The organism is Neobacillus sp. 19 (assembly GCF_049463095.1).
GTDB lineage: Bacteria > Bacillota > Bacilli > Bacillales > Cytobacillaceae > Neobacillus.
This window is the reverse complement of sequence record NZ_JBMPZU010000030.1, coordinates 173,015-230,685: the sequence shown is the minus strand read 5'-3', so window position 1 is coordinate 230,685 and position 57,671 is coordinate 173,015. Positions and strand designations below refer to the sequence as shown.

Below are 57,671 nucleotides of genomic sequence, written 5' to 3'. Positions count from 1 at the left end.
ACAGGACAATTACAGAAATTTAAACTATAGAATGGAGTAACAACATGTTTCAACAGTTAAAAAGTGGGGAAAAGCTTCAGCCGATCGTAAGAATGGTGGAGGATAAAATTGCAGCCGTACATAAAGAAATCGATGAAAAAATTGAAAGCAATCAATTCCGGGTGTTGCGGAGTTTTCAAACCAATCGGGTGAGCGATACTCATTTTATCCCCTCAACAGGTTATGGCTACGATGATAGCGGCCGCGATACATTGGAATTAATTTATGCGGATGTCTTTGGCGGAGAAGCCGGCCTTGTCCGCCCGCAGATTATTTCCGGAACACACGCCATTTCCATTGCCTTGTTTGGTGTTCTCCGGCCAGGCGATGAGCTTCTTTATATCACGGGTAAACCATATGATACCCTTGAAGAAATCGTGGGAATCCGTGGGAACGGGGTTGGTTCATTAAAAGAATTCGGCATTTCTTATGATAGCGTGGCGCTTACAGCTGAAGGCGGAATTGATTGGAAGACAGTAGCAGAAAAAATAAAACCGAATACGAAAATGATCGGAATACAGCGCTCAAAAGGCTATGCCACACGGCCATCGTTTACCGTTGCGGAAATCGGCGAGATGATAAGGTTTGTCAAAGAAATAAAAGAAGATGTTATCGTCTTTGTTGACAATTGTTATGGAGAATTTGTTGAGGAACAAGAGCCTTGTCATGTTGGGGCCGATTTAATGGCAGGTTCACTCATTAAAAATCCTGGCGGCGGGATTGCCAAGACCGGCGGCTACATTGTCGGTAAACAACAATGGGTGGAGGCATGTTCTTATCGAATGACTTCACCGGGAATTGGGCAGAAGCCGGTGCTTCTCTCTACAGTCTGCAGGAAATGTACCAGGGATTCTTTCTGGCGCCGCATGTGGTAGGCCAAGCGTTAAAAGGCGCTGTATTTACTGCAGCGATGCTGGAAGAATTGGGCATGAATTCATCGCCGCGATGGGATGCCAAGCGGACGGATTTAATTCAATCGGTCCAATTCGATGACCGTGATAAAATGGTCGCTTTTTGCCAAGCCATCCAATTTGCTTCACCGATCAATTCCTACGTGACGCCATACCCAAGCTATATGCCGGGCTATGAAGACGATGTCATAATGGCGGCAGGCACATTTATTCAAGGTGCCAGCATTGAATTAACGGCGGATGGCCCCATCAGACCGCCCTATGTCGCCTATGTACAAGGCGGCCTCACCTATGCCCATGTAAAAATGGCAGTTTGCCTTGCCATTGACCATTTAGCGGAGAAAGGGTTAATCGAACTAAATTAGGGTTAATTCGTTTACTTTGGACAGCTTTAATAAGTTGTCTTTTTTTTGTTACGCACTACTCTGAAGGGGCATTGCATTTGGATTCGCTCAATGAATGGAAAAATTCGCCCATTGAACCTTCAAATTCGCTCGTTGAACTCAATGAAGGACTTTTCGCGTCCTGATTTCTAATAAAAAGTCCTTCATCAAGAAAGTGAAGGACTATTTGCCTGTTTTTCCGGTGAAAAGGGCACCTACGAGATTCTGGACGGGCAAATTATCTAGGATAATTATCGTCCATAACACCCAATTACATAATAAATTAACAAAAATTCACAAAAAACCACTAATAAAAAACCATGTTAGAAAACCTAACATAGGATTGACATCTTTTTTAACACAAAATATAATACAAATATGATTTAACTAAAGGAGGAGAAATTTGGTGAGTGGAAAGGAAATTCGTCGTTCCATGCCACTGTTTCCCATCGGAACCGTCATGCAGCTAACAGAATTAACAGCAAGGCAAATCCGCTACTATGAAGAACACCAATTGATTTCTCCAGCACGAACCGATGGAAACAGGCGACTATTTAGTTTAATTGATATTGATAGACTTTTAGAAATTAAAGATTTAATTGACCAAGGTGTTAATATGGCTGGAATCAAACAGCTCTTCTTGGTCAAAGAACAACAGGCAACCGTTTTAGAACAGCAAGTGGAAAAAGCAAAGCCTGATATTTCAGATGATCAGCTTAGAAAACTGCTTAGAAACGAATTGTTGCACTCGGGCAGATTAAATCGGTCATCCCTAAGACAAGGCGATATCTCACGTTTTTTTCATTAAGAAATTAAAGGTTTTCAAAATCGGGAGGGTTTTTCAAATGGCAAAGTATACGAGGGAAGACATTAAACGACTGGCATCAGAAGAAAACGTAAAATTTATTCGTTTACAGTTTACTGATATTCTTGGCACGATTAAAAATGTTGAGATTCCAATTAGCCAATTAGAGAAGGCATTGGATAACAAAATGATGTTCGATGGTTCCTCAATTGAAGGATTTGTTCGAATTGAAGAATCTGATATGTATTTGTTCCCGGATTTAGATACATGGGTAGTCTTCCCGTGGACAGCTGAAAAAGGGAAAGTAGCCCGCCTTATTTGTGATATTCATAATTCTGATGGTACTCCGTTTGGCGGTGATCCTCGTAATAACTTAAAGCGTGTTTTAAAAGAAATGAACGAACTCGGCTTTACAGATTTTAATCTAGGACCTGAACCGGAATTTTTCTTATTTAAATTAGATGAAAAAGGACAGCCAACATTAGAGTTGAATGACCATGGCGGATATTTTGATTTTGCGCCAACAGATCTTGGTGAAAACTGCCGCCGTGATATTGTACTTGAATTGGAAGAAATGGGCTTTGAAATCGAAGCTTCCCATCATGAAGTAGCGCCGGGTCAACATGAAATTGACTTTAAATATGCGGATGCATTAACAGCGTGTGACCAAATTCAAACCTTTAAGCTTGTGGTGAAAACCATTGCTCGTAAACATGGCTTGCATGCTACATTTATGCCAAAACCATTATTCGGTGTCAATGGATCTGGAATGCACATGAACTTGTCTTTATTTACGAATGGTAAGAATGCCTTCTTCGACCCAACTGGTGACTTACAAATGAGTGACAATGCCCGTCACTTCATCGCTGGCATTCTAAAGCATGCACCAAGCTTTACAGCAGTAACCAACCCGACAGTTAACTCTTATAAGCGTCTAGTACCGGGATATGAGGCACCATGTTATGTGGCATGGTCTGCGCAAAACCGTTCACCATTAGTTCGTATTCCGGCATCACGCGGTTTAAGCACACGTGTTGAAGTGCGCAGCGTGGACCCTGCAGCTAATCCATACTTAGCAATGGCCGTGCTATTAAAAGCAGGATTAGAAGGAATTAAAAATAAACTAACACCTCCAGAACCAGTTGACCGAAACATTTATGTGATGAGCAAAGAAGAAAGAATAGAAGAGGGAATCAATGACCTTCCACCAACATTAGCGGAAGCCTTAGAGCTATTAAAGGCAGATGAAATCATTGTTTCCGGTCTTGGGGAACACATCTTCGAACACTTTGTTGAGGCAAAGGAAATTGAATGGGATATGTTCAGAACGGTTGTACATCAGTGGGAACGCGACCAATATATGAGCATGTACTAGAAATCCTCAGAAAAAAGGAAACACCCAGTATCGAAATACTGGGTGTTTTCCTTTTATTTTTCGTCGTTGTTCTCCTGCAGCAATTTGAATTTGGAAAGGACAGCCTCACTACTGATTCCGGCAATAATAGAAAAAATTGTAATTTCAACCAATGAATTTGGAGATGTATAAAGGACGAGGAGAAGGGAAGCAATCGCGCCTAGAAGCAATTCTTCTAGAAAACCGAGATAAATGAACCTTTTTGTTTTCCGTGGCATGACAATTTTTCCATACTTTCGAACATGTCCAATAATCCCTACCGACCCACCAATCACTAACGAGAAAATAATGTCCATTAACACTGTTTCTCACACTCCTTAAGCCTATTATTTTTTGGACCTAAGGTAAATCATGGTGTACTACCATTATATTAAATATTTCCAACATGAGAATGAGTAAAAATACTGAATTTTCCATATATTTATATAAGTTATGTAGCTAAAATGAAAATTTTCCCAATAAAAATGCACAGAAAAAGAGCCGGCATTACTGCCGGCTCTTTTCATTTTAATGAATATGACGATAAACACCAATTACTTTTCCTAGAATAGAGACATTCCTTAATATAATAGGATCCATGGTAGAATTTTCAGGCTGCAGGCGAATGTAATCCTTTTCCTTGAAGAATCTCTTACATGTTGCCTCGTCTTCTTCCGTCATAGCTACTACTATATCACCGTTATTAGCAGTTTGCTGCTGCTTAACAATGACATAGTCCCCGTCAAGAATCCCGGCTTCTATCATACTTTCACCCATGATTTCCAGCATGAAAACCTGTTCATCGGATGGTGCAAGACTTTCCGGCAGTGGAAAGTACTCTTCCACATTTTCAATCGCAGTGATCGGAATACCTGCTGTAACTTTCCCAACTATTGGAACATTTACTACTTTGTTTCTTGGGATATTTGCTGCCTCATCTGCTTCTAATATTTCAATTGCTCTTGGTTTGGTAGGATCGCGTCTGATAAGACCCTTACTTTCTAATCTTGCTAAATGTCCGTGAACCGTAGAGCTGGATGCAAGTCCAACCGCTTCGCCAATTTCCCGTACAGAAGGGGGGTATCCTTTACTTCTAACCTCATCTTTTATGAAATCCAGGATATCCTGCTGCCGTTGTGATATTTTTACCATGATAAAATGCACCTCACCTGGTTAATGTTGTCTTTATTATAGCATGTTCCCTATTTTTATACAAACATAAGTTCGAAAAAGTAGTTGACAACAAACAAACGTTCGGATTATAATAAAAACAAATAAAAGGGAACGTACATTCCTATTAGAGGTGCGAACACATGAAAAAATTATGGAACCAATACTCTTATGCTATTACTCTTATTATCTTGAGCTGCTCCTTAGCTTTCATATTATCATTTCAGCACCATCCGAAGAACCAGGATGACTATGTTAAAGTAACCATTTCTGAAGGAGATACGCTCTGGGAGATTTCCAGCCAATATACTGGACAGCATTCATTATCTCCAGATGAGTTTGTAAGCTGGGTCAAGAAGCATAATGAAAACATCAGTGATCAAATATTCCCCGGCGAAGAAATCATTATTCCCGTTAGTAAGAAGAGATCTTCTTCTACAACAGAACTTGCAAGTGCCCCACAAGAATAGAAAGGATGTTCTTTCGTGAAAGCAATCATATACTGCCGTGTCAGCACGAATAAAGAAACACAGGAAACATCACTAAATCGTCAGGAAGAGGAGCTAATCCAGCTGGCGAAACAGTGTCAATTTGAAGTAATGGCCATTATTAAAGAACAAGCGAGCGGTTATGATTTTGAAAGAGAAGGAATACTAGATGTATTAGAACGAATTAAAGATTCACAAATACAGGCTTTATTAATCCAGGACGAAACACGGCTTGGTCGAGGAAACGCGAAGATTGCCCTCCTGCATTGCATTTTAAAAGAAGGTGTTAAGCTGTATAGTATTTCCCATAATGGTGAATTGGAGCTGTCAGAATCAGATTCAATGGTATTGAAAATTGTCAGTATGGTGGAAGAGTATCAGCGGAAGCTTCATAATGTCAAAATAAAACGAGGCATGAAGCGGGCAGTACAGCAAGGTTATAAACCAGAGAAAAATTTAAAAAACCTTGGCAAAGCGTCAGGCAGAGAGAAAATTGAAGTTCCGGTTGAACAAATTGTAAAATTACGCAATAATGATTTAACTTTTGCGGAAATTGCTGCCATGCTCAGGGGCTTTGGTTACAACATTTCGAAAGCGACCGTACATAGAAGATACCAGGAATATATCGATTCATTGGAAGAGTAGACCTTTTGCCTTGTCAGAAGGTCTTTTATTTAGTAAAATCAGATATCTTAATTAGTTTGAAAGGAAGGTTCTTGAATGCTGTCAAAAGAAAAAATGGCTAGAATTAATGAACTGGCAAGAAAAGCAAAAGCAGCTGGACTAACAGAAATTGAGGCGAAAGAACAATCGAAATTACGCAGTGAATATTTGGCAACTTTCCGTTCCAATATGCTTGATACATTAACGAATACAAAGTTTATCGATCCGGAAGGCAAAGATGTGACCCCCGAAAAACTAAAAGCAAGGAAGAAGAATAAACTTCACTAAAAGTAAGGAATACATTTTTGGTATTCCTTTTTACATACAGAAATCAAATAAGTGACAAAATAAGAAATAATCAAGACTTTTATGTTTTATTTATGTTTATTGGTTGAATTAATAGCAAGAGCAATATAATATTAATGATGTATTTCGTATTAGTTATAATGAAAGGATGTAATTCATGTTTAATACTATTGATGATTTATCCGTTACTTCTATACGCACGCTCGCAATTGATGCAATTGAAAAGGCAAATTCGGGACATCCTGGGATGCCAATGGGTGCTGCACCAATGACTTATGCATTATGGACCCAGATTATGAACCATAACCCAAAGAATCCTCATTGGTTTAACCGTGATCGCTTTGTCTTATCAGCAGGACATGGTTCAGCGCTATTATATAGCATGCTTCATTTATCGGGTTACAATTTATCAATGGATGACCTGAAACAATTCCGTCAATGGGGAAGTAAAACTCCTGGTCACCCTGAGTATGGCCATACTGAAGGTGTAGAGGCTACAACAGGACCACTTGGTCAGGGTATTGCAATGGCAGTGGGAATGGCGATGGCAGAACGCCATGTCGCAAGCGTTTATAATAAAGACAATTATGAACTTGTGAACCATTTTACATACAGCATTTGCGGTGACGGAGACTTAATGGAAGGTGTATCTGCAGAAGCAGCTTCGCTTGCGGGACATTTAAAATTAGGCCGTCTTGTCGTCCTTTATGATTCAAATGATATCTCCCTTGATGGAGACTTAAATAAATCTTTCTCTGAAAGTGTGAAAGAACGTTTCCAAGCATATGGCTGGCAATATCTTCGCGTAGAAGATGGCAATAATCTTGAGGAAATCACAAAAGCACTAGAAGAAGCAAAAAGTGATTTAGATCGTCCTACGATGATTGAAGTTAGAACAGTAATCGGTTATGGCTCGCCAAATCGTGCCGGAACATCAGGTGTTCACGGTTCACCACTTGGTGCAGATGAGTTGAAATTGACAAAAGAAGCCTATAAATGGACATTCGAAGAAGATTTCCATGTTCCGCAGGAAGTATATGACAACTTCCAAAAGCTCATCGTTGAAAATGGTGAGAAGAAGGAAAAAGAATGGAATGATCTTTTCGCTCAATATAAAAATGAATACCCTGCACTAGCAGCACAGCTAGAGCAAGCGTTAAGTAATGAACTTCCAGAAGGCTGGGATAAAGATGTACCTGTATATCCTGAAGGAAAAAGCCTTGCAAGCCGTGCATCATCTGGTGAAGTATTAAATAGTATTGCGCAAAATCTTCCAACTTTTATCGGTGGATCGGCTGACCTTGCAGGTTCAAATAAAACCATGATTAAAGGTTCAAAAGACTATATGCCAGGTGCCTACGAAGGCCGTAACTTCTGGTTTGGTGTCCGTGAATTTGCAATGGGCGCTGCGATGAACGGAATTGCCCTTCATGGCGGGGTAAAAGTATTTGGCGGAACCTTCTTTGTATTCTCTGACTATCTGCGTCCTGCGATTCGCTTAGCTGCGTTAATGGGATTACCTGTTACGTATGTATTTACCCATGACAGTATTGCTGTTGGGGAAGATGGTCCAACACACGAACCAATCGAACAACTTGCAGCATTACGCGCTATGCCAGGATTATCTATTATTCGTCCAGCAGATGGCAACGAAACAGCTGCTGCTTGGAAGCTTGCAGTTGAGTCAACAAACAAGCCAACTGCACTCGTATTGACCCGTCAAGATTTACCGACATTAAAAGGAACCGATACAAGTGCATATGAAGGAGTTTCAAAAGGTGCATATGTTGTTTCTCCTGCAGAAAAAGAAACTCCAGATGCATTGCTTCTAGCGACTGGCTCAGAAGTGAGTCTTGCTGTTGAAGCCCAAACTGCCCTTGCTGGCGAAGGTATTCACGTTTCTGTCGTGAGCATGCCTTCATGGGATCGCTTTGAGCAGCAATCTCAAGACTATAAAAATTCTGTACTGCCTAAGAATGTTAAAAAACGTCTTGGAATTGAAGTCGGAGCATCATTCGGCTGGCACAAGTATACCGGTGACGAAGGCGATGTATTGGCCATTGATAAATTCGGAGCCTCAGCACCTGGTGAAAAAATTATGGAAGAATACGGCTTTACTGTTAGCAATGTAGTTGCACGTGTCAAAGCCCTATTACAAAAATAATATAATGAATTAGGAGAGAACGGAAAAATTCCGTTCTCTCTTTTTGTGCAAAAATAAGTGGCCGGATTGGAAGAGGTACCCCCAAAGAATCAAAATAATTTTCAGAATTATCTAAAAGGTATATAAAACGGAGACATTTACATATATAATAGAGGCAAATTTTTTACTTTGTCGGGGTGAGATTTCGGTGAATTTTTTTACTAAAGATCAAATAGAGGAAAAGTTCCAAGAGTGTCCTGATTGCCATGCGAAGATTCCTTATCTTAACGGGTATATTACCTGGTGTGAATGTGGTTATAATATGCATCCACAAAAAGAAGAAAAGAAGAAATCGAGAATTGATCGTCTATATGAGCATTTAGGAGAAAAAAATGGGCAATTGGTTTTTAATAAAATGATGAACAGTTCATATGTTAAGCCGAAAATTTCCTTTTTTAATGGTCTTGCATTATTAATAGCAACAATTGTCCATTGCATCAGTTTAGGTTCCATTTTACTTGGAATATATCTATTAATTTTTCATTTTAGCCATTTCATCTACTTGTTTTTTGGAGTTGTTTTGCTGGGTATTGCCTGGTTTACACGCCCGAGAATTGGTAAATTGGAGGATGATGAACGGATCATACCAATTGAGGATATCCCTGCAACCTATGAGGTAATTAATGACCTAGCAACAAGTATGGGTGTAAAAAAGATTGATGGGATCGTTATGAATGAACAATATAATGCTTCTATTACAAGAATTGGCTGGAGGAGAAAAACCATTGTTAAAATTGGTGTCCCTTATTTCGCTTCACTGACACCACAAGAACAATGTTCCGTCATGGCGCACGAGTTAGGTCATTATTTAAATAAAGACTTAACATATGGTTTTTATTATAATACAGCGTTAAGCACCTTATATGAGTGGTACACCCTTTTAGACCCAGTCCCGGCGGAACAATCTTTTGAGTATAGTTTGTTAGATATGGTGACGAATTTTTTTATGAAAATACTATCCCAAATTCCGTATTTCTTCTATTGGTTATTGATGCATCTTGTCTGGAACGATTCGCAAGTAGGGGAGTATTTAGCTGATTACCGAGCTGCTCAAACATGCGGCAGTGAGAATGTTGTGAAGGACTTAGAAAAAATACATTATGCCGACATTTATTATCATTGTGTATCAAAGGTTTCATTAATAAATGGGCAATCGAATGTAATTGATGAATTCAGAAAAGCCCTTTTCTTAATGCCGGATCGGGAGAAAAAAAGATATAAATTACGGTGTGAGCAGGAGAAATTCCAACTTGATGCAACACACCCGCCCACAGCATATCGAATTCAATTCATTAAGAAACAAAATATCGTAGGAAGTTTTACCGTCAATCCGGATATAGCAAAAAGAATGTCAGCAGAACTTGATGCAAGGAAGGAAAAAATCCACGAGATGGCAGTAGAAGACTATCGGTATTATTGGTTAAACTAGTTTTACTTTTTACAATAGTGTGAACAATGTTTCATTTGAAAGGAATTTTCGCTTATTCTAACGAATTCATTAGTGATTTGGTTGGAAACCTGTTAATCGACAAAAATAGTGAAAGTTTTTGCCGCCGAAAGACAAAAGTTTTGCTTGTGTTTTTTTATAATAGGTAAAAGGGTTTCAACGAAGGAGAGAACAGTGGTGAGAAAATATCAGCTATATTTAATAGAAGATGAATTTGCCGCCCATTACTTCGGAAGAGAGCGATTATTTTTTCAGCTTTTTCGGGAACATCAAACAGCTGCCGGCGAGCTAAAATTTATAACACAAAAACAAATTTCTTATATAACGAAAAGGGTAGAGGTTTTAAAAATCCATCAGTTAATTCAAAAACAGCTTGGGAAAATTAAGGGATTCAGAGCGGATCATGGTGCATATACGATTAGTTTAAGCGGAAAGCTAAGTACGGCTAGGTTAGAGGTATTCCAAGACGTAATTACAGTAGAGGCAGAGGGCAGCTATGAAGCAGAGACGGCTTTTTTTGAAGTGCTTCGAAAATGCGAATCATCCTTTTTAGCACTGGACCTTGAACACGAGCGCTATGGCTGGTTAAAACCGATTAAAGAAAGAAAATATATCTAAATAAAACGAGATATTGTCTTATTTCGTTTTATTTAGTACACTGTATGATAGACAACATGAAGGAGGAAGTTGAATGGGTACTACTGGTCTTGTGATTCTAGTTGGTATACTGGCATTAGCAGCTGGTGTAGCGCTAGGATTTTTCATTGCTCGTAAATATATGATGAGCTACTTAAAGAAAAATCCACCAATCAATGAACAAATGTTAAAAATGATGATGATGCAAATGGGTATGAAGCCTTCACAAAAGAAGATCAACCAAATGATGTCAGCCATGAACAAGCAGCAATCTAAATAAAACGGACAAGCACTCATGTATATGGGTGCTTTTTTCATATGCCAAAAGTCGGACTTTCTTAATCTTTATTATTTTAGCAATATTTGATAAAATATAACTTCGGTAACCTAAGTAATTTTTTGGTAAACGGATGAAGGGAAACTATTTCTGTGTGTTTTTGGGGGGTTTTTATGAAGGTTTTTTTAGAATTAGGCTGGTTTTTTAAACAGGAGAAAAAAGCGTACATATCAGGGGTTCTTATTTTATTGCTTGTTGCACTTTTACAATTAGTTCCTCCAAAAGTAATCGGGATCATTGCTGACCATATTAACAATGGCACGGTTACAAAAGGGATGCTGATCGAATGGGTATTGGTCCTGATTGCTGTTGGACTGGCGATGTATGGACTCCGATATTATTGGAGAATTATGATTTTTGGTTCAGCCGTTAAGCTGAGCAGGATTTTAAGAAATCGTTTGTACCACCATTTTACGAAAATGTCCCCTTCGTTTTATCAGAAAAGCAGGATTGGCGATTTAATGGCCCATGCGACGAATGACCTGTCCGCCATCCAGCAAACAGCAGGAGCAGGGGTTTTAACACTTGTGGATTCCCTATCAACCGGTGGATTTGTCATCCTCGCCATGGCCTTCACCATCAGCTGGAAGTTAACCCTGATTTGTTTGATCCCGATGCCGTTCATGGCATTGCTGACCAACTGGTTTGGATCCATGCTGCATAAAAGCTTTTACAAGGCCCAAGAGGCATTCTCTTCATTAAATGATAAAACTCAAGAAAGCATTACAGGGATAAAAGTCATTAAGACGTTTGGACAGGAGCAAGAAGATATTGAAGATTTCCGCAAGCAGTCAGAGGATGTCGTCCAAAAGAATATTGTCGTAGCGAAAATAGATTCCCTCTATGACCCTACCATTTCGATCATCACCGGTATTTCCTTTTTCCTATCGATTGCCTTTGGGGCAAAATATGTCCACAATGGTGAGTTAACAATCGGTGAATTAATCTCTTTTACAACCTATTTAGGCTTATTGATTTGGCCCATGCTGGCGTTTGGCTGGCTGTTTAACATTGTCGAACGAGGGCGTGCATCCTATGACCGTGTGGCCAAATTGCTTAAAGAAAAGGTAGAAATAATGGATGATGAACAAGCCTTAGATGTTGTGCCGTGTGGGGATATCCACTATAGGATTGCTGAATTTACCTATCCGGGTGAAACAAGGCCGATTTTAACTGATATTTCGTTTCCGCTTGTCCAAGGTGAAACTCTCGGCATCGTCGGCAAAACGGGTTCAGGAAAAACAACACTGTTGAAGCTGCTGATTCGGGAATTCGAGGGGTATCAAGGAGATATTCTGTTTGGGGGAAAACACTCCAAGACTATAAACTGGAAAAGTTACGGAAGGCGATTGGTTATGTCCCGCAAGATCATTTCCTCTTCTCGGCGACGGTCGCTGAAAATATTGCCTTTACAGACCCAACAGCTTCGATGAAGGAAATTGAAACTGCTGCAAAATTAGCCTATATCCACGATGATATACTTCAATTTACCGATGGATATGAAACAGTTGTAGGGGAACGGGGAGTGTCCTTATCAGGAGGACAAAAACAACGAATTTCGATTGCGCGGGCCCTGCTAATGAACCCGGAAGTGCTCGTTCTTGATGACTCCTTGTCTGCGGTCGACGCGAAAACGGAGGATGCAATCCTTTCATCCTTAAGACAAAATCGCGAAGGTAAGACAACCATCATCACCTCACACCGATTAAGTGCCATTCAGCACGCCAATCTCATTCTCGTCTTAGAAGATGGAAAGGTCATCGAGAGAGGCACGCATGAGGAACTGATGGAATTAAACGGATGGTATAAGGAAATGTATGTACACCAGCAGTTAGAAGAGCTGGTCGAGCATGGAGGGCGTTAATATGGACGAGAAAATACAGTTGTCAGAACGTGAACAAAGAAAGGTCTTATTCCGCCTGCTTTCCTATACAAAGCCACATAAAAAGATCATCAGTTTTGCCTTTATCTTGTTGCTGTTAACAACGATTGGGGACATTGTCCTGCCGCTTTTAGTCAAAATCTTTATTGATGATTATTTGAAACCCGGGAAGCTAGAGTTTCAACCGCTGCTGATTCTTGGTTCCATTTACATGGGAATACAAGTGGTAAAAGCGATATTGATGTTTTTTCAATTTGTAAAGTTTCAAGAGATTGCCTTATATATTATCCAACAGCTGAGGATTGATGTTTTTTCAAAAGTTCAAGCTCTTGCGTTGAAGTATTTTGATAAAACACCTGCCGGCAGTATCGTGTCCCGGGTAACGAATGATACAGAGGCAATCAAGGATATGTTTGTGACTGTAATTGCGACGTTTATTCAAAGCGGGTTTTTATTGACGGGTATATTTATTGCGATGTTTATCCTGGATGTTAAGCTGGCACTATTATGTGTGGTTATTATCCCAATTTTATTATTTGTGATGAATTTATACAGAAAATTAAGTTCGCGATTCTATTTGGATATGCGTGAACGACTAAGCCAGTTGAATGCGAAACTAGCCGAGTCATTGTCAGGCATGGCGATTATTCAAGTGTTTCGTCAGGAAAAACGCCTGCGAAACGAATTTGGAGATATTAATGAGAAACACTTCAATGCAGGGATGAAAAATATTAAAATTGATGGGCTTTTATTAAGACCGGCGATTGACTTGATTTATATTTTTGCCCTGATTATGGTTCTCAGTTATTTCGGGGTTAACTCGTTCCAACATAGTATCGAGATCGGGGTCATCTATGCGTTTATCAATTATTTGGATCGTTTCTTTGAACCGGTAAACCAAATGATGATGCGGCTGAGCTTGTACCAGCAGGCGATTGTTGCCGGCTCAAGGGTATTTAAATTGCTGGATGAGGAAGATTTGGCTCCAGCACAAAGGGAAGAGAAGAAGATTTCCATTGAAGAGGGAAAAATTGAGTTCAGAAATTTAACTTTTTCCTATGATGGAAAGCGGGATGTACTGAAGGATATTTCTTTTACGGCCAATCCGGGTGAAACAGTCGCACTGGTCGGCCATACCGGCAGCGGCAAAAGTTCGATTATTAATCTGATGATGCGCTTTTACGAATTCGAACGTGGTGAGATTTTAGTAGATGGAGAGTCTATTCGCAACTATACCAAGCCTGAGCTTAGAGAGAAAATGGGACTTGTCCTCCAGGATCCGTTTTTATTTTACGGGACGGTAAAGGATAATATTCGGCTTCATAATGAAGAGATGACAGATGAACAAGTTGAAGAAGCAGCAAGATTTGTTCAAGCACATTTGTTTATTAACCGCCTGGAAGATGGCTTTGACCACAAAGTAGTGGAAAGAGGGGCGACCTTCTCAAGCGGGCAGCGGCAGTTGATCGCTTTCGCCAGAACGATTGCGGCAAATCCGAAAATATTGGTCTTGGATGAAGCGACAGCAAATATTGATACGGAAACAGAAGAAGCGATTCAAACGGCATTAGCTAAAATGCGAAAAGGCCGAACGACTATCGCGATTGCCCATCGTTTATCAACGATTCAGGATGCGGATCTCATTCTCGTACTGCATCAAGGGGAAATTGTGGAACGGGGAACCCATCAGGAACTGCTGACACAAGAAGGCTTATATCATAAAATGTTCCTCTTGCAAAACGGAGCAATGGAGCACTTAAATGGTGTTGTCCATTAAATAGAAGAAAGCCCGGTGCATGCCGGGCTTTCGCATTGGTTTATAGGTTCTGATCTATTAGCAAGCGGATGATGAAACTTTTTTTACATAGTTTCTATTATATTCATTTAAAAGGTTATCGAGTTCCTGGCTATAGCGAATTGCAACGGAGGAAGTGAAGCCGTTGGTTGTGGCGACTTGAATTAATTCAGCTCGTTTTTTTTCAATTAATGCAACTAATTCTTGTTTGATCACGGCCGATTTCCTTTCCGGAGTAACTCCTAATTTTAGGGAAATTATAGATTAATAGAATACCAAGATGGGCATTGTTTTACTAGTATAACCTATGATGTAAATAATTTCAAAGATATTTGTAAAATAATATCCAATATTTTAGGCTTGAAAATGGAAAATATGAATTTTTTTTGAATTGTTATCCTTTGGGTCACAAATATTCATGTTAACCATTATCATTTAGGCAAAAGTTTTGTTAGAATGGAGAGGTATCGACTATATTGGGAGTGTTAATATGTCTGATGTAAATATATTTTTGGCATTAGGGGCAGGATTTTTAAGCTTTATTTCGCCATGCTGCCTGCCGCTGTATCCTGCGTTTCTATCCTATATTACCGGGATGTCTGTCGGCGAATTAAAAAGTGAAAATGCGATGCTACAGAAGCGAAGCCTGTTACATACGTTATTTTTCTTATTAGGATTTTCCATCATTTTTATTGTCATTGGATTTGGAACATCCTTCTTTATCGGCCGCTTTTTTGTTGAATACAAGGATTTAATCCGTCAGCTCGGCGGGATCTTCATTGTTTTATTCGGATTAATCATTGTGGGCGTCCTAAATCCGCAGTTTTTGATGAAGGATCGTCGTGTCGAATTTAAAAATCGTCCATCCGGATATATTGGCTCCATTTTAATCGGGATGGCCTTTGCAGCAGGCTGGACGCCTTGTACAGGGCCCATTCTGTCAGCAGTCATTCTGCTCGCGGCGTCAAACCCAGGCTCAGGTGTGTTATACATGACTGCCTACTCATTGGGCTTTGCGATTCCATTTTTAATTTTATCGTTCTTTGTGGGCCGCATGAAATGGATCAAAACACACAGTGGCAAGATCATGAAATTCGGCGGCTATCTTATGATTATTATGGGGATTGTCCTGTTCTTTGACTGGATGACGAAAATCATTACGATCTTTTCCGGCCTTTTTGGCGGCTTTACAGGTTTCTAAATAATTTTTGCGGGTTTGCAAAAGGTTGCCATTCTCGTAGTTTTTAAGTTTTTCCTTCTTTTGGATGTGTTCCCTGTGCATTTCAATATTGGGAACATAAATACAGTGAAAAATTAATAGCAAATTGGATCAATTGAGATATAATGGGGTAGTAAATAATTAAATAAGGGAAGTATGGTCGAATGAATTACGTTCTTATTTCTTCAATCGGAGCTGTTTTGATGGGCTTCTTTGCGTTGTTTGTCCGTATGAAGGCAGCAAAGAAACCGGCAAATGTGAAAAAAATCATCATGCCGCCAATCTTTATGTCGACAGGTGCCTTGATGTATATCGTTCCGGAATTTAGACTTACCCCAATGGAAATTTTAGAGGCTGTCATCGTCGGAATGGTATTTTCGATCTTACTTATCAAAACCTCTAAATTCGAAGTTCGCGACAATGATATTTATTTAAAACGCTCAAAGGCGTTCATCTTTATTCTGATTGGCTTGCTAGTCCTTAGACTTGTTTTAAAAACCATTTTAGCAAGCACCATCGACATCGGTCAGCTAGGCGGCATGTTCTTCCTGCTGGCATTCAGTATGATTGTGCCATGGCGCGTGGCCATGTATCGATCTTACATGAAACTTTATAATGAGCTCCATGGAATAAAAATGATTTAAACTGCAGGCACTGACTCTTTCTTGGGTCAGTGTTTTTATTTTCTTTGGAGAAGGGAAGTTCTACATGTGTGTTTTGATGAAGGACTTTTTGAAGGAAAACGTGAGAGGAAATGTCCGTCACAAATCATGATGAAGGACTTATTTAGAAGAAATCATGAGAGGAAAAAGGAGGATTAATATCAAAGAAGAGCAGTACTATTTATATTTTGTAGTGCTGTTCATAATTAGCAAAAATAAAAACCGTTCGTTGTGAACGGTTTAGAACAAGTGCTCATATGGGGCAACATCAATTTGATTTTGAAACAGTTTCTTCCGTAAAAATTTATGATCTCGTTTCGGCGTCGCCTGAATATAGCCACGAATCACCAGCTCTTGCGTGATGATGGGGGCATTTTCTTGAATCGCCAATTCACCAATTTTTCCTGCTATTTTATGCCGAGCAACATCACGGAACAGCTCGGGAACAGGGCTGACCAAATCCTCAAGAAGAGCTTTTTCCTCGTCCTTCCACAGGTGACGCGACTCATTGACATAATGCTCTTCCCAATCCATGACCGATTTGCCATTCTTCCTTCGGCATTTTCTTCAAAAACTTGCGGAACATAAAAAATCCGCCGATGGAAAATGCACCGATTAAAAAAACAACCCAAAAAAGGATAAACCATAAAAACCAACCTTGCAGCTGTGCCATTTCATTCACCTACAAAAAACAATATTATGTCTTATTATAGTCTGTTTAGTGGAAAAATGACAAGTTATCGTTATGATATTGAAGTGGAAGGGCAATTAATAAGGCTTAAAGCGCAAATTAAGCCAAATGAAAACCTTGTCGAAAAAGTGACAAATCCCCCGATTCTATTGATAAATACTATATTCCATTGTAATATGGTTACAAATGATATCAACATAAAATAATAGTTATGATCATTAATATAATCATCCTACGGGGCTGATTGGGGTGCTGGTGCCCTCCACAGTCTTCAAAACTGCTTGAGACCTGCGTGCCAGGTCTGGTGGGTTCGATTCCCACGCAGTCCCGCCAACCTTAACTTATAAAGGTTTATGACGATGTGTGAGAAGTTATTTTGAGGAAAAAGTTGTTGGCCAACAACATAAAATTTTATCTTTGGTCACATTTTGGTACATTGAATTTTTAATAATTTACATAGGTTTATATATTCAGCTGCTCAAATTGATGGGCAGCTTCTTTTTGGCATTTTCGGTAACACATGAGTGTATGTGTCCAGCATAATCTCGATTGTTGAATGTCCCGAGACACAACTTTTAGATGTACTCCTTGTTGCAGCATACTCAGCCAGATTGTGGAGGAGTAGTTTAGCATTAATAACCGGGAACAGTACAATGAGTAAATGAGGATTTTTTTATGAAATAGAAGTTGAAAGCATGACAACCAAGGGGAAGAGAATTTTTCTGATGATGATTACTCTTCTCCTTTTTTAGTATGCTATGATATTTAACAATGTACGTGAAGGGATTTGTTGTTCATATCGCGAAAGAAGTACTATAAAAATTTCGTGATAAAGGAGAGCTTCTTTAGATGAATCTAAATGATTTAGCTAGGATATTGAATGAGATGTACTCTAATGCTCCTGAGGGCGATCGAGTAGCAAAAGTTCATTTATTTGGGGTAAAATATGCAGAGTGTATATTGAGAAATAACTATAAAGCTACTGAGGTTGTTCGTTTATCAGGTATAAAACCGTCATTTGCAACTGAAGTGAGTAATGGAATTAAGTTGTCTAAGTATGTAGTGCCTAGGGTGCATGAATGTTGAAGGTGTCTACAAATTCGTGGAAACTCTATCGAAAGTAATGTCAATAAGATCATTGATGATCAGAGAATAGAAATAACAAGTTACAGAAGGGAGAATAGACAATGGCTACAACAATTGAAGTGAACAAACAGAGTGTCAAACAGTTACTAGAAACAGGCAAAGTTAATAAATTCATTATCCCTGAGTATCAACGTCCATATGCTTGGTCTGATGAACAAATTCAAACGCTCTTTGATGATTTAGTAGAGTACACGGAAAATGATAATGAAAGCACTTATTTTCTGGGAACGATTGTTTCTTACGAAAATGAGAACAATGAACAGGAAATTATAGATGGTCAACAGCGCATCACTTCTTTGTTTTTATTGCTTCGAGCACTTTACACAAAGCTTAATTCAATGACAGAAACAAAAGAAGTGAAAAATTTTAAGGGGCAAATTGAATCGGCATTGTGGGAACAGGATGAATTAACTGCTGAGGTTGATTACGAAAAAACGCTTATTGAATCCAGGGTGATGGGGGATGAAGGAAATAAAACTTTCACCAACATTCTTATCAGTGGCACTATTGAAGAAGGAGCGAAAGATAACTATTCGTTAAACTACAAATTATTTACAGAGCTAATAGAGAATTATGCTTCAAACGAGCCAGAGTTGTTTTTCTGGTTTATCCGAAATGTTTTGAACAAAGCGATTTTATTACCAATTTCCGCAGACTCACAAGATACGGCATTAACAATCTTCTCAACTCTGAACGATAGAGGACTGGCTTTATCCGATGCAGATATTTTTAAAGCAAAGATCTATAATCACTTGGATGCTGATGGGAAAGCAGTTTTTATTGAACAGTGGCAACAACTTGATTATGAAGCTTCAAATGCGAGTGAAAGTATTCAAAAATTGTTTTATTATTATATGTTTTATTTGAGAGCGTTAGAAAACGATAGAAATACAACGACACCAGGGGTAAGGAAATACTACTCAAGGAATAATTTTGAGCAATTATATAAGAAGGAAGTGATGAACAACCTAAATACGGTGCTTAACTTATGGCTTGTAGTTAATAATCGTGTAGAAATCGAAGATGAAGACTGGTCGAAAAATATTGAAATTAAAAAAGTACTTGATGGGTTATCTTCGTATCCAAATGAATTTTGGAAGTATCCAGTAGTCATTTACTATCTTAAATATCATGGTTCGCAAGATTTTGAAGAACTATACCTGAAATTTCTCAAGAAACTACTCGCAGTTTTAGCGGCGCTGTATATAGTTACGCCAACTATTAATGCTGTAAAGCGAGGAATATTGAAATTAAACTCTGAAATTATTAGATCACCTATGCCAACATTTGATTTTGCTACAGTAGATGAACAGGAATTAAAAGGGAAGATTAAGACGGCTCACCGTAATACTGTTCGTATGATATTGAAGATTCTTGCTTATCAAAGCCAAGAGGAACTTCTTCCCGAGAAGTGGGAAATAGAGCATATTCTTCCCTCAGAAATGGCAATCAAGTTATTTTCCAAGCAATTCTGATGGAGAAGTAAAAGAGTTAGTGGAACATATAGGGAATAAGATTCCGTTTGAGAAAAAGCTGAACATTATTGCAAGTAATGGATATTTTAAAAAGAAACAAGAAAGTTACAAAAAATCAAAAGTAAAGATATTACTCGACCTTTCTAACCAGCATAATGACTGGGGGCTAAATGAAATTCGAGAAAGAGATATTCGGATTTCTGACGAGTTGTTAATCTTACTAAATGATTGGGGGTTAAATCAATCTGACTTTCCAGTTCAAGAAGTACAATCTCCAATTCCAACCGCTGAAGAATTAAAGATGATTGAAGAGTTAAAGAGAAAAGGTTTAATTTAAGAGAATAAGTTGATTTAACCTAATTGTAATGCAAACATATAAAAATATTATCATTGCAATGGATACGAGTGTGGTCGGAGATAAAACAGTATTGAGGGAGAACTGCCAAAGAATTTGCTAGTTAGCTGCAGAATGCTACCGGTAATAATAAATTCGGGCTAGAGTTGCTAAAGAAATGATAATAATAAAATAAGTATGGGGCAAGGGCTGCAAAAACGCACTTACTCTTATTGATATTTTTATTACCCTGCGAGTTAGAATAGAATTTTTTTGCATCGTTCGCAGTGAAGTCAAAATAAAAAAATTGGTGCCTGTCACTACCCGTTATTGTCAAAATCGACATACTTAGGGGTGTGAACAGGCTCTTTATTCACATGGGTTTTTTCATCATTTACATAGGTTATTTAATGAGCTGCTCAAATTGATGGGCAGCTTCTTTTTGTGTTTTTGGTAACACATACAGTGTATGTGTCCATCGTGATCCAAATTGTCGAGTGTCCTAATCGTTCGGAAACTACTTTTGGATGTAACCTTGTTGTAGCAATAAAGTAGAGTATGTATACCATAAATCATGAAAACAGATATAGGGTAATCCACTTTTTTTAACCATCTTACGATAATTTCTGGCCATTTCGGTGGGTTAAAGTGGGTTGCCATTTTTTTGAGCAAAACTAAATCTAAATCCTGATATTCCTGACCTAATAAAAGCTGATCCTAATTGATACATAGCGATTACAGCAGCAGCTACTTGCTATACCTTATGATGAAGAAAAAATAAATTAATGCGTTGGAATATCCCTGATACAAATTTATTAGTTGTTTTCCAAGATAATGATTTTAAGAGGGTTATTGTTACTGTTACTTTTCGGAAATTCGTGGTATTTATCACTTGCATATATTATTTTCTGTTATTTTGCTGTAATTTAAACGTATTGGAACATCACTTTTCTAATATAAAAAAAATTTATGATAGTTAATAAACAAACAATATTTTTTTAATTCGATAAATTATGATAATTTTTATATAACACCTTTATAGTTTTATTAAGATAAGAAAAAGTAACAAAGAGATGACGGGGATAAAGGAAGCAAAATGGGAGGAAATTATCATGAGGAGAACAACGGGGCTTAACATTGCAAATCGTATGGATCGTTTACCTATTTCTTCAGTTCATAAGAGGGTAATTTTTGCTTTAGCAATTGCTTATTTTTTTGAATTCGCAGATTTGAATACGTTTTCATATGCAGCACCTGCATTAATGAAACAGTGGGATTTGCCAATGAATGTTATTGCAACCATTAACGCCAGTGCTTTCTTCGGAATGTTTTTGGGGGCTACCTTAGGCGGCATGCTTGGCGATAAAGCAGGAAGAAAGAAAGCTATTGTTATTGGACTAGTACTATTATCTTTATTTTCAGGGTTGAATGCCCTTGCTTGGGATGTATGGTCACTGTCAATTTATAGATTTGTAACAGGGATGGCTGCTTCGGCTTTATTGGTGAATGCGAATACTTACATAATTGAATTCTTCCCAAAAGCTGTTCGCGGTAAGTATCAAGCATTAGCGGTAGGAATTGGTATTACGGGTATCCCAATTACGGGTTATGTTGCTAGTTTGGTAGTTCCTTTGGGGGATTTTGGCTGGAGACTTGTATTTATATGGGGAGCGCTTGGAATCTTCGCTTTATTCGGTATCGTAAAATTATTTGAAATACCACGTTGGTATGAAATGAAGGGACAAGTAAGTAAAGCGAAAGCAACCCTTGAACAAATTGAAAAAATCGTTGCAAATGAAAAAGGTCCTTTAGCTAAGCCAGATCCTGAAGTTTTAGTTGCACGAGTAACTTCTGGTAAAATGTCTGATGTTTTCAAGGGGATTTACCGGAAACGGACAACCATTCTAATTGCCGTTTGGATTCTTCAAACAATCGCTTTCTATGGATTTGGGTCATGGGTTCCAACTCTATTGGTAAATCAAGGAATTGATATCTCGAAGACCTTACTTTATAGCACATTAATTACCTTAGGTGCTCCATTAGGCGCATTTACAGGTGCAATGATTTCCGACCGCTTTGAGAGAAAAACAAATATTATTGCTGCTTGTTTCTTCCTTGCAATTGCGGTGTTCTTATTCGGGGCCACATTAAATCCTGTTATGATCGTTATCTTTGGCTTCCTTATTAATTATATCGAAAGAACCTTCTCATCAAATCTATATACTTATACATCAGAACTTTACGGAACAGAAGTGCGTTCTTTTGGGCAAGGAATGACATATGGAATCGGCCGTGCTTCTAATATAATCGGACCATTTATTATTAGTTTTGTATACACAGGATTTGGATACTTAAACGTATTTATTCTAATATCACTTGTTTGGGTTTTAACAGCTGTAGCTATCTTCTTTGGTCCACGTACTTCTAAGAGAAGTCTTGAAGAGATCAACGGAACACAATCGAATGAAAAATTTGCACAATCATCTAATCTTTAGTCTGAAAAAACGGCACCCTGCGGGGTGTCTTTTCCATTCGTCAGGATAAATATTTGGTATCTGTATACTAGACTTAATTTTTTTATAGCACTTATAATCTATCATAAATTTATTTTATGCAGTCGTATAAATTTTTAATATTTTTTTTATTTCAAATATTATATTAAAGTTATATTAAAGATCATACATCATGAAAGGGGATTTAATCATGGAGACGGATGTTTTAGTAGTCGGTGGCGGGAATGCTGCTCTCGCTGCTGCACTATCAGCTCGCGATCAAGGGGTAAAGGTGCTAGTAATTGAAAGGGCTCCTAAATTTTATCGCGGCGGTAATAGCAGACTAACCCGGGACTATAGGGTAATGAATTTACAAGAGAATGAATATATGACTGGCATGTATCCTGAGGAAGAATTCATGGAGGATTTAAGGCGTGTTGCTGGGGGGGAAATCAATGAACCTATCGCAAGATTAGTTGTTCGAAAATCCGAGGAACTTCCGGACTGGCTTAACAAACAGGGAATTCAATGGCAGCCGGCATTATCTGGGACCCTTCATTTAGGAAGAACGAATATCTTCCAGCTTGGCGGTGGTAAGGCTGTAATGAATTCGTACTATGAAACCGCTAAAGAAAAAGGGGTAGAAGTCTGGTACGATTCCATGCTTGAAGATATAGAAATAAGTGGCACTAAGTACAAGGCTGCTAAAGTTCGCCGGAATAACCGAATCGAGACAATTAAATCAAAAGCGATTATTTTCGCTTCAGGTGGTTTCGAAGCAAATATAGAATGGCACAAACGTTACTGGGGAGACGCCGCTGAGAATTTTATTATCCGTGGTACCCCATATAATCAGGGGAATGTTCTTGAGATGCTGCTAAATAAAGGTGCAGCCAAGATAGGAGAACCCGATGCATTTCACGCCGTCGCGGTTGATGGCAGGGCACCAAAGTTTGACGGAGGTATTGTTACCCGGCTTGACAGTGTTCCATTTGGGATTGTGGTAAATAAGAATGGTGAGCGGTTCTACGACGAAGGAGAAGATTTCTGGCCGAAACGCTATGCAATTTGGGGAGGACTGATTGCCCGGCAGCCAGATCAAGTTGCTTACTCGATCATTGACAGTAAGTCACTTGAAAAATTCATGCCTTCTGCATTCGAACCAGTATCTGCAGGAACAATCGAGGAATTGGCGGAAAAACTGGGCCTTAACCCTACAGTGGTAGCTAAGACGGTTGAGGACTTTAACAATGCGGTTCGTCCGGGAACGTTTAATCCAGGTGAATTAGACGACTGTAAAACAGAAGGATTAAAACCGGTAAAAAGCCATTGGGCAGTACGGATCGATAAGCCACCATTTTATGCTTATCCGCTTAAGGCTGGAATTACATTCACATACCTTTCTGTAGAAGTAAATGAACAGGCAAGGATCAAGTGGAAGAATGGAAGCGTCTGTGACAATATGTTTGCAGCAGGAGAAATGGCAGCAGGTAATGTACTGCGCCGTGGGTATCTGGCTGGGTTTGGACTCACAATGGGTGCAGTTTTAGGAAGAATTGCAGGGGAGGAAGCAGCAAATGCAATCAAAAGAGCTACTAGATGATGGAAAACGACAAATGAGATTATGTAATGCATGTCGCTACTGTGAGGGATACTGCGCCGTATGGCAATCGATTGAGTGGCGCCGGGATTTCACAGATAATGATATGACTTATTTGGCCAATTTGTGCCATGATTGCCGGGACTGCTACTATGCGTGTCCATTTACAACACCACATGAATTTGGAATTAATCCGCCAAAACTGTTTTCGGAATTGCGTGAAGAAACCTATCGAAAGTATGCTAGCCCCAGAATATTTGCCAAGGCCCTCGGAGAAAAACGCAGCGGCTTTTGGATTGCATTTTTCTTTGGCATCATTTTAATGTTAGCTTTAATTTTGGGAACCAACGGAACTTCTGGACTTTTAGGAGCTCATGTAGGAACCGGAGCATTTTATAAGTCTATGTCAGAGGCTGTTATGATTATTGTTTTCTTGGCTTTCGGAATCTGGATGGTTGGCGGCTGGTTAATCGGAATGAGCAGATTCTGGAAGGACATTAAGTCGGCAAAGTCTGAAAAAATCATTGGAAAAGATATTGTGACTGGTACAAAATATGCGCTAAGCCTTCGTTATTTGGGAGGAGAAGGTGCAGGTTGCAATTATCCAACCGAGGAGCCTTCTACTATTCGCCGTAAGTTTCACCATTTTGTATCTTATGGTTTTATGCTGTGTCTTGCTTCAACAACATTAGGGGCATTTTACTCACATGTATTATTCATTCCTGCGCCATATCCTGTGTACCATCCAGTAGTAATTCTTGGAACCTTAGGCGGCATTGGAATTATGATTGGAACGATTGGACTGTTGGTACTTAAAGCAAAAAGCGATCCTGAAGTCAACGACGAACAAGCGGCAAAGTCAGGAACTTCATTTATTGTTTCATTACTAGTTGTTGCAGCGACAGGGATGATCTTGTTGATGGCTCGTGAAACGGCAGCAATGGGAATTTTGTTGGCAATCCATTTAGGAAGTGTTGCAGCGTTATTCTTCACTGCTCCATATACTAAATTTGCACATTTTGTATATCGTTATTTAGCTCTTATCCGTTATGCACAAGAAGAGCGCATTGCAAAACAGCCTGTAAAAGAAGAAGTGAAAGTTGGAAAGCAGCCTTTAAAGCCAGGTACAACGGTTGTGGGTAAATAATTAATTACTGTATGTTATAAGCTAAATATTATGAAAAAACACGGCAATGCCAGGATTTAGTAACTTAATATGATCGTATTTATTAATAAAAGGTCTTTCGGTTGTTTAACGGAAGCCCTTTTATTATGACGCAATATTTTGTAACGGCTTTCCAAATTTTAAAAGGTCCATCATAAAAATGTACAAAGGACAATAAGAATAATTTATTTTACACTGCACTGTACGTAAGGTCTCTACCATCTTTTAAAAATATAATAAACATGGCACGACATTCAATGATAGAATGTTGTGCCATGTTTACGGAAGCATTTACTGTTTAATTAATAGTTTTGTCTTTTCATCAGAATAGCTGGCTGCGGTGGACCCAGCTATTTTTCCAAATACTGCGCCCGACATCAAACCTGATCCACCAGGATAGTTTTCGTAAAAAATTCCACCAATCATTTCCCCAGCAGCAAATAATCCTTCTATAGGTCGTTCTTCCTTATCTAACACTTGGCCTAATGGATCTACGTGCAAGCCACCAAATGAGAATGTAATTCCACATGTTACAGGGTAAGCATAGAAAGGAGATTGTTCAATACGAAGTGCCCAGTTTGATTTAGATGGAGTAATTCCCTTCGTACATTTGCCATCTTTCTCTGCAGGTTTATATTCACCTTCCTGTACAGCACCGTTGTACTCTTCAATTGTTTTAAGGAATTGCGATTTATTTACTGGCAGCTGATCAGCAAGCTCTTCCAGGGTATCTGCTTTATAAAACGTTGCTTCATTTAGGTCGTATTCTTTCCGAAGCATCGAGCGGACCTGTGCATCATAAATTTGATAGGCTACATGACCAGGCTGTTTTAACACCTCGTGTCCATATTTGGCATAGGTGTAGCTTCTAAGATCTGCGCCTTCATCTACAAAACGTTTACCTTGATTATTTAACATTACACTGTATGGATAGGAATGTTTTTTGAAAATATCTCCAGGCTTTGTAAAGTCACCAACTTTTGGAGCATTATAATCTGTTCCGATTGAATGACATCCAGACCACTCTCCAAATTTTTGAGCGCCAACTTCAAGAGCCATTTTAATACCGTCTCCAGTGTTAAACTCAGTTCCACGAACTATGGCAGCTTCCCATTCCGTACCAAGGTTTTCAGTTCTCATTTGCTTATTCGCTTCAAAGCTGCCGCAAGCTAAAATAACACCCATTGTATTCACAGAAACAATACTACCTTCTTTTTCAACAACTACCCCAGTAATTTGGTTATAATCTGTTTTTAATTTCACGGCACGAGAATTATACCAAATATCAATGCCAAGTTCTTCTGCCCGTTCAAAGAGCCTCTTCATTAAGCCCACGCCTTTATTTTCAGTTTTAAGGGGTAATCCACCCCAAAAATGACGTTTACCGTCCTGAAAAAAGGACTGATTATCATAATTCAATTCAAACTTAATTCCTTGGTCTCGCATCCATACAATCGTTTCATAAGATTTGGAGACCAATTGCTCTGCCAACCCAGGGTGGCTATTACCATTTGTTACACGCATTAAATCATTATAAAAATCAGATTCACCATAGTCAGGTAAAACAATCATTTCTGCCTCTTCATTTGTTAACTGAGGAATTACTCTTCTAATAGCTTCTAAATTATTGTATGCCACCCGAATTGCTCCATCGGTAAAAAAAGAGTTTCCACCCCGTTTTTCAATAGGACCCCGCTCCAATACAAGAACTCTAGCACCATTTTCTTTTGCAGAGATGGCAGCACATAAAGCAGCATTTCCTGCCCCAACAACCACTACGTTATAATTTTGTTTATTTTCCATTATAACCACTCCTTTTATGTTAATAATAAAGGAGCATTTAAAATAAAAAAAATATTGTTTTTTTATTAGAAACCATAAATTTTTTTTATAGCCTTGGTTATATTAATAAATAAATAGAACGATAGATTTCTACTTTCATGTCGTATATAATTTTAATTATTGAAATAATTTTAGTTTAATTCAAATAACCATAAAAAATTTTTATGGTGAAAAGAGGGAAAACTTATGGATGAGAAAGACTGGAACATGTTGGTAACTCTCTTTGAAGAGCGAAATATAACTAGGGCTGCACAAAAATTATTTATTTCACAGCCGGCGTTAACCTATCGTATTAAACAATTAGAAACTGAGTTTAAAACAAACTTGATTGCTAGAGGAAAAAAAGGTATCGAGTTTACTGTCAAAGGAGAATATCTTGTTCAATATTCAAAAGAAATGCGTAACCAATTAAGAAAAGCAAAAGAACATATTTCTAGTTTAGATAAAGAGGTAAAAGGAACGTTACGATTAGGGGCATCTGGTTTGTTTGCCCGTTATCAATTACCAGTTTTACTAAAGAATTTCCTCAACTTATACCCAGATGTTGAGATTAGCCTGAAAACAGGATGGAGTTCCAATATTCTACAAATGTTTCAAAAGGAAGAAGCACATGTCGGCATTGTCAGAGGACCATATGATTGGAACGAAAATAAAGTATTATTTCAAAAGGAAAATATCTTTATCGTATCTAGTAAAAAAATAGATGTTAACGATCTTCCATTTCACCCAAGGGTTAATTACATGACAGACCAGTCATTACGAGATGTCATTGAAAACTGGTGGCAGGAGACGTTTACCGTTCCTCCTAATGTCTCAATGGAGGTTGACCGAATTGAAACCTGTAAAGAATTAGTTCTTAACGGTTTAGGTTACGCTATTTTACCGGAAATCTGTATTAAGGAAGATGACCCCCTTTATAAAGAACCGATTGTTTTAAAAAATAATAGCTTTTTGCAGCGAGAAACTTGGATTTTTTACAGGGACGTTACGTTGGAATTATCACAGGTTAAAGCATTTATAGATTTTCTAATTGAAAGTAAGCAGACAAAAGGGGAGCTTTAATAAGGGGAGTCAGCATGTTGAAGAAGTGGGATTTATCTAACCAAAGCAGAACAATACAATTTATAGCTGCTATTATAACCGCTTTTATTGGAGGGTTACTCTTTAATTTAATAAAGGTGCCAATTCCCTGGCTCCTTGGGCCAATGGCAGCCCTTTTAATTGCTTCACGATTTAAAAATGTAAATTTTTATTGGCCCGTTGGAATGAGGGATACGGGATTAATGATTGTAGGTTATTCAATTGGAATTTCTTTTACAAAAAGTTCAGTTTCAGACATCATTAGCCAACTCCCTTCCATGTTGATCCTGACAACCTTAATCGTCCTAGCTTGTGCAGGTATGGCGTTTGTCATCTCCAAATGGTCCGGCATTGATTATCCAACAGCTTTAACCAGCAGCATTCCAGGTGGGTTATCACAAATTGTAATCTTTGCCGAAGAAATGAAGGGGATTGATCTTACAATCGTTACTTTTTTCCATGTAACCCGAGTTCTAATCGTTGTTTTTTTACTCCCTTTTGTCGTTTTTAGTCCTATCTTTTTAAAAGAAAGAACAACGGGCTCAGCAGAAATTGTGATCAACAGTATGCCATGGAATCATTTTTTTCCGGATATCATTTTTTTCGCAGTCATTTGCTTTTTTGCGGCTTTACTCGGGAAAAAAATCAAATTGCCGGCACCATATTTTTTAGCACCCGTCATGGTTGCTGCCTTACTTAACCTCTTTGTTTTAAAAGGATTACCTCTTCCACCTTCTGTCCTTGACACAGCTCAATTTATGGTTGGTGGTTATATAGGTTTACTATTAAAACCTGAAAAAATGAAAAGTAAAAAGAAAATTATATCATTTGCTCTAATAAGCGGGCTAGTGATGGTAGGAATAACTATGGCTTTTAGTCTTCTATTAACAAAGACATATCATTTATCTACGATAACCGGATTTCTAAGTCTAGCCCCTGGCGGCATGGATCAAATGGGGATAATTGCCCATGAAGTCAATGCGGATTTATCAACGGTGACTAGTTATCAACTTTTTCGAATGCTTTATATTTATATAGCTGTTCCTCCTTTATTGAGATTGGTATTAAAATTAAGCATTAGAAGAAAGAACAACAAATCTATAAATCTTCATATTAAAAGATAGGGGATACACAAAAGACTATTAAAAATTTAATATTTCGTTAAAAAAGTGTGTATTTAACACAAATTACCACGGATGAATATGGGAGTTAAAAAGAAAAGAAGAAATCGTAGTGATTACTTCTTTTCTTTTTTTATGAGCTAGGAAAGAAAAGTTTAGGAGTATAATAATTTTTTTTTATAGTAAATCTAAAAAAATGATATTTTATTTATTCAGAAAATTCAATTAGGATAAATTTAATAAATAACATTAGAAGGTTAAAAAAAGGAGGGTGAACGTAATTAATTAATGCCGGCTATAGGCTGTTACAGCAATACTAATAGAAAAAATAAGGAGAGATTCTATGATGAATAGAAATGAAAGGGTTTACAGTGTCTCGAGTGTTGGGAATAAGAAAAATAATCTTATCAATTTAGCAAAAATGTCTTTGTTATCCTTAGCATTGCTGTTTCCATTGGCAGGTTGTGGAAGCAATGCTAGTTCTGTTGGTGCATCACAGGAAGGAAATAAGGACTCAGATATTCAAAAACTAGAAATTAAACTATCACATGTTGCATCGGATAACACTCCTAAAGGCTTAGCGGCACTTAAATTTAAAGAAATGGTTGAAGAAAAAAGCGCCGGAAAAATAAAAGTTAAGGTTTATCCATCAGGCCAGCTTTACGGTGATAATGATGAGATTGATGCAGTTCAAGCGGGAAACGTGCAAATAATAATACCTGCAGCAGCTAAATTAAGTGGTTTTGTAGAAACATTCGAGATATTTGATTTGCCTTTTATGTTTAAAAATGAAGAACATCTTCGTGCTTTTGAAGATGGTCAGGCAGGTCAACAACTTCTGGCAACATTAGATGATTATGGAATGAAGGGTCTGGCATTTTGGCCAAATGGTTTTAAGCATATTACTAATAATAAAGTAGCTATTGACGAGCCAATAGACCTAAAATCTTTAAAGATACGTACACATGGCGGTCAAATTATAAATGAAGTTTATGATGCTTTAGGTGCTTCTTCGACGAAAATAGCCTTCAACGAAACATATCAAGCCCTTCAATTAGGTACAATTGATGGTCAGGAAAATAGTATAGTAAATATTGAAACACAAAAATATAGTGAAGTGCAAAATCATTTGACCATAACTGGCCACTCCAGATCAGAATATGCTGTTGTTACTAATAAACAATGGTGGGATGGATTAAATAAAGAAACACAAAATCTATTAACAGATGCAATGAAAGCAGCGACTGAAGAAGGAAGAAATCAAGTAGAAATGCTAGAAACCGAATCGATGAAGAATATCAAGAATGAAGGGAAGATTAAGATTATTGAATTGTCAGACCAAGACAAAGAAAAGTTTAAGCAGGCAACAAAACCTGTTTTTGATAAGTGGGCAAAAAAGATGAATCAAGAAATTTTAACTAAAGCTATTGAAGCAGGAAACTAAAAAGAGGGAGGATATGACTCGTTCTTTTTAGTAGTACGAGTCAACTCTTAATATCAGCTTTTATATAAGGAGGCAGGGGCCTTGAGCATGATTAAAAAAATATATTTGTTTTTGGAGGACTTTTCCTCAGGTCTTTTTCTTATAACAGGTTTAGGTCTTATGTTTTATGAGGTAATTATGCGCTATGTGTTTAATTCTCCGACAATCTGGATTAATGAAACAGCTAGTATTCTAGTAGTATGGGGAATTCTGTTTGGGTTATCTGTAGGGCTTCGTGACAACCATCATATTAGCGTAGATATTTTTTATACATTATTTCCAAGAAAAATACAAAAGTTCATTGATATTTTCGCAAATCTTGTTGGTATCGGATTCTGTATTTTTCTGACTTTTAATGGATTTGTGTTAGTGGAGCATACTTTTGAAAGTGGCCAAGTTACAATGGACACAAGGACACCATATTGGATTTACTATCTTGTTATCCCTATTTCTGGGCTGATGTTTATGATCCGCTTTATTGATAGGACCGTAAAAATAATCAAGAATGATGGAAAGGGGGAGAACCTGGATGGAAACCATACTGCTTTTTAGTACATTTGCTATACTCCTTCTTCTTAGAATTCCGATTGCTGTAGCTCTAATAGCTGCAACAACATTTATGTTTTGGCTGGATGGGAGTTTTAATATGTGGACTATTCCACAAAAAATTTTCACCAGTATGAATTCTGTTACCTTAATGGCCATTCCTGGTTTTGTCTTGGCCGGTACGATTATAGCTAAGGGGGGAATAGCTAAATATTTAATTAATTCATTAAGAGCCTGGATTGGTCATATATCTGGTGGATTATCAGTGGTTACGATTGTTGCTTGTGCATTCTTTGCTGCCATAAGCGGGTCAAGTCCTGCTACCGCTGCTGCTATTGGATCAATCATGGTTCCTGCGATGGTTAATGCTGGATATAGTAAGCGATATGCTATGGGATTAGTTGCAGCTTCTGGTACATTGGGCATTCTTATTCCACCAAGTATCCCATTAATTGTATACGGCGTTGTAACAGAACAATCCATTGGTGCGTTGTTTATGGCAGGTGTAATTCCAGGAATAGGATTGACATTATGTCTTGTTATTTACTCAATTATTTATTCACGTATTAAGGGCTATGGAAAATTAGAAAAAGCAAGTTGGTCGGAAAGAATTCAAGCTTCGCGGAAAGCCATATGGGGTGCTTTTTTACCTGTTTTGATATTAGGATGTATTTATACTGGGACAACGACACCGACTGAAGCATCAATTGTATCGGCCGTATATGCTGTAATTGTTTCACTTCTTGTGTATAAAGAGACATCGTTACAAAAATGGAAGGAAATCATTAATGAAAGTATTGGAATAACTGCTATGATAATGCTGATTATTGCAGGTGCAATGACGTTTTCACTGTTTATGACACAGGAACAAATTCCACAAGCACTTGCAGAAAAAATGATGGCTATAGAGTCTTTAAATATCCTTTTATTCTTTGTCTTAACAGCAATCCTATTCTTTATTTTAGGTATGTTCCTAGAGTCTTCTTCTATTATGCTCATAACACTCCCGTTATTATTGCCAATAATGTTATCATTAGGGATTAATCCAATACATTTTGCAATTGTTATGATCATAAATATGGAAATTGCACAAATTACTCCCCCAGTTGGTTTGAACTTATTCGTAATTGGCGGCGTAGCAAAATCAAAATTAAATGAAGTATTTAAAGGATGTATTCCGTTCATAGTTATTATGACCATTTATATGGTTATCGTTATGGCGTGGCCTGAACTTTCTCTCTGGCTACCAAAACAACAATCGTAATGTATTTTGTGCATAATAGATAACTATTTTAATAGTGTGCGGTGGAAATGAATGGTTTGGAATTGGCATTTCCGGTGGAACTTTGTCAAAAAAATATCGGGTGAGTATGTTTTAAAGGAAAACATAAAGTGTAACAAGGGGCCGGTTCTTAATGGGCAATCAAAAATTTTGCGAAAAGAGCTTACCTCAAAATTGCACAAAAGCCCGACTAGCTTATATACTAGTCGGGCTTTTTGATGCGCAAAACTTCCTGTTTTTCCCCAATTCCACCAAAGGTACATGTGCATCGGTCAAAAATGATCCAGGCCGAATGTAGTAAATAAATGAAATAAGCCGTATATTCGATCAAAAATCTTGATATACGGCTATTTGTTATGCGTACTGGAAAGGTTGTGCTTATTTTTATAATTCGGCTTATTTTTTATTTAATGAACCTAATTGCTCTGCACAAAATCGTCACATGTTTTTGAAAAAGCATATGACCGTTACCTTCATTAAACACTATATCTTCTATAGGAGGGATATTATTAGAAGAAGGGCAGTGGTCGAAGATGGCAAAATATAGAATGGTGCGTACTGATTTTTGGAATAATCCGATTGTTTCAGAAGAGATGACCCCGGAGGATAAGTATTTTTACCTCTATCTTCTTACCAATCCTAATACGACTCAAATTGGCATTTATCGAATTACGAAAAAACAAATGGCTTTTGATTTGGGGTATTCGATTGAGAGTGTTCATTCGTTAATGGAACGATTCATCCTGCGCCACAAGGTGATTCGTTATAATCCTGAAACGAGAGAACTCGCGATTAAAAATTGGGGGAAATTTAACCTGCATAAAGGCGGGAAACCGGTTATGGATTGTATCTATTCTGAATTAAAAGATGTCGAGGATCTCTCACTTATTCAATATGTTTCTGAATCTATTCATAAGGAGGAAATTCGCAGCCTATTTGAATCTTTTGGTGGACAAGTAGAGATGCTTTACTGCAATGATGTCAGTGAAGAAGATGAAAATGATACATATGTCGATATTGAATGCAAAGAATTAGACGATACGTTCAAGCCTCGTTATACGATACGGGGACAAAAAGAAAAAGAAAAACAAAAAGAAAAAGAAAAAGAAAAACAACAACAACAATCTTTATACTCCATTCTAGTGAACGATCCTAAAATCGAGAATTCAGTACAGAATAATCAAAAAGATGTGAAAGAAATTGTTGAGTTTTGGGACAACAATGGTTTTGGTTTTACGAACGTAAATGCGAAACAGCAGCCGTTAACTTGGTTAGATGACTCTAGTTTTTTACAGCCGAATCGAATTCTAATGGAAGAGCTATTCCAAGTGGATTTGAACTCAACATAACGGCAGGTGAAGATTTATAATTATGGTTAAAATAGAGTTAATCTAACAGCACTATTCTTTGTTGCGTTATTATTTTCCGGCGGTCTAATCGTGTTTTCCTTAGTGGAACTTTTACAGCTGGGTTAACAGTCTTATTATTAGAACCAATTGGGAGAATCATTTCATTATGCATAATTTATTTGTTTCATAAACCATTTAGGAAAAAGCCAAAATGTTGAATCTGTTACTAGTATTTGTAAATAATGATGGTCAATCTGTACTGATTCAATAAGTTTGTGTTACTTTAACATTATGTGTATTAGATTGATAACGAAATTCTTTAAACTGAAAGTTTGAATCATTCTTGTTATAGGTAAATTATCAGGAAATGAAGGTGGAATACCCATGGCAAATACAAATCAGAAAATCGTTCCGCATTTATGGTATGACAAGGAGGCAAAAGAAGCAGCCGAGTTTTATGCTGCTATATTCCCGGACTCCAAAATTACAGATGTAACAACAATCCATAACACACCCTCAGGCGACTCTGATATCGTCTCTTTTGAGCTATGGGGGCAGAAGTTTATGGCAATCAGCGCAGGACCTTTTTTCAAGATTAATCCGTCGGTATCTTTCTTTGTTAATTTTGACCCATCGCGAGACAAAGACGCAAGAGATAAAATAAATGAGGTTTGGAACAAATTGTCCGAAGGTGGCACAGTGTTAATGCCGATTGATCAGTATCCGTTCAGTGAGAGATATGGCTGGATTCAGGATAAGTATGGTTTGTCCTGGCAGTTAATCCTAACCAATCCAGAAGGTGAAGAGCGACCTGCAATAGTGCCATCATTTTTGTTTGTAGGTGATCAATGCGGCAACGCGGAAGAGGCGATTTGTTTTTATTTATCCGTATTTAAGAATGCAAAGCAGGGTCTTATCGCCCGCTACCCTAAAGGCATGGAACCTGACAAAGAAGGAACAATCATGTTCTCTGATTTCAGCTTAGAAAATCAATGGTTTGCCGCAATGGATAGCGCGCACGAGCATAAATTCAGTTTTAACGAGGCAATCTCATTTATGGTGTACTGCGACACACAAGAAGAGATCGATTATTACTGGGAAAAGCTCTCAGCGGTTCCTGAGGCCGAGCAATGTGGCTGGCTAAAAGATAAGTATGGTATATCCTGGCAGATTGTGCCAAGCGAGATGGACGTGATGATGAGCAAGGGCACACCTGAGCAACTTGCTCGTGTAACGAAAGCATTTCTTAAAATGAAGAAGTTTGATCTTGTGGAATTACAGAAAGCATACAAGGGAGAATAAAAGTTGAAGGATATAGTTATCCGAGAAATAAAGGAACAGGACTTAAAGTTCGTACTAGAAATTTACAATCAAGGAATTGAGGATCGCATTGCGACATTGGAGACGGAAACAAAAGATAGTTCTTACCTGAATGATTGGTTTGAAAAGCATAACGGCCGTTTTAAGGCAATTATAGCGGAACATGAAGGTCAAGTAATTGGCTGGGCTTCCTTAAACCAATACAATAGTCGAAGTGCTTATGATGGAGTTGCCGACCTTTCTGTATATATTTCAAGGGAATTTAGGGGAAAGGGAATAGGGAGGAAGATTTTGGTTGATCTTGAGTCCTTGGCCAAAGAAAATGGTTTTCATAAAATAGTGCTCTTTACGTTCCCTTTTAATCGGTTAGGACAGGGTTTATATAATAAAATGGGTTTTCGTGAAGTAGGTGTATTTAAAAATCAGGGCATTCTAGATGGTAAATATGTGGATGTGATGGCAATGGAAAAATTATTATAACCTGTTTTTGCCGTCACACATAATACCAAAAAGTAGTTGGTAATAGAGGTCGAAAATCGGCTTTGTAATTTGAGATAATAAGAATTAGAAAAAAAGCCAGAACATATAAGTCGTGAATAAACTTGCATATTTTGGCTTTTAATTTCTCCTCAATTCAAATGAACCGGTTCTCCTCGCCCAAAAGGATAAAATCAATTGAAATAAGGATCATCGGGCGAACTACCTAACTTGAGCTTGCATGAGTTCATATATTTTACGAGCGGTGTTTACATTTCTTACGGTAACTTGTTTGTAAAACTTTGATCCTATGATCTTTGACATTCCGCTTTTTGTTACATTTTTCTTGTCAATGGACCATAGAATCGCGCCGGGGACATATTTCACCGTGTCAATATTTGGTTTGATCACTAAATTCATAAGTACCGATTCATCATCAATTTCATCCCATAAAAACATGACATCACTTTTCATGTCATTGTCATTTTTCCACGTGTCAGGAATAGCGTTAATGATTCCTCTGATATCATCGATACTACGAACTACTACTTTAATTTGTAATCTGAAATCATTATGGATCGCGTCTTCTAAAATACGTGATAGTTCAGTTTTTGATATGTCTTTGTATGAAAAAATAATGTTACCTGTATTAATGTAGGTCACCACATGAGTCATCCCGGCTTGTTCAAACGTATGTTTAAGCAGCTTCATGTCAATTTTATTTTTTCCACCCACATTAATCCCCCGAAGAAGAGCGATATAAACCATATCCATCCTCCTTTCGACTTTTTATTTATTCATCTATTATATAAGCAATACTAACAAGAGCAAATTAAAAAAACACTGGTTACATAAAAAATGAATCTCCGGATCCTTAACTGAAAGGGGCAAATGGCCTTGAATGAAAAAAAAGAAGTTGGAGAAAAAGCTGTCGATTTTGTGAAAGAAGGAATGGTGGTTGGTCTCGGAACCGGCTCCACTGTATTTTATACTATTTCGAAGCTTGGGAAATTAGTTCAACAAGGATTTTCTATTAAAGGAATCCCTACGTCCAAACAAACGGAAAAATTAGCAATAGATGTAGGAATCCCACTTGTTTCATTTAATGAAATTGATCATATTGACCTGGCCATTGATGGTGCAGATGAAGTGAATCTCGATTTAGACCTTATTAAAGGTGGGGGAGGAGCCCTTTTAAGAGAGAAAATAATCGCGAACGCTGCTAAAACTTTTATTGTTGTTACAGATTCCCATAAAAATGTAGATAGATTAGGGACTTTTCCACTGCCGATAGAAGTGGTCCCATTTGGATATGAGATGACTATGAAACATATTCTCGACCTGGGTGGCAATCCCGTGTTGCGAAAAATTCAGGGAAATCCATTTCTAACAGATAACGGTAACTATATTATTGACAGCAGTTTTCAAGAAATCAGGGAGCCAAAAGAATTAGAGAAAAATCTAAACCTCATCCCTGGTGTAGTTGATAATGGTTTATTTGTAGGAATGGCAGACACTGTAATTACGATTATCGATAAAAAACTAGTAACGAAAGTCAGAAAAAAGAAATGAAAGAACAAAGATTGCGAACAAGGGGAAGCAAGATGGAATCAATGATCGTTCCTTTTATGAAAAATTTCATAAAGGGCTTTTTATTATTATTTTAATGTTTGCTGTTGACAAATGTAGAAGATGATATATAATGAAAATATCTCAACTTCAAGATATTATATTTCGAGATAAATTGATTGTAAATTGAATTGACTAAAAAATAAAAGGGAGTGTTAATAATGGTAACTTTATATATATCACCTTGTTATATATCATGCCGAAAAGCAAAAGCTTATAGGTTAATGGAAAAAGTACAATAAATTCTTGTTCTTCCAAACCATTTAAAGAAAGTGTAATAGTATATTTTTTGCCCGATATCTCGAAATCGAGATAATTAGAAAACAGGAGGATTATTAAAATGATGAGTATTGGATTATTAATTATTAGGTTAGTGATTGGTTTGTCATTCATGGCACACGGTGCACAGAAATTATTTGGCTGGTTCGGTGGCTACGGCTTAAAGGGTACAGGTGGCTGGATGGAATCCCTCGGATTGAAACCCGGTGTGATGATGGCACTCATGGCAGGATTAGCAGAATTAATAGGGGGATTATTATTTACAATAGGACTTCTTACTCCCCTTGCAGGAATCATGATTGCAGGAACAATGGTTATGGCAATTGTAAAGGTTCATGCCCCTAATGGATATTGGGCAACACAAAATGGATACGAATATAACCTGACATTGATAGCAGTGGTAATTGGTTTAGCATTCATTGGACCTGGACAATATGCATTGGATGCTTATTTATTCTGAAATATCTCGAATTAGAGAATCTTGATTAAGGATTATTATTTTTATAATTAATTGACATCATAATATAAAAAGGAGTGTTTTCTAGATGAGTAAGAAAACAATGGGTATTCATCATATTACTGCGATTGTAGGTAATCCACAGGAAAATGTTGATTTTTATGCAGGTGTATTAGGATTGCGCCTAGTTAAACAAACAGTAAACTTTGATGACCCTGGCACATATCACCTCTATTTCGGAGACGAAGGAGGAAAACCTGGAACGATCATTACATTCTTCCCTTGGGCTGGAGCTCGACAAGGTACTATCGGTGACGGTCAAGTAGGAGTAACCTCATATGTTGTTCCTAAAGGTGCCATGAGATTTTGGGAAACAAGATTAGAAAAGTTCAAAGTACCTTTTACAAAAATGGCACGATTCGGTGAGCAATATTTAGAATTCGATGATCCACACGGACTTCATTTAGAGATAGTTGAAAGAGAAGAAGGTGAAATTAATAAATGGAGTTTTAGCGGGGTGACATCAGAGTTTGCCATCAAAGGGTTTGGCGGAGCCACTCTATTATCAGCACAGCCTACTAAAACAGCAGATTTGTTAGAAAAAGTAATGGGACTTGAATTAGTAGGAAAAGAAGGCGATTTCGCCCGTTACCGTTCCTCAGCTGATATCGGAAATATCATTGACCTAAAATTAACCCCAATTGGACGCGGGCGAATGGGTGTGGGAACTGTACATCACATCGCTTGGAGGGCTAGTGATGACCAGGATCAATTGGAATGGCAAAAGTATATTGCAGCTAATGGTTATGGTGTCACTCCAGTTCAAGATCGAAACTATTTTAATGCCATCTATTTTAGAGAACATGGGGAAATCTTATTTGAAATTGCAACAGATCCTCCAGGCTTTGCACATGATGAATCCCAAGAAACAATGGGAGAGAAATTAATGCTTCCTGCACAGTATGAACCGCACAGAGAACAAATTGAACGTGGGTTGCTTCCATTTAAAGTAAGAGAATTAAACTGATTTTACGAACAGAAATTATTTCTGTGCATTCAATTGACCCAGCCCAGTGTCTGAAAAAGAAAATTATAAATTTCTAATCGGAAAACTTCCGATTAGTTTTTTTGTGGGAACAAAGCAATTCATGTAGTGATTTTTAATCACATATAACCGTTACAATTGAAGAATTTTCACCATTAGTAACTGTTGGAAGTGCTCCGGTAACAGTTTTTCGAATCACTTAGTGTTAAAAAGGAAAAAAATAGTCCCAGATTAAGCCAATCCTTGGTATGGATACTTTTAATTGACAGGTGATTTAGCTATTCCCTATACTAAAAATGACCACATTACAATACTAATGTATCGTAATGTGGTTAAAATGAACCGTTAAAAATGTTATCAAGTATCGTTTCCGGCAATTCCATACATGACAAAAGAAGGAGAATACTGCCATGAAATTTGAGAAAGTTCGTTGGGGAATTATTGGATGCGGTGATGTGACGGAAGTAAAGAGTGGACCGGCATTTCAGAAAACAAAAAATTCAGAGTTGGTTGCCGTTATGAGGAGAACAGGCGCACTAGCGAAAGACTATGCGGAAAGACATAATGTGCCGAAATGGTACGACGATGCTGACGCACTTATAAACGATCCAGATGTCGACGCTGTCTATATTGCGACACCGCCGAGTTCACATAAGAAATATACCATTAAAGCTGCAAATGCAGGAAAACCTGTTTATGTAGAAAAGCCAATGGCACTCAATTTTTCGGAATGCGAAGAAATGATTGCCACTTGCAAGGCGGCTCGCGTCCCTTTATATGTTGCATACTATCGCAGAGCACTTCCTCGATTTAAAAAAATAAAAGAACTGCTGGAAAATAAAGCGATCGGTGATGTTCGTTTCGTATCAATAACACAGTATCAAAAAGCTTCGGAAGATGTAAAGGACTCACAAAATCTCCCGTGGAGAGTTCAGCCTGAATTGTCCGGAGGTGGGCTGTTTTTTGATTTAGCCAGTCATACGCTCGATTTATTAGATTTTTTTCTGGGACCTATTAAAGTTGTTCAAGGTTTTACTTCAAATCAAGCAGGTTATTATCATGCGGAAGATATCGTTACAGGTACCTATCTTTTTGAATCTGGAATTCACGGCGTAGGAAATTGGTGTTTTTCTGCTTTTGAAGATGTGGATGTTAATGAAATCGTCGGCAGTAACGGAAAAATTACCTTTTCCACTTTTGGAAATGAGCCCCTCGTTTTGACGACCATTAGCGGAACAGAGCAATGGAATTTTGAAGCGCCGCAGCACGTTCATCAACCCCTTGTAGAAACGATTGTGGCTGACTTAACAGGAGATACCGGCCATTGTCCAAGTACTGGAGTGACTGGTGCGAGAACAAACTGGGTTATGGGTGAAATAAGATAGGTGACAACAGAAAGCATGAGTGAAGGAGCAAAAAAATGAAAAGGAACGAGAAATCTCAAATTTTATGGTTATGAACAAAGGAAAAAATTCATTAGGGAGTGACAAAATTGATTGAACGTTATCCTGCAGGTACACGATACACAGTTAAAAATGAATGGTTGGAAAGCAATTTAAGTTTTTCATTTGGTGAGTATTATGACACTTCTAATATACGATTTGGTCCACTGCGTGTCTTTAACGACGATACCGTACAAGCAGGACGAGGTTTCGGGATTCATCCGCATCGCGAAGCAGAAATTGTTTCTATTGTATTAAAGGGACAGCTTAAACATGAAGACAACTTGGGGAACTCTGGAATCATTAGCTATGGAAATATACAGCGAATAAGTGCAGGAACGGGAGTGCTTCATTCTGAATTTAACGCTTCCAATCATGAAGAAGTCCGATTTTTGCAGCTATGGTTTTCACCAAATGAAAAAAAGTTAACTCCATCCTATGAAGATATTTCATATGATGTTGAACAATTAGAAAATAACCTATTACCTGTAATCTCCCATACAGGCTCTGAGAGGATGGCGGGAATCCATCAAGATTTAACCCTTTATTTGTCAAAACTAGATGAAAAGAAATCACTGAACTTTCAACAGGAAGAAGGCAGGAAGATTTACATATTTACAATAGAAGGAGAAATTTCAATTAATCAGGATTCCATTTTAAAATCCCAGGATTCTGCTCGGATCACGGACATTCATGAAATTACGATTCGGGGAAATCAAGATAGTTTCTTTTTATTAATTGATTTACCTGGAGGTGAATTTTAATGTTAATGATTCGTCATTCGGTTGGCAGCCGATTGCTATGCCAAACTAATAATTACAGTATTGAAAAGCAAGACGATCGTTGGCTAATCTCCTTATCTGTTGATGAAGAAACGGCTTCGGCAATTTTAGATTTTCAAGATGAGATAAATATATTTGAAGTACAGGAAAACGAGAAGACTTGGTACTACTCCTCTGATGCAAAAATAAATTTTCAACCAGAGGAAAAACTTTTGGCAATACATGCAGATCATAAAACGGTCTATCCGACTCAATGAAAGATAATAAAAAGTCTGTTGGGAGTATTATTCCATCAGACTTTTTTATATTGATCAACCTTTTTACATTTTATCTTTTACTTAAAGTGCCGATTAATCATTTGACATGTTTTGAGAAGGGCACTAACTAGCTTTTCTTCATTCCCATAAAAACGTGTAGAGGGGAGAGGAATGGAAACTGCACTCCGATTTCCTAATGAGTCAAATACAACAGCCCCAATTGCACAAATTCCATTAATATGCTCTTCTCTTGAAAAAGCAACTCCCTCTCTACGGACAGTTTCTAACTCCTTTAACAAATCATCCCGATTCGTAATGGTGTTATCAGTGTAGCGTTTAAGCTGTTCCGGCAGCAGGTTTTTAACCTCAGATATGGGCAGTGAAGCAAGAATGACTTTTCCGTTTGCTGTGCAATGCAAAGGGAAAGAGGCACCAGGCTGTGAGGTTGCTTGTAATGGATGTGCCGCAATAATTTGATCAACAAACAGAACTCTACCATTATCTAATATGGATAGGTCAACCGTTTCATTGACCATATTAGAAAGCTGGATTAAAAAGGGTCTCAATTCTTCTCTTAAATCACTATGTACAGCGCCGGCAAGCCTCGCAATCTCAGAACCAAGGCGAAATCCGCTGTTAGCAGAAGCTGCAGCAACCAGTTTTTCTTGTTCTAGTGCAGCTACAATTCTTTGGACGGTTGATCTAGCCAGCTCTACTTCTTTTGCGATCTGTGAAAGGCTTAATCCTTTTGGATGCTCTCTAAGTGTTCGCAGTATTTTTGCTGCACGCGAAATCACTTGGATACTAGTTGTTTTATTTTGGTCTTGGTTATTGTTCAAGATCATACTCCTTCCCCTTATACCTGTTCATTTATACAATTTTAATAATTATACTTAATTCTGTACAAATTTCCAAAGTAATAAAGTGTTATAAGCAATATTCGATTTTTAGATCACAAGCATAACATTTATACATATTTTTCAATACTAGCAGATTGTCAGGAAAGATTAATTGACAGTGCAATTATAAGTCATTATACTCAAATTAACCGTTATATGATACAAGTGTATCACTATGTGGTTAATTTTATTTGAATCATTAAATCACTTCGAATATAAATAAGGAAAATAGTGTGGTGATTTTTTACCCTAATGGAGGGAGAACGGATGGGGATGAGAAGAGAATTTGGGTTTGCTATTGTCGGAACAGGGCTAATAAGCACTACACATTATGAGCAAATTTCATCGATTGAAGGGGCAAAAGTGGTGGCGATCTACTCCCGTAAGGAAGAAAAAGCAAAATCACTTGCGGAAAAGGCCGGTGCAGATTGGTATACAGATTATCAAGAAATGCTGAAGAGAAAAGATATCGATATTGTATCGATTATTACACCAAGCGGCACTCATGCTGACATGGCGATCAAGGCTGCACGGGCGGGAAAACATGTGATTGTTGAAAAACCAATGGATATTTCCCTTGAGAAAGCACAGCAAATGATTGATGTATGCCGTGAGCATCATGTTAAATTAAGTGTTATTTCTCAACATCGCTTTGATTCATCAGCTGTGAAGATTAAAGCTGATATTAATTCAGGCCGATTCGGAAAGATGGTGCTTGGGCAAGTCACTGTGAATTGGTATCGTCCGCAAAGCTACTATGATACAAGTAAGTGGCGGGGATTATGGGAAATGAATGGAGGCGGCGTATTAATCAATCAGGCCATTCATTCGATCGATTTATTTCAGTACTTCATGGGAGAAGTAGAAAGTGTATACGCACATACAGCCGTATTAGCACATGAAAGAATTGAAGTGGAAGATGTGGCTGTTGCCACGGTAAAATTTAAAAATGGCGGGTTAGGAACCATTGTTGGTACTACAGCTGCATATCCCGGTCTGTCAGCCCGCTTGGAGATAATCGGTACAAATGGTACAGCCGTGATCGAGAATGATCAATTAATTAAGCATTATCTACGAAATCCAACTAATGAAACGGAAGCCGTCAATTTAGCTGGTGTAAACAATGAGGATGGAGGGGAGCCTGCCCATGCATCCGTTAATCCGGCAGCACTTGATGGTGCTTCCCATCGTTTACAGTTTATTGATATGATGAATGCCATTCAGGAGGATAGAGAACCGCTTGTGAATGGTGAAGAAGGATTAAAACCACTAAAGATTATATTAGCCATTTATGAATCTGCACGAACAGGTCAGCCTAAACAAATAGAGTCATTTTAGTAATCCCCGGCCATAACAAACAGATAATATGAAATAAAAATGTACAAAGAAAGGAGCTTGGATTTAAGCTCCTTTCTGTTGTATCTATTAGTTCTTTATATTATGTGATAGCACGATTCAACTTTGCTGCATAATTTATTTTCTTACGTTGACTATGCTTAATTTCAATAATATACTTACTTACATAAAGTAACTAACTAAAGATACGTTTTCTCAGCGATTTGGTTAGGAAAATAAATTAGTGTTAATGATAATGTCAATAAATTTTGTTACATCAAAAAAATTCTTTTTTATCTTTAGATAACGTGCTGTTTCCAATCAAAACAAGGTAATAATAAAAGGAGGTAACTAAAATGAATTTTCATAGTGAACCTATTACATTCGTAGGCCAAGTAAACATTAAGGTACAAAATTTAGAACGTTCAATAGCCTTTTATGAAGAAGTAATCGGCTTTAAAGTATTGGAACAAACTGAAAGATCCGCTAATCTGACTGCGGATGGAAAGACAGTATTATTATCAATTGAACAACCGTATAATGTTATTCCCAAGCAAGGGAAAACTACGGGTTTATATCACTTCGCACTTCTTTTACCAAAACGCTCGGATTTAGCGAAAATAGTGCAACATTTTATGGAAATTAGTTTACGGATTGGTTCTTCGGATCATCTTGTAAGCGAAGCTCTTTATTTATCAGACCCAGATGGAAATGGAATTGAAATCTATATTGACCGTGACCCTTCTGAATGGAATTGGGAAAACGGTGAAGTGGCAATGGCAGTTGATCCATTAAATTTTGCGGACCTCCTTGCTGGCGGTAAACAGCAATCATGGAAAGGTCTCCCTGCCGGCACCGTAATGGGACACATCCATTTGCATGTTTCCGAATTAAAAAAGACTGAAGAATTTTATATCGAGGGACTCGGATTTCAAGTAGTTAACCGATTTGGCACTCAGGCCCTTTTCATTTCGGATGGGAAGTACCATCACCATATTGGCTTAAATACTTGGAATGGTGTAGGTGCACCTACACCTTCTCCTAATAGTGTTGGTCTTCAATCATTTACTTTGATGCTGCCAAATGTGGAAAGGAGAAATAAAATTATTGCTCAATTGAAGAATATTGGTGCACGGGTCACTGAAGAAAACGGGTCTTTCATTACCTCAGATCCTTCTGGAAATCGCATTTTCTTACAAGTTTAATTCTATACTTTGTAATTTTACATCTTATCTGGGGATACTACTGGCATACGAAAAGAAGAGGGAAAAAATACAGGAATAGAAATCGGTCTTTATCCACTTGGAGATATGCGTTCTGATCCTCATACTGGCGAGAATGTATAGATTGAGCTATTAGCTACAGAAATGCCTCCAATTGTTCGGAAAGAAACAAGTAAGTAAAAAAATAAGTTTAGAGGTGTGAATAATGGGTTTTTTAGACAAAATATGTGGGAAACCAGACAAGGAGGAAGAATCTATGACAACTGAAAAATTAAACATTGGAATCATTTTAGGAAGCACACGCCAAGGACGTGTAAGTCCACAAGTAGGAGAATGGGTAAAAGGAATTGCTGACAAAAGTGGAAATGCCAATTATGAAATTGTAGACATCGCTGATTTCAATCTTCCGTTCTTAGGAACAACCGATGGATCAGAACCAGGAATAGCAGCTTGGAATGAGAAACTTGCTAGCTTAGATGGATTTGTATTCATTGTCCAAGAATACAATCACAGCATAACTGGTGCATTGAAAAACGCAATAGATTTCGCCCGTGAAGCCTGGTACAACAAAGCAGCTGGAATCGTAAGCTATGGATCAACTGGTGGGGCTCGTGCAGCTGAACATTTACGTGGAATTCTTGCAGAACAAAAGGTAGCGGATGTTCGTACACATCCAACCTTGAGTTTATTTACAGACTTTGTCAATGGGACAGAATTCAAACCACAAGAATTGCACCTTGATAATGTTAATGCCATGCTTGGAGAAGTTGTAGCTTGGAGCGGAGCTTTAAAAACTTTAAGATAAAAAACGTACCTGCTAAGTTGAAAAAATTTCTATAATACATTTAAAAAGAAAACGCTGAGACTCAGCGTTTTCTTTTTGCTTCATTCAAATAAACATTTGACCATTATAACTGACTTTCATATAATAATACTCAAATATATATTTGAATAATGGGTGATGAAAAAATGAAACATGATGACGTATGTGAAGTAACCTGTGTGGATGAAGAGAAAGTGAAACGTGTAAAAGGAGCCGTATCTAAGGAAAATACAATGGCTGTTTCACAAATATTTAAAGCATTGTCCGATGATACTAGAATTAAGATTGCCTATGCACTAAGTGAAGAAGATGAATTATGTGTCTGTGACGTTGCAAATATCGTAGGAAGCACAACGGCAACTGCATCCCATCATTTACGACTCCTTCGTAATTTAGGTTTAGCGAAATACCGTAAAGAAGGTAAATTAGTCTTTTATTCATTGGATGATGATCATGTGAGGCAATTGATTCAAATTGCTTTTGAACATCAGAAGGAGTTGGAACAAAATGAGTGACGCCTTAGAAAAATCGAGTGAAAAGACCGTTTACCGTGTACAGGGATTCACCTGAGCAGGCTGTGCGACAAAGTTCGAAAAGAACGTACAACACCTGGATGGTGTTGCTAATGCAAGTGTAAACTTCGGTGCTGCAAAACTTACGGTTTATGGGGAAACAACTATCGAAGAGATAGAAAAAGCCGGTGCTTTTGAAAATATAAAAGTCATTCCTGAAAAGCAAAAATTTGAAGAGATAAAAGAACCGTTTTTGAAAAAACATTCGACTGTCATTGCCTCATTTGTTTTCTTACTGATAGGATGGTTTTCAGCGCAAATGAATGGTGAAGAGAACGTATCATCGATTGTAGCGTATGGTATTTCTATTTTAGTTGGCGGTCATCGACTTTTCAAAACAGGATTGAAGAACTTTTTCCGGTTAGAATTTGATATGAGAACTCTGATGACAATTGCAGTGATTGGTGCAGCCATGATCGGTGAGTGGGGAGAGGGAGCAACGGTTGTCATTTTGTTTGCCATCAGTGAAGTTTTGGAATCCTACTCGATGGATAAGGCAAGGCAATCGATTCGTTCCTTAATGGATATTTCTCCAAAAGAAGCCTTCATCCGAAGAGGCAATCAAGAAATGACAGTAGAAGTGGACGATATTCGGATTGGCGATATTTTAATTGTTAAACCCGGACAAAAAATTGCTATGGACGGAATCGTTGTTAAAGGAATATCAGCTGTAAATCAAGCTGCCATTACAGGGGAATCTGTCCCGGTTTCCAAAATAGTGGACGATGAAGTATTCGCTGGCACTCTTAATGAAGAGGGACTTCTCGAGGTTAAAGTGACGAAACATGTGGATGATACCACCATAGCTAAAATCATTCATCTAGTAGAGGAAGCACAAGCAGAAAGGGCTCCATCTCAAGCATTTGTTGATCGCTTTGCTAAGTATTATACACCTGTCATCATGTTGGTTTCATTGTTAGTGGCTGTAATCCCACCACTTCTATTTGATGGTGATTGGAGTAAATGGATTTACCAAGGCCTAGCAGTGTTAGTGGTTGGTTGTCCATGTGCCCTTGTTATTTCCACTCCTGTATCGATTGTGACGGCAATTGGAAATGCTGCACGTAATGGTGTCTTAATAAAAGGTGGCATTCATTTAGAGGAAATGGGAGCCATTAAAGCTATTGCATTTGATAAAACAGGAACGTTAACAGAAGGAATTCCCGTTGTAACGGATTATCTTCCTCAAGGTAATACAAATGCGAATGAACTTCTTACCATTATTGCTGCATTAGAAAAAGGATCCCAACATCCATTGGCTTCAGCTATTTTGAAAAAAGCAGAGCGGGGAAACTTACCTTACAAAGACGTTTCAATAGAGGATTTCTCCTCGATTACGGGTAAAGGAATCAAAGGAAGAATCATAGATAAGGTATATTATGTAGGAAGTCCTCATTTATTTGATGAAATTTTAGCAGATGGAATTCCATCCAATTTAAAAGGAACGGTAAGTGAACTGCAAAATAAAGGGAAAACCGTTATGGTGGCTGGTACCGCAACAGAAATATTGGCATTACTTGGAGTTGCGGACGAAGTGCGAAGAAACAGCAAATCTGTTATTCAGAAACTTCACTCGTTAGGTATCCAAAAGACCATCATGTTAACAGGTGATAATAAAGGGACAGCCGGTGCTATCGGACAGCAGGTAGGTGTATCCGAAATACAAGCTGAACTTTTGCCTCAAGATAAATTAACCTTCATAAAAGAATTAAAAAATAAATATGACCATGTGGCAATGGTAGGAGACGGTGTAAATGATGCGCCAGCTTTAGCTGCATCAACTGTCGGTATAGCCATGGGCGGAGCTGGAACGGATACAGCTCTTGAAACGGCAGATATTGCTTTAATGGCAGATGATTTAGGTAAACTTCCATTCACATTAAAACTTAGCAAGAAAGCCTTATTTATCATCAAACAAAATATCACCTTCTCTTTAGGGATTAAGCTCTTAGCTTTGCTCCTAGTCATTCCTGGTTGGCTTACTTTATGGATTGCGATCTTTGCTGATATGGGAGCAACTCTTATCGTGACGTTTAATGGTTTACGTCTTCTCCGAGTAAAAGATAAATAATATTAGGCTTCCCATTTTGGGAAGCCTTTTAATGGGAAGGGATATAGGCGATGTAGCAAGCCTAATTCTTAGTGTTGTTCCCGATCCTGAAAAAACAATGAACGATATACAAAATAGTTGAAAATAAATGCATTTTAATACAAGATAAAAATGTTATGTTGAGTGGATTGTATAAATTATTGGTATACGAGGGGAAACAAAATGAAAAAATTACTATTTATATTAATTAGCCTATTGGTGATGATCCCGACGATCGCAAGTGCACATACGGAATTAACTTCTTCTAACCCTGCTGCAAACCAAGTGGTGAAAGAAGACATAAAAGATATCGTCCTAACATATGGAGGAAAGATTGAATCCTTAAGTACAATGACATTAATTAAAGATGGACAAGAAGGACCAGTAGTAAGTGTTACACCTAAAGAAAATCAATTAATAGGTACATTGTCTACCCCTTTAGAAAATGGCTCCTATACACTTAAATGGAATATTGCTGGCGAAGACGGTCATCCGATATCGGGTGAAATTCCTTTTACTGTACAAAAAGAAGAAGTGAAGTCGTCGGATCAAAAGACGGAAACGAAAGAGCCTTTGATAGTTAAAAAAGAAGAAACTAAAAAAGAGAATACAAAGCAAGATCAAACTAATGAGCAAGATAAGAATTCCACATCAAACATGAAAAACATTATTATTGTGGCAGTTGTTCTAATTTTGGTTTTCGGGTTGTTCCTCTTATTTAGAAGGAAACGTTAATTATGGGATTCATAATTCCCTTTGCTGAATTTGGAACCTATCTTGTGTTTTCGATTTTAATAGGACACGTTGCCTTACAATTTGTACCTGAAACCAATAAACCAAAAATCACAATTGCAAAACCTGTTATATTGCTTTCTACACTAGGGATCATTATCTTTACGTTAGGACCAATTGTTCAAACCATTTCCTATTTTCAAGATGGAATAGGCTTCGCTCTTGCAACTAAATCTGTTTTATTAGATTTCCAAGTGGGAAAAGCCTGGATTTTTATTGGATTTATGGCAACGTTCTTATGGATTGCCATCAACCTAAATGGCTCTAAATATCTTCAAGCACTATTGCTATTTTTAATGATACTAGGTGTCGGTTATTCCAGTCATGTGGCATCATTGTCATTTTGGGCAGGTTTATGGTCTCACAGTACTCATTTTTTATTAGTAACATTATGGACAGGGATTTTAATTCATATTGCCTGGTTCTCTAAGGAGCATAGCAATTGGTCAAAGTTTTTACGGTGGTTTACTCCATTTGCTTCATTTTGTTTAAGCATCATCATCCTAAGTGGAATCTACCTGATGTTATTTGTTATTGAACCGAAAGACTATATAAAGGCATGGGCTTTGCCTTATGGGCAAATGTTGCTTTTAAAACATATTAGTATAATTCCCGTTATCGCTTTTGCCTTTATAAACGGTGTAATTTCAAGAAAATCTCTAAAGGATTTTTCGTTCAATCCTAAACTGTGAATACGGGGAGAAAGCATCATTTTATTTATCGTTTTTTATTTCACTGCGGTGATGGGGACTTTATCGCCACCACATGAAGTTGAATTTACCGTGAAGTCGGAGGGGGCTTCTAAGTGGGTGGAATGGTTATTAGGGAAAAATATCCTTTCTACCATACAAATCCATTTAGAACCGTCATTCCAATCGATATTGTTGGTCATTCTTTCAATACTATTTTTGTTAATGATATTATTTAGTTTTAAACAGAAAAGGCCCATATTAGCGGTAACGTTTGGAGTAATTTTTATCATTGTTTTATATTTGGGTTTAATGTTGTCATTATCCATTTAGGAAAAACAAAAAATAACCTATGTAGCATTTAAAATGAGTTGAACGAGTAAAGGAGAGGGGATATCATGAAACATTTTAAAATCGTCATACCCATTATGGTTTTTGTAGCAGTTTTAGCGATATGGATGTTAGGAAAGTATCATGCTGACGTACAACTTCCATTGCGTATACTGATCGCTTTAGGAGGGGCTCTCCTATCAGGCATACTGAGTTTTATCATGTTGAAGCTGGATGCTGATCGAGTGAATCCAAAAACAAATAAATGAAATAAAGAATATAAAAGAGTAGCCATAGTAAATTATTGGCTACTTTTTTGTTGCCATTACAACCATAAATAGGAATCCTTTAAGAACAAAAAGACATTGATTATTTTAACGTTATAGTTTCTCAAAATTTTTTTGTTGTACTTTCTTGATGAAAGTAATCATAAAATATTTTTCCGATAGATAAAATCAATGGAAGAGGTTTCTATTAATAATGTATCCCCTTTAAAAAATGTGTCGAAGGGTGTTGTTGTAATGAAGCTAAAAGACATAAGCACCGCAGTGCCCAAAAAGGACCATAAAGATAAAGTATCTGGACAACTGGCCTATATTAGTGACGTGAAAGTGGAAAATATGGTTTATGGTGTTTTGTATCGGTCGCCAATTGCCTATGGAAAAATCAGGTCGATTCAATTACCAAGCCTTCCGGAAGGATATGAGGCTGTTGGAGCAGAGCACATCCCCGGACCGAATTATGTCAAAATAATCAAAGAAGATCAACCCATTTTTGCCAATGAATGGGTCAATTATATTGGTGAGCCGATTCTCATGCTCGTTGGAAAAGAGCTGAATATCCTTTACCGTTTGTTAAATGATGTGAAGATTGAATTTGAAGAACATCAGGCAATTTATAAATTGGACGATGCGATCAAACAAAAATCAGCAACCGGCGTTATGATGGCAAGCTATGAATTTGGGGAAAGCGCAGAGATCATTTCAGCGGTCGAGCAGGGTGCGCACAAAATAATCGAAGAAGAATATGATACGGGTTATCAGGAGCATGTCTACCTTGAACCGCAAGGAATGCTTGCGATTTATAAGGAAGATGAAATTGTCGTCGAGGGATCGATGCAATGTCTTTATTATATAAAAAATGCGGTGCTAAGCGCTTTAGCATGTGGTGGCGACGAAGTCAGAGTGGTTCAAAGCCCTACCGGCGGAGGCTTTGGCGGCAAAGAAGAGTTTCCTTCGATGATGGCATGTCATGTTGCCGTTGCCGCAAGAGCAGTCAAAAAATCGGTGATGCTTGTATTCGACCGGTCTGAGGATATGGTGGTTACGACGAAAAGGCATCCAGCCAAATTCAACTATCGAACGGCCCTTGATAAGGAAGGAAATATTTTGAGCATGTGTGTAGATGTTTTTCTTGATGGCGGAGCAAATGAGGGATTGAGCTCTGTCGTGCTGCAGCGTGCATTACTAAACAGTGCAGGTGTTTATAAAATTCCGCATTTTCATGTAAAAGGTTATGTGTTAAAAACCAATACTGTTCCGAACGGTGCCTTCAGAGGCTTTGGTGCTCCACAAAGCTATGCCGGAATCGAAAGCCATATGGGACATCTTAGTAAACTGGCAAACATCGACCCACTTGAATATAAACGAAACTACCTCGTCCAACAAGGAGACCCCACCATCACAAAGGGGAAATTCTGCGACCCCATATTAATGGAAGAAATGATAGAGGACTTGCTAATCGTATCCGAATACAAAAAGAAAAAAGGAGAGTTACAGCGTTTCAATCAACAAAATCAGCGTTATAAAAAAGGCATAGGAACTTCGCTGTTCCTACACGGCTGTGGTTTTACAGGCAGTGGCGAAAGAGATCATATTAAAGCAACGGTGAAGCTGGTTAAATCAAAGGACGACCTTGTATCACTAAAAATCTCCAATTCTGATATGGGACAAGGAATTTATACAACGCTGAGTAAAATTGTCGCCAAGGAACTAGATCTCCCTTACGAAAGAGTTTTGTATCCCAATCCCGATACAAAGGAGGTTCCCGACTCCGGTCCGACTGTGGCCTCGAGGACGACGATGATTGTGGGAAAATTGCTTGAACGGGCGGCAAAAAAACTGAAGGCTCAGTGGCAAATTGGGGTGGAACAGGAAGTAGTGGAGAATTATGTTCACCGTGAAATGATTCCTTGGAACGAAACAACTTTCACTGGAGATGCCTACCCTGCTTATTCATGGGGCGTAAATATCGTGGAAGTAGAAGTTGATACGTTAACAGGAAATGTAAAGCTGGAAAAAGTATACGGCAATTATGAGGTTGGGAAGGTCATCGATGAACGGATTATGAAGGGCCAAATTGACGGCGGCTTGGCTCAAGGGTTGGCATACGGTTATCTAGAAAAGATGACATCAAATCAAGGCAGAATCCTGCAAAAAAGTATATCGGATTATGGACCGCCGACTTCATTGGACGTTGTGCCAATTGAAAGCAAGGTCTTTGATAATCCCTTTGCTGATGGTCCATACGGGGCGAAGGGGGCGGGTGAATTGACTTTAATCGGCGGCGCTCCGGCAGTTCAAGCTGCGATCGAGGATGCACTGCAAACTTCTTTTCAGCAAATTCCGATTACTCCTGAAGTCATTATTGAAAGTCTTTGGATGGGGGAAGGTGAAAAAGATTGATTACATTCACACTTAATGGAAGATCGGTAGAGACGGACGCCCCTGCCACCGCAAGATTACTAGATTTATTAAGAGATGAGTTTGGGCTAATCGGTACAAAGGAAGGCTGCGGTGAAGGGGAGTGCGGTGCCTGCAGCGTTTTTGTGAATAGTCTCCTGCAAAACAGCTGCCTGATTCCCATTGGTTCTATGGAGGGAGCTAAGGTTCAAACGATAGAAGGGATCATGGAAACGGAACAGTTTAAGATTTTAGATGAGAGCTATTCCGTTGCTGGAGGGGTGCAATGCGGTTACTGCATTCCTGGGATGGTCATGGCAAGTGCTGCTTTATTATCGAAAAACCCTCATCCTTCAGAGGCAGAAATTCGTGAAGGTATTTCCGGAAATCTGTGCCGGTGTACGGGCTACAATATGATAGTAGATGCGATAAACTTGGCAGCTAATAAAGGGGACGGCGTATGGTAGAGAAAATAACTGCGTATCGCTTCGATCGTTTAGACCAAACGTTAAGCCAATTGAATAATGAAAACTGTACGATCATGGCCGGGGGCACGGATGTCATGGTCCTTCAAAAAAGTCGTAGGGGGGTACCCCCGAAAATCCCTAAACCGATTATTTTTATTGATCATCTATCTGAGCTAAAGCGGGTGTATCAACATCAAAAGGATCTCCACATCGGTGCCTGCTGTACCTATAGCGAATTACTTGAGAACCCGTTAATTCCAATACCATTTAAGGCTGCTATCAAAACGATAGCAGCACCGGCCATTCGGAACAGAGGGACATTGGGAGGAAATATTTGCAATGCTTCTCCGGCTGGTGACACACTGCCATTGTTATATGTATATAACGCAAAACTTTTGCTGCGCTCCGTCAATGGTGATCGTGTAGTAGCGATTAGAGATTTTATTCAAGGTCCACGAAGGGTCGGGCGGTTTCACAATGAAATGTTGACTGAAATTATATTGCCGTCCATATTTGAAGGAGGTTCACTTGTTGTTTTTGAGAAAGTAGGTAACCGCAATGCGGATGCCATTGCCAAAGTATCATTTGCAGGATATATCCGGATGAATGGTGATCGAATCGATGATGTTCGTTTTGCATTCGGGGCAGTAGGACCTACTATCGTTCGTTCCATTAATATTGAGAAAAAATTGCTTGGGCATACCATACCATTAGCAGCTCCAGACATCGCCAAGGTTGTAGCAGCTTTCGGTAAGATTATTAAACCAATCGACGATCAGCGCTCCACTGCTATATACAGAAAAACAGTCGCTTTAAATCTATTACGATATTTTCTTAGCATGAAACAGTATCAACCGAATTAATTTTTTAAAGAAAGGGGGAAGCTATTCATGCTATTGATGGAAAAAGTGGCCATGCTGACGCGTCAAAACGTACCCTTTGCTTTAGCCATGATTATTGAATCAAAGGGCTCGACTCCCAGGCATGTCGGAAAAATGATTGTTTACCGTGACGGTACAATTGAAGGGACTGTCGGAGGGGGCATGTCTGAACACTATGTAATTGAAGAAAGTGTAAAGGCAATCCGAAATGGCCAATCGAAAATCGTTGAATATAAATTAAACACACATGCAAAAGACGGAATTGACATGATTTGCGGCGGTACGTTACGGGTGTTTATTGAAGTCTATACAAGCAGGCCTGAACTCGTTCTGGTTGGAGCCGGTCATTTAGGCTCTGCGCTGGCAAAGCTCGCTGATTACCTTCAATATCCTTATTGCATTGTCGATGATCGCGTTGGTTATTGTACGAGGGAACGCTTTCTAAATGCAACCAACCTTTTCGTGAATGAGGATATTGGAGTGGCTTTACTCGCAGTTAACCTAAATGAAAGGTCAAATGTGGTGATTGTTACAAAAGATTGTGATGATATTGCCTTAAAAACGGTACTCCAATATCCGTGTGCCTATGTTGGAATGGTCGCCAGTAAACGAAAGATCATAAACGTATTTGAAAAATTAAAAAGTGAAGGGGTCACGCAAGAACAGTTGGATCAGATTCATTCTCCAATTGGATTGGATATTGGCTCAGAAACAACAGAAGAAATTGCCATCAGTATTATCGGGGAAATCATCAAAGTAAGCAGTGAAAATAAGACCTTAAGAGTAAAACAAGTTAATAGATAAGTGAATTATGAACAATACAAATCAATTTATGCTGAGAATATCAGAACTTTTCTAGTGAGAATAGGATGAATCAGAAAAAAAATCAACCCCTCTGAAAGATTTAATGATCTAGTAGGAGGGGTTTTTCATTGAGATAAAAGATGTGGTTATACAAGTTAACATTATCTTTACATTTCTCTTATTGAAATATATATATAAGTGATTTATTATATAAGCGGATGGTTATATGCGAAGGCAAATACATTATTATTTACTTTTGAATTAAGTAGTTAGGAGGTTTAAACCTTGTCAAAATCAAACATTGATTTAGAAAGCGCAGCTAACATCTTAAAATTGTTAGGCGATAAAACCCGTTTAACCATGATCAAAATTCTTGATTCTCACGATGCTTGTGTATGTGAATTCGTTGAAATTTTTAAAACAAGTCAGCCTGCCATTAGCCAACATATTCGTAAGTTAAAAGATGCCGGGTTAGTCAGGGAAACAAGAAGAGGGCAGTGGATTATTTACTCTTTAAGTAAAGACAGTCCATATTACCCATTGGTTCAAGATTTACTTCTACATCTTCCAGACCAAGATTTTAGATTGAAGGAATTGGAAGAACAAGGGCTGCGTATTTCGTGTGAATAATTGGAGGTTTAAACATTGGCTACAACGATACTCGCATCATTGATTTTTATAATTACACTTATTTTGGTTATATGGCAGCCAAGAAATTTATCGATAGGCTGGTCCGCTTGTGGTGGTGCAATTCTCGCACTATTAGTTGGGGTAGTTGGCTTCCAAGATGTTATAGAAGTCACCAAAATTGTTTGGAATGCTACTTTTTCTTTTGTTGCTATCATTATTATTTCGTTAATTTTAGATGAAATTGGTTTCTTTGAATGGGCTGCGTTGCACATGGCACGTGGAGCCAAAGGTAACGGAATAAAAATGTTTGTTTATGTAAGTATTCTTGGAGCGCTCGTCGCAGCATTTTTCGCCAATGATGGGGCAGCACTTATCCTTACACCTATCGTATTAGCCATGGTTCGGAATTTAAAGTTGGAAGACAAAATGATTTTCCCATTTATCATTGCCAGCGGTTTTATTGCGGATACCACTTCCTTGCCGCTTGTGGTGAGTAATTTAGTAAATATCGTTTCTGCTGACTTTTTTGGCATTGGGTTTGTTCATTTTGCATCAAGAATGATTATTCCTACCTTCTTTTCTTTAGTGGCAAGTATATTGGTTCTATTTCTGTACTTTAGAAAAAGTATTCCAAAACAATATGATTTATCAAAATTAAAGAAACCTGCTGAAGCGATTCGGGATCAAAAAATGTTTCGTTTATCCTGGGTTGTATTAGGTATTTTATTAGCGGGTTACTTTATTAGTCAATCCCTTCACGTTCCTGTTTCGATTATTGCAGGTGTCGTTGCCATCTTCTTCTTATTTATGGGAAGAAGAAGCCATGCGATCGAAACAAAAAAGGTCATAAAAGGGGCACCTTGGGCAATCGTATTTTTCTCGATTGGAATGTATGTGGTGGTTTATGGCTTAAGAAACGCTGGATTAACGGGCGTACTTGCAGATGTGATTCAAGTATGTGCCAATCATGGCTTATTTATCGGAACCATCTCCATGGGCTTCATTGCAGCGATACTTTCTTCCATTATGAATAACATGCCAACGGTGATGATTGATGCTCTTGCCATTGCAGATACGCATACAACGGGAGTTATTAGAGAGGGTCTGATTTATGCAAATGTCATTGGTTCGGATTTAGGTCCGAAAATCACACCAATTGGGTCACTAGCCACCTTATTATGGCTGCATGTATTGAAAACAAAAGGAGTTAAAATTTCGTGGGGAACCTATTTTAAAACGGGTATAGTCTTAACCATCCCAGTTTTGTTTATCACACTAGTTAGTTTATACCTATGGTTATTAATCGTCTAACAAAAATCTCATCAGAAAAAGGAGACAAACTATTATGTCTAAAAAAATGATCTATTTTCTTTGTACAGGAAATTCTTGTCGAAGCCAAATGGCAGAAGGTTGGGCTAAAAAACATTTAGGTGATGAGTGGGAAGTGAAAAGTGCGGGAATTGAAGCACATGGACTTAATCCGAATGCTGTAAAAGCGATGAATGAAACTGGAGTGGATATTTCCAACCAAACTTCCGATATAATCGACCCAGGAATTTTAAACAATGCAGATTTAGTTGTTACATTATGTGGTGATGCTGCTGACAAATGCCCTGTTACTCCACCAAATGTAAAGCGAGTTCACTGGGGATTTGATGATCCAGCAAAAGCAGAAGGTACAGAAGGAGAAAAATGGGCATTCTTCCAACGTGTCCGTGATGAAATAGAAGACCGCATTAAGCGTTTTGCTGAAACGGGCGAGTAAGAAAGAAATTAATATCAATTCATTTTGATATATTTCCAGCTTTCCAATAATCAATCAA

The 57,671-nt window shown here is 38.1% G+C and carries 56 protein-coding genes, 1 tRNA gene and 3 pseudogenes (2 of these 60 running past the window's edge); 52 read left to right on the top strand and 8 right to left on the bottom strand.

Features of this window, described 5'->3' with window-relative positions:
• The 4 genes and pseudogenes from hflX to glnA all read left to right on the top strand — a co-directional run.
• Nucleotides 1–30: the 3' end of a GTPase HflX gene (hflX, locus tag ACO1D1_RS08585; protein ID WP_423335608.1), read on the top strand. The gene continues 1,230 nt to the left of window position 1, outside the view; 30 of the gene's 1,260 nt are visible here — the last part of the coding sequence; the start codon falls outside the window, past its left edge; the stop codon is at nucleotides 28–30.
• Nucleotides 31–44: 14 nt separating this feature from the next.
• Nucleotides 45–1,315: pseudogene (locus ACO1D1_RS08580) on the top strand (aminotransferase class I/II-fold pyridoxal phosphate-dependent enzyme).
• A gap of 424 nt (nucleotides 1,316–1,739) precedes the next feature.
• Complete coding sequence (locus ACO1D1_RS08575) at nucleotides 1,740–2,141, top strand: MerR family transcriptional regulator (protein WP_149869669.1); 402 nt, start codon at nucleotides 1,740–1,742, stop codon at nucleotides 2,139–2,141.
• Between the two features lie 37 nt (nucleotides 2,142–2,178).
• Complete coding sequence (glnA, locus tag ACO1D1_RS08570; RefSeq protein ID WP_423335607.1) at nucleotides 2,179–3,513, top strand: type I glutamate--ammonia ligase; 1,335 nt, start codon at nucleotides 2,179–2,181, stop codon at nucleotides 3,511–3,513.
• A 53-nt stretch (nucleotides 3,514–3,566) separates the two neighbouring features.
• Here the strand turns inward: glnA and ACO1D1_RS08565 are convergent, their stop codons facing one another.
• Both ACO1D1_RS08565 and lexA read right to left on the bottom strand, forming a co-directional pair.
• Nucleotides 3,567–3,848 carry a DUF4257 domain-containing protein gene (locus ACO1D1_RS08565; RefSeq protein WP_423335657.1) on the bottom strand — a complete coding sequence of 94 codons (282 nt, stop codon included), beginning with the start codon at nucleotides 3,846–3,848 and terminating at the stop codon, nucleotides 3,567–3,569.
• 211 nt (nucleotides 3,849–4,059) lie between these two features.
• Nucleotides 4,060–4,683: a transcriptional repressor LexA gene (gene lexA / locus ACO1D1_RS08560; protein WP_149869672.1), complete on the bottom strand. Its 624-nt coding sequence runs from the start codon at nucleotides 4,681–4,683 to the stop codon at nucleotides 4,060–4,062.
• Between the two features lie 161 nt (nucleotides 4,684–4,844).
• Here lexA and yneA point away from each other — a divergent pair, with 161 nt between their 5' ends.
• The 9 genes and pseudogenes from yneA to ACO1D1_RS08515 all read left to right on the top strand — a co-directional run bounded on the left by yneA (nucleotide 4,845) and on the right by ACO1D1_RS08515 (nucleotide 14,440).
• A complete protein-coding gene (gene yneA / locus ACO1D1_RS08555; protein WP_423335606.1) occupies nucleotides 4,845–5,171 on the top strand; it encodes a cell division suppressor protein YneA in 327 nt (108 codons plus the stop codon).
• A 15-nt stretch (nucleotides 5,172–5,186) separates the two neighbouring features.
• On the top strand, nucleotides 5,187–5,834 hold the full coding sequence (locus ACO1D1_RS08550; protein ID WP_423335605.1) for a YneB family resolvase-like protein: 648 nt from the start codon (nucleotides 5,187–5,189) through the stop codon (nucleotides 5,832–5,834).
• Nucleotides 5,835–5,909: 75 nt separating this feature from the next.
• On the top strand, nucleotides 5,910–6,140 hold the full coding sequence (locus ACO1D1_RS08545; RefSeq protein ID WP_149869675.1) for a DUF896 domain-containing protein: 231 nt from the start codon (nucleotides 5,910–5,912) through the stop codon (nucleotides 6,138–6,140).
• Between the two features lie 175 nt (nucleotides 6,141–6,315).
• A complete protein-coding gene (tkt, locus tag ACO1D1_RS08540; RefSeq protein WP_423335604.1) occupies nucleotides 6,316–8,322 on the top strand; it encodes a transketolase in 2,007 nt (668 codons plus the stop codon).
• Between the two features lie 187 nt (nucleotides 8,323–8,509).
• The gene (locus tag ACO1D1_RS08535; RefSeq protein ID WP_423335603.1) at nucleotides 8,510–9,790 is read left to right on the top strand and encodes a M48 family metallopeptidase; all 1,281 of its coding nucleotides are present in this window, start codon (nucleotides 8,510–8,512) and stop codon (nucleotides 9,788–9,790) included.
• A gap of 195 nt (nucleotides 9,791–9,985) precedes the next feature.
• Complete coding sequence (gene sirA, locus ACO1D1_RS08530) at nucleotides 9,986–10,426, top strand: sporulation inhibitor of replication protein SirA (protein ID WP_423335602.1); 441 nt, start codon at nucleotides 9,986–9,988, stop codon at nucleotides 10,424–10,426.
• Between the two features lie 73 nt (nucleotides 10,427–10,499).
• Entirely contained in the window at nucleotides 10,500–10,724 is a 225-nt protein-coding gene (locus tag ACO1D1_RS08525; protein WP_149869678.1) for a YneF family protein, read from the top strand.
• A gap of 170 nt (nucleotides 10,725–10,894) precedes the next feature.
• Nucleotides 10,895–12,645 (top strand): annotated as a pseudogene (locus tag ACO1D1_RS08520) (ABC transporter transmembrane domain-containing protein).
• Nucleotide 12,646: 1 nt separating this feature from the next.
• Nucleotides 12,647–14,440 carry an ABC transporter ATP-binding protein gene (locus ACO1D1_RS08515; RefSeq protein WP_423335601.1) on the top strand — a complete coding sequence of 598 codons (1,794 nt, stop codon included), beginning with the start codon at nucleotides 12,647–12,649 and terminating at the stop codon, nucleotides 14,438–14,440.
• Between the two features lie 57 nt (nucleotides 14,441–14,497).
• Here the strand turns inward: ACO1D1_RS08515 and ACO1D1_RS08510 are convergent, their stop codons facing one another.
• Nucleotides 14,498–14,674, bottom strand: coding sequence for a Spo0E family sporulation regulatory protein-aspartic acid phosphatase (locus ACO1D1_RS08510; protein ID WP_423335600.1), 177 nt, complete (start codon nucleotides 14,672–14,674; stop codon nucleotides 14,498–14,500).
• 274 nt (nucleotides 14,675–14,948) lie between these two features.
• Between ACO1D1_RS08510 and ACO1D1_RS08505 the strand changes: the two genes are divergently transcribed.
• Both ACO1D1_RS08505 and ACO1D1_RS08500 read left to right on the top strand, forming a co-directional pair.
• Nucleotides 14,949–15,659 carry a cytochrome c biogenesis CcdA family protein gene (locus ACO1D1_RS08505; RefSeq protein ID WP_149869682.1) on the top strand — a complete coding sequence of 237 codons (711 nt, stop codon included), beginning with the start codon at nucleotides 14,949–14,951 and terminating at the stop codon, nucleotides 15,657–15,659.
• Nucleotides 15,660–15,841: 182 nt separating this feature from the next.
• Nucleotides 15,842–16,321 carry a CcdC family protein gene (locus ACO1D1_RS08500; RefSeq protein WP_423335599.1) on the top strand — a complete coding sequence of 160 codons (480 nt, stop codon included), beginning with the start codon at nucleotides 15,842–15,844 and terminating at the stop codon, nucleotides 16,319–16,321.
• A gap of 258 nt (nucleotides 16,322–16,579) precedes the next feature.
• On the opposite strand, the pseudogene ACO1D1_RS08495 reads toward ACO1D1_RS08500, so the two are convergent.
• A pseudogene (locus tag ACO1D1_RS08495) lies at nucleotides 16,580–17,012 on the bottom strand (DUF2621 domain-containing protein).
• A 254-nt stretch (nucleotides 17,013–17,266) separates the two neighbouring features.
• On the opposite strand from ACO1D1_RS08495, the gene ACO1D1_RS08490 reads away from it, so the two are divergent.
• The 7 genes from ACO1D1_RS08490 (at nucleotide 17,267) to tcuB (ending at nucleotide 25,224) form a co-directional block, all read left to right on the top strand.
• Nucleotides 17,267–17,363 (top strand) — tRNA-Sec (locus tag ACO1D1_RS08490).
• A 516-nt stretch (nucleotides 17,364–17,879) separates the two neighbouring features.
• Nucleotides 17,880–18,116, top strand: coding sequence for an HTH-like domain-containing protein (locus ACO1D1_RS08485; protein WP_423335598.1), 237 nt, complete (start codon nucleotides 17,880–17,882; stop codon nucleotides 18,114–18,116).
• A gap of 101 nt (nucleotides 18,117–18,217) precedes the next feature.
• A complete protein-coding gene (locus ACO1D1_RS08480) occupies nucleotides 18,218–19,651 on the top strand; it encodes a DUF262 domain-containing protein (RefSeq protein WP_423335597.1) in 1,434 nt (477 codons plus the stop codon).
• The gene (locus ACO1D1_RS08475; RefSeq protein ID WP_423335656.1) at nucleotides 19,602–19,988 is read left to right on the top strand and encodes a GmrSD restriction endonuclease domain-containing protein; all 387 of its coding nucleotides are present in this window, start codon (nucleotides 19,602–19,604) and stop codon (nucleotides 19,986–19,988) included. The genes ACO1D1_RS08480 and ACO1D1_RS08475 overlap by 50 nt, the downstream gene beginning before the upstream one ends.
• A 1,109-nt stretch (nucleotides 19,989–21,097) precedes the next feature.
• Entirely contained in the window at nucleotides 21,098–22,480 is a 1,383-nt protein-coding gene (locus ACO1D1_RS08470) for an MFS transporter (RefSeq protein ID WP_423335596.1), read from the top strand.
• A 208-nt stretch (nucleotides 22,481–22,688) separates the two neighbouring features.
• Nucleotides 22,689–24,080, top strand: a complete 1,392-nt coding sequence (gene tcuA / locus ACO1D1_RS08465; protein ID WP_423335595.1) for an FAD-dependent tricarballylate dehydrogenase TcuA — start codon at nucleotides 22,689–22,691, stop codon at nucleotides 24,078–24,080.
• Nucleotides 24,055–25,224 (top strand): tricarballylate utilization 4Fe-4S protein TcuB, encoded by a 1,170-nt coding sequence (gene tcuB / locus ACO1D1_RS08460; RefSeq protein WP_423335594.1) that lies wholly within the window; start codon nucleotides 24,055–24,057, stop codon nucleotides 25,222–25,224. The genes tcuA (ACO1D1_RS08465) and tcuB overlap by 26 nt, the downstream gene beginning before the upstream one ends.
• Before the next feature lie 309 nt (nucleotides 25,225–25,533).
• On the opposite strand, the gene tcuA (ACO1D1_RS08455) is transcribed toward tcuB, so the two are convergent.
• Entirely contained in the window at nucleotides 25,534–27,045 is a 1,512-nt protein-coding gene (gene tcuA, locus ACO1D1_RS08455; RefSeq protein ID WP_423335593.1) for an FAD-dependent tricarballylate dehydrogenase TcuA, read from the bottom strand.
• A 225-nt stretch (nucleotides 27,046–27,270) separates the two neighbouring features.
• Here tcuA (ACO1D1_RS08455) and ACO1D1_RS08450 point away from each other — a divergent pair, with 225 nt between their 5' ends.
• The 8 genes from ACO1D1_RS08450 to ACO1D1_RS08415 all read left to right on the top strand — a co-directional run bounded on the left by ACO1D1_RS08450 (nucleotide 27,271) and on the right by ACO1D1_RS08415 (nucleotide 35,745).
• On the top strand, nucleotides 27,271–28,146 hold the full coding sequence (locus ACO1D1_RS08450; RefSeq protein ID WP_423335592.1) for a LysR family transcriptional regulator: 876 nt from the start codon (nucleotides 27,271–27,273) through the stop codon (nucleotides 28,144–28,146).
• Nucleotides 28,147–28,160: 14 nt separating this feature from the next.
• The gene (locus ACO1D1_RS08445; protein WP_423335591.1) at nucleotides 28,161–29,288 is read left to right on the top strand and encodes an AbrB family transcriptional regulator; all 1,128 of its coding nucleotides are present in this window, start codon (nucleotides 28,161–28,163) and stop codon (nucleotides 29,286–29,288) included.
• 340 nt (nucleotides 29,289–29,628) lie between these two features.
• Nucleotides 29,629–30,729 (top strand): DctP family TRAP transporter solute-binding subunit, encoded by a 1,101-nt coding sequence (locus ACO1D1_RS08440; protein ID WP_423335590.1) that lies wholly within the window; start codon nucleotides 29,629–29,631, stop codon nucleotides 30,727–30,729.
• An 87-nt stretch (nucleotides 30,730–30,816) separates the two neighbouring features.
• Nucleotides 30,817–31,320: a TRAP transporter small permease gene (locus ACO1D1_RS08435; RefSeq protein ID WP_423335655.1), complete on the top strand. Its 504-nt coding sequence runs from the start codon at nucleotides 30,817–30,819 to the stop codon at nucleotides 31,318–31,320.
• The gene (locus ACO1D1_RS08430) at nucleotides 31,298–32,578 is read left to right on the top strand and encodes a TRAP transporter large permease (RefSeq protein ID WP_423335589.1); all 1,281 of its coding nucleotides are present in this window, start codon (nucleotides 31,298–31,300) and stop codon (nucleotides 32,576–32,578) included. The genes ACO1D1_RS08435 and ACO1D1_RS08430 overlap by 23 nt, the downstream gene beginning before the upstream one ends.
• A 551-nt stretch (nucleotides 32,579–33,129) precedes the next feature.
• Complete coding sequence (locus ACO1D1_RS08425) at nucleotides 33,130–33,945, top strand: DNA replication protein DnaD (RefSeq protein WP_423335588.1); 816 nt, start codon at nucleotides 33,130–33,132, stop codon at nucleotides 33,943–33,945.
• 384 nt (nucleotides 33,946–34,329) lie between these two features.
• Entirely contained in the window at nucleotides 34,330–35,247 is a 918-nt protein-coding gene (locus ACO1D1_RS08420; RefSeq protein WP_423335587.1) for a VOC family protein, read from the top strand.
• 3 nt (nucleotides 35,248–35,250) lie between these two features.
• Complete coding sequence (locus ACO1D1_RS08415; RefSeq protein ID WP_423335586.1) at nucleotides 35,251–35,745, top strand: arsinothricin resistance N-acetyltransferase ArsN1 family A; 495 nt, start codon at nucleotides 35,251–35,253, stop codon at nucleotides 35,743–35,745.
• Between the two features lie 219 nt (nucleotides 35,746–35,964).
• Here ACO1D1_RS08415 and ACO1D1_RS08410 read toward each other — a convergent pair whose 3' ends face one another.
• Nucleotides 35,965–36,510: a DUF1697 domain-containing protein gene (locus tag ACO1D1_RS08410; RefSeq protein WP_423335585.1), complete on the bottom strand. Its 546-nt coding sequence runs from the start codon at nucleotides 36,508–36,510 to the stop codon at nucleotides 35,965–35,967.
• A 129-nt stretch (nucleotides 36,511–36,639) separates the two neighbouring features.
• Between ACO1D1_RS08410 and rpiA the strand changes: the two genes are divergently transcribed.
• The 6 genes from rpiA to ACO1D1_RS08380 all read left to right on the top strand — a co-directional run bounded on the left by rpiA (nucleotide 36,640) and on the right by ACO1D1_RS08380 (nucleotide 41,633).
• On the top strand, nucleotides 36,640–37,314 hold the full coding sequence (rpiA, locus tag ACO1D1_RS08405) for a ribose-5-phosphate isomerase RpiA (RefSeq protein WP_423335584.1): 675 nt from the start codon (nucleotides 36,640–36,642) through the stop codon (nucleotides 37,312–37,314).
• Between the two features lie 397 nt (nucleotides 37,315–37,711).
• A complete protein-coding gene (locus ACO1D1_RS08400) occupies nucleotides 37,712–38,110 on the top strand; it encodes a DoxX family protein (RefSeq protein WP_423335583.1) in 399 nt (132 codons plus the stop codon).
• Between the two features lie 85 nt (nucleotides 38,111–38,195).
• Complete coding sequence (locus ACO1D1_RS08395) at nucleotides 38,196–39,134, top strand: ring-cleaving dioxygenase (RefSeq protein ID WP_423335582.1); 939 nt, start codon at nucleotides 38,196–38,198, stop codon at nucleotides 39,132–39,134.
• Nucleotides 39,135–39,562: 428 nt separating this feature from the next.
• Nucleotides 39,563–40,537, top strand: a complete 975-nt coding sequence (locus ACO1D1_RS08390; protein ID WP_423335581.1) for a Gfo/Idh/MocA family protein — start codon at nucleotides 39,563–39,565, stop codon at nucleotides 40,535–40,537.
• Between the two features lie 107 nt (nucleotides 40,538–40,644).
• Nucleotides 40,645–41,358 (top strand): pirin family protein, encoded by a 714-nt coding sequence (locus tag ACO1D1_RS08385; protein WP_423335580.1) that lies wholly within the window; start codon nucleotides 40,645–40,647, stop codon nucleotides 41,356–41,358.
• Entirely contained in the window at nucleotides 41,358–41,633 is a 276-nt protein-coding gene (locus ACO1D1_RS08380) for a hypothetical protein (RefSeq protein WP_423335579.1), read from the top strand. Before ACO1D1_RS08385 ends, ACO1D1_RS08380 begins: the two co-directional genes overlap by 1 nt.
• A gap of 77 nt (nucleotides 41,634–41,710) precedes the next feature.
• On the opposite strand, the gene ACO1D1_RS08375 is transcribed toward ACO1D1_RS08380, so the two are convergent.
• Nucleotides 41,711–42,472, bottom strand: a complete 762-nt coding sequence (locus ACO1D1_RS08375) for an IclR family transcriptional regulator (RefSeq protein ID WP_423335578.1) — start codon at nucleotides 42,470–42,472, stop codon at nucleotides 41,711–41,713.
• Between the two features lie 327 nt (nucleotides 42,473–42,799).
• Here ACO1D1_RS08375 and ACO1D1_RS08370 point away from each other — a divergent pair, with 327 nt between their 5' ends.
• From ACO1D1_RS08370 to arsC, 16 genes are all read left to right on the top strand, one after another.
• Nucleotides 42,800–43,870: a Gfo/Idh/MocA family protein gene (locus ACO1D1_RS08370; protein ID WP_423335577.1), complete on the top strand. Its 1,071-nt coding sequence runs from the start codon at nucleotides 42,800–42,802 to the stop codon at nucleotides 43,868–43,870.
• 353 nt (nucleotides 43,871–44,223) lie between these two features.
• Entirely contained in the window at nucleotides 44,224–45,072 is an 849-nt protein-coding gene (locus ACO1D1_RS08365) for a VOC family protein (RefSeq protein WP_149869695.1), read from the top strand.
• Between the two features lie 223 nt (nucleotides 45,073–45,295).
• Entirely contained in the window at nucleotides 45,296–45,895 is a 600-nt protein-coding gene (locus ACO1D1_RS08360; RefSeq protein WP_423335576.1) for an NADPH-dependent FMN reductase, read from the top strand.
• Nucleotides 45,896–46,059: 164 nt separating this feature from the next.
• Nucleotides 46,060–46,428, top strand: coding sequence for an ArsR/SmtB family transcription factor (locus ACO1D1_RS08355; RefSeq protein ID WP_149869697.1), 369 nt, complete (start codon nucleotides 46,060–46,062; stop codon nucleotides 46,426–46,428).
• Entirely contained in the window at nucleotides 46,421–48,556 is a 2,136-nt protein-coding gene (locus tag ACO1D1_RS08350; protein ID WP_423335575.1) for a heavy metal translocating P-type ATPase, read from the top strand. The genes ACO1D1_RS08355 and ACO1D1_RS08350 overlap by 8 nt, the downstream gene beginning before the upstream one ends.
• A gap of 201 nt (nucleotides 48,557–48,757) precedes the next feature.
• Entirely contained in the window at nucleotides 48,758–49,309 is a 552-nt protein-coding gene (locus ACO1D1_RS08345; RefSeq protein ID WP_149869699.1) for a copper resistance CopC family protein, read from the top strand.
• A 2-nt stretch (nucleotides 49,310–49,311) separates the two neighbouring features.
• Complete coding sequence (locus ACO1D1_RS08340; RefSeq protein WP_423335574.1) at nucleotides 49,312–50,058, top strand: copper resistance D family protein; 747 nt, start codon at nucleotides 49,312–49,314, stop codon at nucleotides 50,056–50,058.
• A gap of 113 nt (nucleotides 50,059–50,171) precedes the next feature.
• Entirely contained in the window at nucleotides 50,172–50,294 is a 123-nt protein-coding gene (locus tag ACO1D1_RS08335) for a hypothetical protein (RefSeq protein WP_423335573.1), read from the top strand.
• A gap of 159 nt (nucleotides 50,295–50,453) precedes the next feature.
• Nucleotides 50,454–50,654, top strand: coding sequence for a hypothetical protein (locus tag ACO1D1_RS08330; RefSeq protein WP_149869701.1), 201 nt, complete (start codon nucleotides 50,454–50,456; stop codon nucleotides 50,652–50,654).
• A gap of 252 nt (nucleotides 50,655–50,906) precedes the next feature.
• Nucleotides 50,907–53,069, top strand: a complete 2,163-nt coding sequence (locus ACO1D1_RS08325) for a xanthine dehydrogenase family protein molybdopterin-binding subunit (protein ID WP_149872654.1) — start codon at nucleotides 50,907–50,909, stop codon at nucleotides 53,067–53,069.
• Nucleotides 53,066–53,533, top strand: coding sequence for a (2Fe-2S)-binding protein (locus ACO1D1_RS08320; RefSeq protein WP_149869702.1), 468 nt, complete (start codon nucleotides 53,066–53,068; stop codon nucleotides 53,531–53,533). The genes ACO1D1_RS08325 and ACO1D1_RS08320 overlap by 4 nt, the downstream gene beginning before the upstream one ends.
• A complete protein-coding gene (locus ACO1D1_RS08315; protein WP_149869703.1) occupies nucleotides 53,527–54,396 on the top strand; it encodes an FAD binding domain-containing protein in 870 nt (289 codons plus the stop codon). The genes ACO1D1_RS08320 and ACO1D1_RS08315 overlap by 7 nt, the downstream gene beginning before the upstream one ends.
• Before the next feature lie 27 nt (nucleotides 54,397–54,423).
• Entirely contained in the window at nucleotides 54,424–55,218 is a 795-nt protein-coding gene (locus ACO1D1_RS08310; RefSeq protein ID WP_423335572.1) for an XdhC family protein, read from the top strand.
• A 285-nt stretch (nucleotides 55,219–55,503) separates the two neighbouring features.
• The gene (locus ACO1D1_RS08305) at nucleotides 55,504–55,848 is read left to right on the top strand and encodes an ArsR/SmtB family transcription factor (RefSeq protein WP_423335571.1); all 345 of its coding nucleotides are present in this window, start codon (nucleotides 55,504–55,506) and stop codon (nucleotides 55,846–55,848) included.
• A 15-nt stretch (nucleotides 55,849–55,863) separates the two neighbouring features.
• Nucleotides 55,864–57,159 (top strand): arsenic transporter, encoded by a 1,296-nt coding sequence (locus ACO1D1_RS08300; protein ID WP_423335570.1) that lies wholly within the window; start codon nucleotides 55,864–55,866, stop codon nucleotides 57,157–57,159.
• A gap of 34 nt (nucleotides 57,160–57,193) precedes the next feature.
• The gene (gene arsC / locus ACO1D1_RS08295; protein ID WP_423335569.1) at nucleotides 57,194–57,613 is read left to right on the top strand and encodes an arsenate reductase (thioredoxin); all 420 of its coding nucleotides are present in this window, start codon (nucleotides 57,194–57,196) and stop codon (nucleotides 57,611–57,613) included.
• A 19-nt stretch (nucleotides 57,614–57,632) separates the two neighbouring features.
• On the opposite strand, the gene ACO1D1_RS08290 is transcribed toward arsC, so the two are convergent.
• Nucleotides 57,633–57,671, bottom strand: partial view of a hypothetical protein gene (locus ACO1D1_RS08290; protein WP_423335568.1) — the end only. It continues 264 nt past the right edge of the window; the window shows 39 of its 303 coding nt (coding positions 265–303); the start codon falls outside the window, past its right edge — the gene reads right to left on this strand; the stop codon is at nucleotides 57,633–57,635.

Coding starts and splice junctions, on each gene's coding strand:
- glnA (WP_423335607.1), top strand. CDS start 2,179: ATGGCAAAGTATACGAGGGAAGACATTAAACGACTGGCATCAGAAGAA.
- ACO1D1_RS08565 (WP_423335657.1), bottom strand. CDS start 3,848: ATGGACATTATTTTCTCGTTAGTGATTGGTGGGTCGGTAGGGATTATT.
- lexA (WP_149869672.1), bottom strand. CDS start 4,683: ATGGTAAAAATATCACAACGGCAGCAGGATATCCTGGATTTCATAAAA.
- yneA (WP_423335606.1), top strand. CDS start 4,845: ATGAAAAAATTATGGAACCAATACTCTTATGCTATTACTCTTATTATC.
- ACO1D1_RS08545 (WP_149869675.1), top strand. CDS start 5,910: ATGCTGTCAAAAGAAAAAATGGCTAGAATTAATGAACTGGCAAGAAAA.
- tkt (WP_423335604.1), top strand. CDS start 6,316: ATGTTTAATACTATTGATGATTTATCCGTTACTTCTATACGCACGCTC.
- ACO1D1_RS08525 (WP_149869678.1), top strand. CDS start 10,500: ATGGGTACTACTGGTCTTGTGATTCTAGTTGGTATACTGGCATTAGCA.
- ACO1D1_RS08515 (WP_423335601.1), top strand. CDS start 12,647: ATGGACGAGAAAATACAGTTGTCAGAACGTGAACAAAGAAAGGTCTTA.
- ACO1D1_RS08505 (WP_149869682.1), top strand. CDS start 14,949: ATGTCTGATGTAAATATATTTTTGGCATTAGGGGCAGGATTTTTAAGC.
- ACO1D1_RS08500 (WP_423335599.1), top strand. CDS start 15,842: ATGAATTACGTTCTTATTTCTTCAATCGGAGCTGTTTTGATGGGCTTC.
- ACO1D1_RS08485 (WP_423335598.1), top strand. CDS start 17,880: ATGAATCTAAATGATTTAGCTAGGATATTGAATGAGATGTACTCTAAT.
- ACO1D1_RS08480 (WP_423335597.1), top strand. CDS start 18,218: ATGGCTACAACAATTGAAGTGAACAAACAGAGTGTCAAACAGTTACTA.
- ACO1D1_RS08470 (WP_423335596.1), top strand. CDS start 21,098: ATGAGGAGAACAACGGGGCTTAACATTGCAAATCGTATGGATCGTTTA.
- tcuA (WP_423335595.1), top strand. CDS start 22,689: ATGGAGACGGATGTTTTAGTAGTCGGTGGCGGGAATGCTGCTCTCGCT.
- tcuB (WP_423335594.1), top strand. CDS start 24,055: ATGCAATCAAAAGAGCTACTAGATGATGGAAAACGACAAATGAGATTA.
- tcuA (WP_423335593.1), bottom strand. CDS start 27,045: ATGGAAAATAAACAAAATTATAACGTAGTGGTTGTTGGGGCAGGAAAT.
- ACO1D1_RS08450 (WP_423335592.1), top strand. CDS start 27,271: ATGGATGAGAAAGACTGGAACATGTTGGTAACTCTCTTTGAAGAGCGA.
- ACO1D1_RS08445 (WP_423335591.1), top strand. CDS start 28,161: ATGTTGAAGAAGTGGGATTTATCTAACCAAAGCAGAACAATACAATTT.
- ACO1D1_RS08440 (WP_423335590.1), top strand. CDS start 29,629: ATGATGAATAGAAATGAAAGGGTTTACAGTGTCTCGAGTGTTGGGAAT.
- ACO1D1_RS08435 (WP_423335655.1), top strand. CDS start 30,817: ATGATTAAAAAAATATATTTGTTTTTGGAGGACTTTTCCTCAGGTCTT.
- ACO1D1_RS08430 (WP_423335589.1), top strand. CDS start 31,298: ATGGAAACCATACTGCTTTTTAGTACATTTGCTATACTCCTTCTTCTT.
- ACO1D1_RS08425 (WP_423335588.1), top strand. CDS start 33,130: ATGGCAAAATATAGAATGGTGCGTACTGATTTTTGGAATAATCCGATT.
- ACO1D1_RS08420 (WP_423335587.1), top strand. CDS start 34,330: ATGGCAAATACAAATCAGAAAATCGTTCCGCATTTATGGTATGACAAG.
- ACO1D1_RS08410 (WP_423335585.1), bottom strand. CDS start 36,510: ATGGTTTATATCGCTCTTCTTCGGGGGATTAATGTGGGTGGAAAAAAT.
- ACO1D1_RS08400 (WP_423335583.1), top strand. CDS start 37,712: ATGATGAGTATTGGATTATTAATTATTAGGTTAGTGATTGGTTTGTCA.
- ACO1D1_RS08395 (WP_423335582.1), top strand. CDS start 38,196: ATGAGTAAGAAAACAATGGGTATTCATCATATTACTGCGATTGTAGGT.
- ACO1D1_RS08390 (WP_423335581.1), top strand. CDS start 39,563: ATGAAATTTGAGAAAGTTCGTTGGGGAATTATTGGATGCGGTGATGTG.
- ACO1D1_RS08380 (WP_423335579.1), top strand. CDS start 41,358: ATGTTAATGATTCGTCATTCGGTTGGCAGCCGATTGCTATGCCAAACT.
- ACO1D1_RS08370 (WP_423335577.1), top strand. CDS start 42,800: ATGGGGATGAGAAGAGAATTTGGGTTTGCTATTGTCGGAACAGGGCTA.
- ACO1D1_RS08365 (WP_149869695.1), top strand. CDS start 44,224: ATGAATTTTCATAGTGAACCTATTACATTCGTAGGCCAAGTAAACATT.
- ACO1D1_RS08360 (WP_423335576.1), top strand. CDS start 45,296: ATGGGTTTTTTAGACAAAATATGTGGGAAACCAGACAAGGAGGAAGAA.
- ACO1D1_RS08355 (WP_149869697.1), top strand. CDS start 46,060: ATGAAACATGATGACGTATGTGAAGTAACCTGTGTGGATGAAGAGAAA.
- ACO1D1_RS08345 (WP_149869699.1), top strand. CDS start 48,758: ATGAAAAAATTACTATTTATATTAATTAGCCTATTGGTGATGATCCCG.
- ACO1D1_RS08340 (WP_423335574.1), top strand. CDS start 49,312: ATGGGATTCATAATTCCCTTTGCTGAATTTGGAACCTATCTTGTGTTT.
- ACO1D1_RS08330 (WP_149869701.1), top strand. CDS start 50,454: ATGAAACATTTTAAAATCGTCATACCCATTATGGTTTTTGTAGCAGTT.
- ACO1D1_RS08325 (WP_149872654.1), top strand. CDS start 50,907: ATGAAGCTAAAAGACATAAGCACCGCAGTGCCCAAAAAGGACCATAAA.
- ACO1D1_RS08315 (WP_149869703.1), top strand. CDS start 53,527: ATGGTAGAGAAAATAACTGCGTATCGCTTCGATCGTTTAGACCAAACG.
- ACO1D1_RS08310 (WP_423335572.1), top strand. CDS start 54,424: ATGCTATTGATGGAAAAAGTGGCCATGCTGACGCGTCAAAACGTACCC.
- arsC (WP_423335569.1), top strand. CDS start 57,194: ATGTCTAAAAAAATGATCTATTTTCTTTGTACAGGAAATTCTTGTCGA.